The 57,671-nt window shown below is 33.0% G+C and carries 60 protein-coding genes and 1 pseudogene (2 of these 61 running past the window's edge); 43 read left to right on the top strand and 18 right to left on the bottom strand.

Translation table 11 applies throughout. The features are described from left to right. From rfbD to ACP7AT_RS00825, 4 genes are all read left to right on the top strand, one after another. Nucleotides 1–708 carry the 3' portion of a dTDP-4-dehydrorhamnose reductase gene (gene rfbD, locus ACP7AT_RS00840; protein WP_426062477.1) on the top strand. The gene continues 135 nt to the left of window position 1, outside the view, so 708 of the gene's 843 nt are visible here — the last part of the coding sequence; its start codon lies beyond the left edge, outside the window; its stop codon occupies nt 706–708. Between the two features lie 30 nt (nt 709–738). Beyond that, nucleotides 739–1,983: an oligosaccharide flippase family protein gene (locus ACP7AT_RS00835; protein ID WP_426062476.1), complete on the top strand. Its 1,245-nt coding sequence runs from the start codon at nt 739–741 to the stop codon at nt 1,981–1,983. 123 nt (nt 1,984–2,106) lie between these two features. Further along, nucleotides 2,107–2,517, top strand: a complete 411-nt coding sequence (locus ACP7AT_RS00830; RefSeq protein ID WP_426062475.1) for a hypothetical protein — start codon at nt 2,107–2,109, stop codon at nt 2,515–2,517. A gap of 21 nt (nt 2,518–2,538) precedes the next feature. Beyond that, the gene (locus ACP7AT_RS00825) at nt 2,539–3,825 is read left to right on the top strand and encodes a hypothetical protein (protein ID WP_426062474.1); all 1,287 of its coding nucleotides are present in this window, start codon (nt 2,539–2,541) and stop codon (nt 3,823–3,825) included. 46 nt (nt 3,826–3,871) lie between these two features. Here the strand turns inward: ACP7AT_RS00825 and ACP7AT_RS00820 are convergent, their stop codons facing one another. Both ACP7AT_RS00820 and ACP7AT_RS00815 read right to left on the bottom strand, forming a co-directional pair. Next, nucleotides 3,872–4,015 (bottom strand): hypothetical protein, encoded by a 144-nt coding sequence (locus ACP7AT_RS00820; protein WP_426062473.1) that lies wholly within the window; start codon nt 4,013–4,015, stop codon nt 3,872–3,874. Between the two features lie 309 nt (nt 4,016–4,324). After that, nucleotides 4,325–4,483, bottom strand: coding sequence for a hypothetical protein (locus ACP7AT_RS00815; RefSeq protein ID WP_426062750.1), 159 nt, complete (start codon nt 4,481–4,483; stop codon nt 4,325–4,327). Between ACP7AT_RS00815 and ACP7AT_RS00810 the strand changes: the two genes are divergently transcribed. The 7 genes from ACP7AT_RS00810 to ACP7AT_RS00780 all read left to right on the top strand — a co-directional run bounded on the left by ACP7AT_RS00810 (nt 4,437) and on the right by ACP7AT_RS00780 (nt 11,727). Then, on the top strand, nt 4,437–5,048 hold the full coding sequence (locus ACP7AT_RS00810) for an O-antigen ligase family protein (protein ID WP_426062472.1): 612 nt from the start codon (nt 4,437–4,439) through the stop codon (nt 5,046–5,048). The two genes, ACP7AT_RS00815 and ACP7AT_RS00810, sit on opposite strands and share 47 nt — an antisense overlap. Then, nucleotides 5,038–6,129, top strand: a complete 1,092-nt coding sequence (locus tag ACP7AT_RS00805) for a glycosyltransferase family 4 protein (protein ID WP_426062471.1) — start codon at nt 5,038–5,040, stop codon at nt 6,127–6,129. The genes ACP7AT_RS00810 and ACP7AT_RS00805 overlap by 11 nt, the downstream gene beginning before the upstream one ends. Before the next feature lie 9 nt (nt 6,130–6,138). Then, complete coding sequence (locus ACP7AT_RS00800; protein ID WP_426062470.1) at nt 6,139–7,353, top strand: WcaI family glycosyltransferase; 1,215 nt, start codon at nt 6,139–6,141, stop codon at nt 7,351–7,353. Between the two features lie 11 nt (nt 7,354–7,364). Next, a complete protein-coding gene (locus tag ACP7AT_RS00795) occupies nt 7,365–8,111 on the top strand; it encodes an FkbM family methyltransferase (protein ID WP_426062469.1) in 747 nt (248 codons plus the stop codon). A 210-nt stretch (nt 8,112–8,321) separates the two neighbouring features. Continuing rightward, entirely contained in the window at nt 8,322–9,305 is a 984-nt protein-coding gene (locus tag ACP7AT_RS00790) for a UDP-glucuronic acid decarboxylase family protein (RefSeq protein WP_426062468.1), read from the top strand. 284 nt (nt 9,306–9,589) lie between these two features. Next, a complete protein-coding gene (locus ACP7AT_RS00785) occupies nt 9,590–10,942 on the top strand; it encodes an exopolysaccharide biosynthesis polyprenyl glycosylphosphotransferase (RefSeq protein ID WP_426062467.1) in 1,353 nt (450 codons plus the stop codon). Nucleotides 10,943–10,944: 2 nt separating this feature from the next. Continuing rightward, nucleotides 10,945–11,727 carry a glycosyltransferase family 2 protein gene (locus ACP7AT_RS00780; protein ID WP_426062466.1) on the top strand — a complete coding sequence of 261 codons (783 nt, stop codon included), beginning with the start codon at nt 10,945–10,947 and terminating at the stop codon, nt 11,725–11,727. Here the strand turns inward: ACP7AT_RS00780 and ACP7AT_RS00775 are convergent. After that, on the bottom strand, nt 11,711–13,033 hold the full coding sequence (locus ACP7AT_RS00775; RefSeq protein WP_426062741.1) for a phenylacetate--CoA ligase family protein: 1,323 nt from the start codon (nt 13,031–13,033) through the stop codon (nt 11,711–11,713). The two genes, ACP7AT_RS00780 and ACP7AT_RS00775, sit on opposite strands and share 17 nt — an antisense overlap. Nucleotides 13,034–13,165: 132 nt before the next feature. On the opposite strand from ACP7AT_RS00775, the gene purD reads away from it, so the two are divergent. Further along, complete coding sequence (gene purD / locus ACP7AT_RS00770) at nt 13,166–14,440, top strand: phosphoribosylamine--glycine ligase (RefSeq protein ID WP_426062465.1); 1,275 nt, start codon at nt 13,166–13,168, stop codon at nt 14,438–14,440. Between the two features lie 31 nt (nt 14,441–14,471). Here purD and ACP7AT_RS00765 read toward each other — a convergent pair whose 3' ends face one another. Next, the gene (locus tag ACP7AT_RS00765; protein ID WP_091203351.1) at nt 14,472–14,702 is read right to left on the bottom strand and encodes a DUF6341 family protein; all 231 of its coding nucleotides are present in this window, start codon (nt 14,700–14,702) and stop codon (nt 14,472–14,474) included. A gap of 142 nt (nt 14,703–14,844) precedes the next feature. Here ACP7AT_RS00765 and ACP7AT_RS00760 point away from each other — a divergent pair, with 142 nt between their 5' ends. Then, entirely contained in the window at nt 14,845–15,774 is a 930-nt protein-coding gene (locus ACP7AT_RS00760) for a DUF6427 family protein (RefSeq protein ID WP_426062464.1), read from the top strand. On the opposite strand, the gene upp is transcribed toward ACP7AT_RS00760, so the two are convergent. Further along, a complete protein-coding gene (gene upp / locus ACP7AT_RS00755) occupies nt 15,769–16,422 on the bottom strand; it encodes a uracil phosphoribosyltransferase (protein WP_426062463.1) in 654 nt (217 codons plus the stop codon). The two genes, ACP7AT_RS00760 and upp, sit on opposite strands and share 6 nt — an antisense overlap. 86 nt (nt 16,423–16,508) lie before the next feature. Here upp and ACP7AT_RS00750 point away from each other — a divergent pair, with 86 nt between their 5' ends. Continuing rightward, nucleotides 16,509–17,114: a DUF4254 domain-containing protein gene (locus ACP7AT_RS00750; RefSeq protein ID WP_426062462.1), complete on the top strand. Its 606-nt coding sequence runs from the start codon at nt 16,509–16,511 to the stop codon at nt 17,112–17,114. A gap of 119 nt (nt 17,115–17,233) precedes the next feature. Next, on the top strand, nt 17,234–18,274 hold the full coding sequence (locus tag ACP7AT_RS00745; RefSeq protein ID WP_426062461.1) for a glycosyltransferase family 9 protein: 1,041 nt from the start codon (nt 17,234–17,236) through the stop codon (nt 18,272–18,274). A 30-nt stretch (nt 18,275–18,304) separates the two neighbouring features. Here the strand turns inward: ACP7AT_RS00745 and ACP7AT_RS00740 are convergent, their stop codons facing one another. From ACP7AT_RS00740 to ACP7AT_RS00720, 5 genes are all read right to left on the bottom strand, one after another. Further along, entirely contained in the window at nt 18,305–18,613 is a 309-nt protein-coding gene (locus ACP7AT_RS00740) for a hypothetical protein (protein WP_426062460.1), read from the bottom strand. Between the two features lie 25 nt (nt 18,614–18,638). Continuing rightward, nucleotides 18,639–18,932: a type II toxin-antitoxin system RelE/ParE family toxin gene (locus ACP7AT_RS00735; RefSeq protein ID WP_426062459.1), complete on the bottom strand. Its 294-nt coding sequence runs from the start codon at nt 18,930–18,932 to the stop codon at nt 18,639–18,641. Beyond that, nucleotides 18,925–19,176, bottom strand: a complete 252-nt coding sequence (locus ACP7AT_RS00730) for a type II toxin-antitoxin system ParD family antitoxin (protein WP_426062458.1) — start codon at nt 19,174–19,176, stop codon at nt 18,925–18,927. The genes ACP7AT_RS00735 and ACP7AT_RS00730 overlap by 8 nt, the downstream gene beginning before the upstream one ends. Nucleotides 19,177–19,353: 177 nt before the next feature. Further along, nucleotides 19,354–19,716, bottom strand: a complete 363-nt coding sequence (locus tag ACP7AT_RS00725; RefSeq protein WP_426062457.1) for a hypothetical protein — start codon at nt 19,714–19,716, stop codon at nt 19,354–19,356. Nucleotides 19,717–19,937: 221 nt separating this feature from the next. Then, nucleotides 19,938–20,990, bottom strand: a complete 1,053-nt coding sequence (locus ACP7AT_RS00720; RefSeq protein WP_426062456.1) for a 2Fe-2S iron-sulfur cluster-binding protein — start codon at nt 20,988–20,990, stop codon at nt 19,938–19,940. A 152-nt stretch (nt 20,991–21,142) separates the two neighbouring features. Between ACP7AT_RS00720 and ACP7AT_RS00715 the strand changes: the two genes are divergently transcribed. The 16 genes from ACP7AT_RS00715 to atpG all read left to right on the top strand — a co-directional run bounded on the left by ACP7AT_RS00715 (nt 21,143) and on the right by atpG (nt 35,128). Then, complete coding sequence (locus ACP7AT_RS00715) at nt 21,143–21,484, top strand: PadR family transcriptional regulator (RefSeq protein ID WP_426062455.1); 342 nt, start codon at nt 21,143–21,145, stop codon at nt 21,482–21,484. A 10-nt stretch (nt 21,485–21,494) separates the two neighbouring features. Beyond that, a complete protein-coding gene (locus ACP7AT_RS00710; RefSeq protein WP_426062454.1) occupies nt 21,495–22,157 on the top strand; it encodes a hypothetical protein in 663 nt (220 codons plus the stop codon). Continuing rightward, on the top strand, nt 22,154–22,825 hold the full coding sequence (locus tag ACP7AT_RS00705; RefSeq protein WP_426062453.1) for a hypothetical protein: 672 nt from the start codon (nt 22,154–22,156) through the stop codon (nt 22,823–22,825). Before ACP7AT_RS00710 ends, ACP7AT_RS00705 begins: the two co-directional genes overlap by 4 nt. A 9-nt stretch (nt 22,826–22,834) precedes the next feature. Then, nucleotides 22,835–23,515, top strand: a complete 681-nt coding sequence (locus ACP7AT_RS00700; protein ID WP_426062452.1) for a hypothetical protein — start codon at nt 22,835–22,837, stop codon at nt 23,513–23,515. A 261-nt stretch (nt 23,516–23,776) separates the two neighbouring features. Then, nucleotides 23,777–25,240 (top strand): DUF5687 family protein, encoded by a 1,464-nt coding sequence (locus ACP7AT_RS00695; protein WP_426062451.1) that lies wholly within the window; start codon nt 23,777–23,779, stop codon nt 25,238–25,240. A 50-nt stretch (nt 25,241–25,290) separates the two neighbouring features. After that, on the top strand, nt 25,291–25,986 hold the full coding sequence (locus tag ACP7AT_RS00690; RefSeq protein ID WP_426062450.1) for an ABC transporter ATP-binding protein: 696 nt from the start codon (nt 25,291–25,293) through the stop codon (nt 25,984–25,986). A gap of 313 nt (nt 25,987–26,299) precedes the next feature. After that, nucleotides 26,300–28,927 (top strand): tetratricopeptide repeat protein, encoded by a 2,628-nt coding sequence (locus tag ACP7AT_RS00685; protein WP_426062449.1) that lies wholly within the window; start codon nt 26,300–26,302, stop codon nt 28,925–28,927. A 3-nt stretch (nt 28,928–28,930) separates the two neighbouring features. Continuing rightward, a complete protein-coding gene (locus tag ACP7AT_RS00680) occupies nt 28,931–29,329 on the top strand; it encodes a bactofilin family protein (protein WP_426062448.1) in 399 nt (132 codons plus the stop codon). Continuing rightward, nucleotides 29,304–29,543, top strand: a complete 240-nt coding sequence (locus ACP7AT_RS00675) for an AtpZ/AtpI family protein (RefSeq protein WP_091203367.1) — start codon at nt 29,304–29,306, stop codon at nt 29,541–29,543. Before ACP7AT_RS00680 ends, ACP7AT_RS00675 begins: the two co-directional genes overlap by 26 nt. Nucleotides 29,544–29,560: 17 nt before the next feature. Further along, on the top strand, nt 29,561–29,923 hold the full coding sequence (locus ACP7AT_RS00670; RefSeq protein WP_426062447.1) for a hypothetical protein: 363 nt from the start codon (nt 29,561–29,563) through the stop codon (nt 29,921–29,923). A 131-nt stretch (nt 29,924–30,054) separates the two neighbouring features. Continuing rightward, a complete protein-coding gene (gene atpB, locus ACP7AT_RS00665) occupies nt 30,055–31,206 on the top strand; it encodes a F0F1 ATP synthase subunit A (protein ID WP_426062446.1) in 1,152 nt (383 codons plus the stop codon). A gap of 41 nt (nt 31,207–31,247) precedes the next feature. Beyond that, nucleotides 31,248–31,448 (top strand): ATP synthase F0 subunit C, encoded by a 201-nt coding sequence (atpE, locus tag ACP7AT_RS00660; RefSeq protein WP_026708812.1) that lies wholly within the window; start codon nt 31,248–31,250, stop codon nt 31,446–31,448. A 77-nt stretch (nt 31,449–31,525) separates the two neighbouring features. Further along, nucleotides 31,526–32,017 (top strand): F0F1 ATP synthase subunit B, encoded by a 492-nt coding sequence (locus ACP7AT_RS00655; protein ID WP_426062445.1) that lies wholly within the window; start codon nt 31,526–31,528, stop codon nt 32,015–32,017. Between the two features lie 2 nt (nt 32,018–32,019). Beyond that, nucleotides 32,020–32,553, top strand: a complete 534-nt coding sequence (atpH, locus tag ACP7AT_RS00650; RefSeq protein ID WP_426062444.1) for an ATP synthase F1 subunit delta — start codon at nt 32,020–32,022, stop codon at nt 32,551–32,553. A gap of 38 nt (nt 32,554–32,591) precedes the next feature. After that, the gene (gene atpA / locus ACP7AT_RS00645; RefSeq protein WP_426062443.1) at nt 32,592–34,169 is read left to right on the top strand and encodes a F0F1 ATP synthase subunit alpha; all 1,578 of its coding nucleotides are present in this window, start codon (nt 32,592–32,594) and stop codon (nt 34,167–34,169) included. A gap of 98 nt (nt 34,170–34,267) precedes the next feature. Further along, complete coding sequence (gene atpG / locus ACP7AT_RS00640) at nt 34,268–35,128, top strand: ATP synthase F1 subunit gamma (protein ID WP_426062442.1); 861 nt, start codon at nt 34,268–34,270, stop codon at nt 35,126–35,128. Between the two features lie 90 nt (nt 35,129–35,218). Here atpG and ACP7AT_RS00635 read toward each other — a convergent pair whose 3' ends face one another. The 5 genes from ACP7AT_RS00635 to ACP7AT_RS00615 form a co-directional block, all read right to left on the bottom strand. Next, nucleotides 35,219–37,387, bottom strand: coding sequence for a peptidase domain-containing ABC transporter (locus tag ACP7AT_RS00635; RefSeq protein ID WP_426062441.1), 2,169 nt, complete (start codon nt 37,385–37,387; stop codon nt 35,219–35,221). 84 nt (nt 37,388–37,471) lie between these two features. Further along, nucleotides 37,472–38,047 carry a biotin/lipoyl-binding protein gene (locus ACP7AT_RS00630; protein ID WP_426062440.1) on the bottom strand — a complete coding sequence of 192 codons (576 nt, stop codon included), beginning with the start codon at nt 38,045–38,047 and terminating at the stop codon, nt 37,472–37,474. Next, nucleotides 38,025–38,915 carry a CPBP family intramembrane glutamic endopeptidase gene (locus ACP7AT_RS00625; RefSeq protein ID WP_426062439.1) on the bottom strand — a complete coding sequence of 297 codons (891 nt, stop codon included), beginning with the start codon at nt 38,913–38,915 and terminating at the stop codon, nt 38,025–38,027. The genes ACP7AT_RS00630 and ACP7AT_RS00625 overlap by 23 nt, the downstream gene beginning before the upstream one ends. A gap of 130 nt (nt 38,916–39,045) precedes the next feature. Further along, on the bottom strand, nt 39,046–39,219 hold the full coding sequence (locus tag ACP7AT_RS00620; protein WP_426062438.1) for a hypothetical protein: 174 nt from the start codon (nt 39,217–39,219) through the stop codon (nt 39,046–39,048). 146 nt (nt 39,220–39,365) lie between these two features. Next, nucleotides 39,366–39,536: a class IIb bacteriocin, lactobin A/cerein 7B family gene (locus ACP7AT_RS00615; RefSeq protein ID WP_426062437.1), complete on the bottom strand. Its 171-nt coding sequence runs from the start codon at nt 39,534–39,536 to the stop codon at nt 39,366–39,368. Nucleotides 39,537–39,993: 457 nt separating this feature from the next. On the opposite strand from ACP7AT_RS00615, the gene ACP7AT_RS00610 reads away from it, so the two are divergent. The 6 genes and pseudogenes from ACP7AT_RS00610 (at nt 39,994) to ACP7AT_RS00585 (ending at nt 48,552) form a co-directional block, all read left to right on the top strand. After that, the gene (locus ACP7AT_RS00610) at nt 39,994–41,715 is read left to right on the top strand and encodes a helix-turn-helix domain-containing protein (protein ID WP_426062436.1); all 1,722 of its coding nucleotides are present in this window, start codon (nt 39,994–39,996) and stop codon (nt 41,713–41,715) included. 145 nt (nt 41,716–41,860) lie between these two features. Beyond that, nucleotides 41,861–42,061 (top strand): hypothetical protein, encoded by a 201-nt coding sequence (locus ACP7AT_RS00605; RefSeq protein WP_426062435.1) that lies wholly within the window; start codon nt 41,861–41,863, stop codon nt 42,059–42,061. An 11-nt stretch (nt 42,062–42,072) separates the two neighbouring features. Next, on the top strand, nt 42,073–43,785 hold the full coding sequence (locus ACP7AT_RS00600) for a S8 family peptidase (RefSeq protein WP_426062434.1): 1,713 nt from the start codon (nt 42,073–42,075) through the stop codon (nt 43,783–43,785). Continuing rightward, nucleotides 43,785–45,491, top strand: coding sequence for a S8 family serine peptidase (locus ACP7AT_RS00595; protein ID WP_426062433.1), 1,707 nt, complete (start codon nt 43,785–43,787; stop codon nt 45,489–45,491). Before ACP7AT_RS00600 ends, ACP7AT_RS00595 begins: the two co-directional genes overlap by 1 nt. Then, nucleotides 45,491–47,700: pseudogene (locus ACP7AT_RS00590) on the top strand (lantibiotic dehydratase family protein). The gene ACP7AT_RS00595 and the pseudogene ACP7AT_RS00590 overlap by 1 nt, the downstream one beginning before the upstream one ends. Nucleotides 47,701–47,703: 3 nt before the next feature. Further along, the gene (locus tag ACP7AT_RS00585) at nt 47,704–48,552 is read left to right on the top strand and encodes a thiopeptide-type bacteriocin biosynthesis protein (RefSeq protein ID WP_426062432.1); all 849 of its coding nucleotides are present in this window, start codon (nt 47,704–47,706) and stop codon (nt 48,550–48,552) included. 145 nt (nt 48,553–48,697) lie between these two features. On the opposite strand, the gene ACP7AT_RS00580 is transcribed toward ACP7AT_RS00585, so the two are convergent. The 3 genes from ACP7AT_RS00580 to ACP7AT_RS00570 all read right to left on the bottom strand — a co-directional run bounded on the left by ACP7AT_RS00580 (nt 48,698) and on the right by ACP7AT_RS00570 (nt 52,395). After that, complete coding sequence (locus ACP7AT_RS00580) at nt 48,698–49,681, bottom strand: hypothetical protein (RefSeq protein ID WP_426062431.1); 984 nt, start codon at nt 49,679–49,681, stop codon at nt 48,698–48,700. Between the two features lie 81 nt (nt 49,682–49,762). Beyond that, on the bottom strand, nt 49,763–50,680 hold the full coding sequence (locus ACP7AT_RS00575; protein WP_426062430.1) for a hypothetical protein: 918 nt from the start codon (nt 50,678–50,680) through the stop codon (nt 49,763–49,765). 62 nt (nt 50,681–50,742) lie between these two features. Next, nucleotides 50,743–52,395, bottom strand: a complete 1,653-nt coding sequence (locus tag ACP7AT_RS00570) for a hypothetical protein (protein ID WP_426062429.1) — start codon at nt 52,393–52,395, stop codon at nt 50,743–50,745. 368 nt (nt 52,396–52,763) lie between these two features. On the opposite strand from ACP7AT_RS00570, the gene ACP7AT_RS00565 reads away from it, so the two are divergent. The 6 genes from ACP7AT_RS00565 to ACP7AT_RS00540 form a co-directional block, all read left to right on the top strand. Then, nucleotides 52,764–53,207, top strand: a complete 444-nt coding sequence (locus tag ACP7AT_RS00565; RefSeq protein WP_426062428.1) for a GNAT family N-acetyltransferase — start codon at nt 52,764–52,766, stop codon at nt 53,205–53,207. Between the two features lie 10 nt (nt 53,208–53,217). After that, nucleotides 53,218–53,679: a hypothetical protein gene (locus ACP7AT_RS00560; RefSeq protein WP_426062427.1), complete on the top strand. Its 462-nt coding sequence runs from the start codon at nt 53,218–53,220 to the stop codon at nt 53,677–53,679. A 119-nt stretch (nt 53,680–53,798) separates the two neighbouring features. Next, nucleotides 53,799–55,265, top strand: coding sequence for a lipopolysaccharide biosynthesis protein (locus ACP7AT_RS00555; RefSeq protein ID WP_426062426.1), 1,467 nt, complete (start codon nt 53,799–53,801; stop codon nt 55,263–55,265). A gap of 223 nt (nt 55,266–55,488) precedes the next feature. After that, nucleotides 55,489–55,923 carry a dUTP diphosphatase gene (gene dut, locus ACP7AT_RS00550; protein ID WP_426062425.1) on the top strand — a complete coding sequence of 145 codons (435 nt, stop codon included), beginning with the start codon at nt 55,489–55,491 and terminating at the stop codon, nt 55,921–55,923. A gap of 77 nt (nt 55,924–56,000) precedes the next feature. Beyond that, nucleotides 56,001–57,011, top strand: coding sequence for a sugar phosphate nucleotidyltransferase (locus ACP7AT_RS00545; RefSeq protein WP_426062424.1), 1,011 nt, complete (start codon nt 56,001–56,003; stop codon nt 57,009–57,011). A gap of 110 nt (nt 57,012–57,121) precedes the next feature. Beyond that, nucleotides 57,122–57,671: the 5' portion of a tetratricopeptide repeat protein gene (locus tag ACP7AT_RS00540; protein ID WP_426062423.1), read on the top strand. The gene runs 800 nt beyond the window's last position; the window shows 550 of its 1,350 coding nt (coding positions 1–550); it begins with the start codon at nt 57,122–57,124; the stop codon falls past the right edge of the window.

The raw sequence follows: 57,671 nt of genomic DNA, 5'->3' as shown, positions 1-57,671 counted from the left end.
CTAGTTTTCACAAAATTAAAACCTGATTTTTGTATAAATACGGCTGCTTACACAGCAGTTGATAAAGCAGAAAGTGAGCCTGAAAAAGCATTCGAAATTAATGTCGTTGGGGCACAAAATTTGGCAGAAGTTTGTCGTGATTATAAAACAAAATTAATTCATGTTTCTACTGATTTTGTTTTTGATGGTACCAAAAACATACCTTACACAGAGGATGATACTACCAGTCCTAAAAGTATATACGGCCAAACTAAATTAGATGGTGAAAAAGTTATTCAGAAAACGATAAAAGAATGTTTTATCATAAGAACTTCTTGGGTTTTCTCTTCATTTGGGAATAATTTTATGAAAACCATGTTGCGGTTGGGAGCTGAAAGAGACAGTTTATCCGTTGTTGATGACCAGATAGGAACACCAACAAATGCCGTTGATTTAGCGCAAGCTTTGGTACAAATTATTTTACAAACTTCTGAAAACCCAGAAATCAATAGGTACGGAATTTACAATTTCAGTAATGAAGGACATTGCAGCTGGTATGATTTTGCTCGAAAAATACTCGAAATAAATAATATAAACATCCATGTAAAACCAATTCCGTCTTCAAGTTACCCAACTCCAGCTGAAAGGCCTAAATATAGTGTTTTAGATAAAAGTAAAATTAAAAGCGCTTTTGATATAAAAATTAGAACATGGGACGAAACAATTTAGTCTAGGTAAATACAACTAATTTGCAAGTAAATGTTTAGAAAAATATACCTGTCATTAAATAATGAAATCGCCAAGAACTTTTTTTATTTTAGTGTAATAAAGTTTGCTAACATACTGTCAAAGTATATTTTATTAGGCTATTTGATAAGGACTTTGGGCGAGGAAGGATACGGAGTTCTTACTTGGATTGATTCATTTGTTCAATATTTTTTGATATTGGTTAATTTTGGATTTGATATGTATGCTGCTAAATACATTGTTGAAAACAAACAAAATAAAACTAAAATTGATGAAATTATTTCTGCAATTATAACTGTAAAAACAGGATTATTTGTCTTCGGTTTTGTTCTTTTGGGATTGTTTTCTTTTAACAATGAAATAGCCAAACATATCGATTTGATATTTTTTATGTTGTTTATGGGAATTGGAGAAATATTGTTTCCAATTTGGTATTTTCAAGGAATCGAAAAAATGAAACCCATTGCTATTGTAAGTGTGGTTTCCAGAACATTATTGGTTTTTCTTACGATACTATTTGTAAAAAATTCAAGTCACATCGCAATATATATTTTTATTTTGGTTCTTTCTAACATTGTTTGGGGAGGTTTAGGGTTTTATTTTCTAAAAAAGAAATCTAATTTTAAATTTATACTTGTCCCCCTAGAAACCATTAAGCACTACCTAAAAGAAGGATATTTGTTTTTTTTAGGACGATTTTCTACACTTTTTTTAAATTTTGGAACCATTTTTCTAATTGGTTATTTCTGTTCAAAAAACTTAGTTTCTGGTTTTGACATTGCTTCTAAAATAATTTTTGCTTTCATATTTCCATTTGAAGTCATTCAACAAGCAGTTTTTCCTTTAATTGTAAGGACTAAAAACAAATTATTTGTGCAACGATTGGTGCTTTTTACCATTTGTAGTGCTTTCTTTTTTTCTGGGGGTATTCATTATTTTTCCAAAGAAATGATGACTTTTTTTGGAGGCAATCAAATGACAAAATATGCTTACTTACTAGAATCATTGGTGGTATTGATTCCGGTGATAAGTTGTTCTATAATTATAGGAAGCTGTTCGTTAGTTGCTTTTGGCGCGTTAAAACAATATAATTATGCGCTTGTTTTTTCGTGTTTGATTTATTTTTTCACAGTGTTGCTGTTGTATGTAATGAATCAGATGAGTTTTATTAATTTGTTGCTGCTTCGCATTAGTGTTGATGTAATCATGGTTATGCTTATTTTTTATTTTGCTGTAAAAAAGAAAACATTGTTGTAATTTGATAAAACAGCAGTGACCACAAAACTATTGTAAATCGATATGATTATAGTCTAATTTGACAATGAAAATTAAAAATTGCAACTATATTTGTATAAAAGTTAAATTAAAAAAGACTAAAAAATGAAGAATTATTTTTATTTGATATTTGTATTTGTGCTATTTCTATCTTGTAAGGAAGAGGAAAAGAAAACAGACTCTTTTAGTTTAAAAGAAATTGTAAACAAACAAAATTATCAAATGGAACTTTATCAAACCGATGCCAATGAATATTCATTAGTGGTATTGAATAGATTGACGGGGAAGGTTTTTGTAGGCAAAAATGCCTCTGGATGGTATGAAGCTACCAATGCGGATAGCATTCCGGTTTACAAAACACCAACGTATTCCATTAAGGTATTTAAGGGCCCGGAGTCCAGTCCTCAAATTTCATTGATGGACGAGAAAGAGGGAGAAATTTACATGTATATTGTGGGACACACGGCAAATTTTTACAATGCAAATGCTGGTATAAAAGCGCTTGAAAGAGGTTAATACATTCCCAAAATGATATTAATGGCTGTAATTTTATTTTTTTTATTCTCACTGGTAGGAATTCTTTATTGGAAGCGAAAAATATTTTTGCTGTCACCAGTAGATGTATTTGTATTGTTCTTTGCAGGAGTTTTAATTTCGACTGTTTTATATCACAATTTTTATCCAAGATACGAGAAATTCAATTTTTTTCAGTTTGATTTTATTGGGAAAAATAAATTCAATAGAACCTTTTTTGTTTATCTCAAAATGCTTTTGCTGTTTTTGTTAGGCGTTTTTATCTATTCGCTTTTTAATAAATCGTATTTCGTTTTAGCCAAACAGCGAATCAAAATTATTGATACGCGAAATCTTAAACTCGACACCAATCAAATTTCTACGGTTATAGTAATCATAGCTTTGTTATGTGTGCTTTTGGTTTACATTGATTACGGTTCTTTACTATTTTACAGAGCAGAATATATTCCTAAGGATAATTCTATTTTTAAAATTATTTATCAAAATTTATTTATTGTTTTGTGCCTTTTGTCAGGTGCTGTTTACAGAACTAACAGGTCACTTGCGCTGACAGCTTTTTGTATTGCCATTATTGTAGGGATAGGAGTGGGGAGCAGATCAGCCACTATTTATTTATTAGCATTTGGGTTGAGTTATTCCGTTTTTTTAAATCGTTCCAGAGCCAGAACTTTCTATATTTTCTTTATTCCTTTTGTAATTTTATTCTTTGGATACAACATTTCGCTGCGTTTAGAAGCGAATGGACATGGTTTAATTCCGTATTTAAAAGTAACACTTGACAAACCTGAAATTTTATTTACTTACACTGTAATGAATATTTATTATACGTTTATTTTTGGGTTTTACGCTACTTCCGAAACCATTCATTTGTATAAAAATGCTTCCATTGGTAATTTAATTACCACACTGAATCCATTACCGGGAAGATTGACAAATTGGTATAGTATTGCTTCTAAATTAAGAATAAACGAAATAGCTCCTTTTACGGCCATTGGTGAATTAGCCAAATACCCTGTTTTTAGTGTTTTTTATTATTCCTTATTAGGATATTATTTTGCAGCGATAGATTATTTTATAAAAAATCAATTAGTGCGCAAAAAATATTTGTGGGCTGTACTTCAATTCTTGTTGTTAGTTTTATATGTTATTCATAGTTTTGAGTATAATCTACGATCTTCACATCGTTTTATTTATTATTCTATTGCGCTTTATCTGCTTTATTTTATACTAAAAGGATTAAAAACTAAATTGCCGCGTAAATCAAGCAATAGTAATCTCTTAACAGAATGAGGGTAAAAACAAAAATTAACGATTTCTCAGTTGAAAAAGCAGTTCCTTATGTTGCTTTCTTTTGCGGTTTATTCGTACTGTTGCCATTTAAAGTAAAGCCTATTACGGTAATGGTTTTTTTTCTTCTGGGTCTTTTTTCTATTTTTAAATACAGAATCAGCGCTAAAATTGAAATGAAAACAGTTTTCATATTTAGTATTTTCTTTATTGTTTATGCGCTTAGCTTATTTTTTTCTGAAAATATTCAAAAAGGTTTTACAATTTTAGTCCGTTGTATTCCAATATTAATTATACCTCTTGGATATTCTTTTTTAACTCTTGAAACAAGAGTAAAGTTTAATCAAGTGTTCCGGAAGACCTTTATTATTGCCGCAAGTATCTATTCAATTTTAATATTCATTTACTTATTTCAATTGGGATATTTTAGCCAAAAACATGATTTATATTATTGTTATTCCTACATAACATATGAATTTTGGGGCATGAATGAGCATCCTATTTATATATCAATCTTTTTTTCGGTAGCATTATTTTTTATTTTGATAGAAGGTTTCAAAAATAAAATTTTTAATTTCATATTGTTTTTAGTCTTAATTTCTGGACTTCTAATATTGGCAAGAAAAGGTGTTGTTGTTTCTTTTTGTATTCTTTCCGGCATTTTTTTGTTTCTAAAACGTGATAAAAAACAAATCGCTAAATTGGTATTCGTCTTTATAAGTTTGATGATATTATCACTATCTATTACCGAAATTAGAAACCGTTTTTTGGAAATATTCGATATTAATAGTATTGTAAATAATAAAGAAACATCGTCTGGTATTCGGTACATTCTGTGGAATACAGGCGCGAAAGTAATTCAAAAATCAGATTATTTAGGATATGGAATTGGAGATGCCCAAGCAGTTTTAAGCACACAATTGGCGGCAGATGGTTACGCGGTTTTATCTGAGGAAAATTATAATGCGCACAACCAGTTTCTTCAAATAGGATTAGCTATTGGAATTGTAGGAATTTGTTTGTATTTATTTTCGTTGCTCTACTTTATTCGAGTATTTATCAAAAGAAAGAATGCTGAAGGAGTTGTCTTTTTACTGTTTTTTATTTTTGTTTTTCTGTTCGAAAGTGTTTTGGAACGACAAAATGGAATAATTATCTATTCCTTTACAAGTTGCATGTTTATATACGCTTCTGAATTTGACAAAAAGCTTAAAAATGAGATATAACCTCCTTATCATTGGTCCTTTTCCAGGTCCGCCAAAAGGAATTAGCTTGTCCAATCAAGTTGTTGCAAATGGCTTAATAAAGAGAAATTGGAATATAAAAAAAATAAATACGGAACATTCTGATAAGGTAAACGGTGCAATTGGTCAGTTCTCATTTGATAAATTATCATTCCTAAAAACCTATTTTCAAGGTTATAAAATTTTTACGGTTGATGTAGTTTATATCACGATAGGAATTACTTTTTTTGGAGTCTTAAAATATGCACCCTTTATCTTGTTGTCTAAAATTCTAAACAAGAAAACAATAGTTCATCTGCACAGTAACCATCTTAAAAAAGAATATCAATCTCTAAAAGGAATAAAAAAGAAGGTCTTTTTTAACCTTATGGCATCGTTTGACGCTGGAATTGTGCTTTCTAATTCTTTAAGAGACAATCTAACACCTTTTATATCTTCTGATGCTGTTCGAGAACTGTATAATTTCGTAGAAGACAAACTAATAATTTCGGAAGAAATTTTACTTAAAAAGAAAGATTTTACAGAAATCCGACTTTTCTTTTTAAGTAATTTTTTAGAAGAAAAAGGGATAAACCTATTGCTTCAAGTTATAAAAAGATTAAATGACGAGGGATTATTTCTTAGAGTTAAAATAGCAGGCAATAAGATTTCAGGAAATAATGTAGATGGACTGCTGGCAGAATTAAATAATGTGGAGTATCTTGGGATTGTTTCTGGTTTAGTCAAACAAGATTTGTTAATTTGGGGCAATGTTTTTTGTCTTCCTACTTTTTTTAGTATGGAAGGACAACCCATTAGTATTCTGGAAGCTATGGCATTTAATAATTTAATTTTGACAACACAGCATGCGGGAATTCCAGATATATGTTCCGAGGAGAATGCTGTTTTTTGCAAAGAAAAAAGTGAAGAGGATCTTTATTTAAAAATAAAATTGATAATTTCAAGTTGGGATGAAGTACAAAAAAAAGGAACCTCAAACGGAGTTTATGCGAGAAATAAATTCACGGAAACCAAATTTATATCAACACTCGAAGGTATAATTTTAGAAACCATACGGAAATAAATTTCATAGATGAAAATCACCATAATCAGCCATAATTATTTCCCGGAGGACAGTGGGATAGGTTTGTATTCGACGGGCATGGCAGAGTTTTTGGCATTAAAACATGATGTCAATATAATAACAGGAGTTCCTTACTACCCACAATGGAAAATCTATTCAAATTATGCAGACAATGCTCTCTTTTCAAAAGAAATTATAAACAACGTAACGGTGTATAGATTCAAACAATACACTCCTGCAAAGCCAACTTTTTTTAAAAGAGTGCTTCAAATGACTCATTTTTTTTTGGGTTCAGTTTTTAATATTATAAAAATTAAGAAAGCAGATGTAATATTAGTTGTTATGCCTTTTACGCTTTCCATTATTCTTGGGTGGTTTTTAAAAACAATAAGTGGAGGAGGAATGCTTTGGGTTCACATCCAGGATTTTGAATTTGATGCAGCTTTTAAAAATGGGATTTCAGCAAAGAATCAGTTATCGTCAAATATTTTATTTAAAATTGAAAAATGGACCTTAAATAGAGCGGACTTTATTAGCACCATCAGCAGAGGAATGATGATAAAATCAGCGCAAAAAACAACAGTCAATCAAGTATACTTTCCTAATTGGATTGATTATTCTTTAATAAATCCAGAAATGGCGCAGGAAAATAAAGTTTTTAATAAAAATACGTTTAACATTCTTTATTCTGGTAATATTGGAGAAAAACAAGATTGGAATTTCTATGTTGAGTTTGTAACCGCAATGCAAGAATATCCTGAATTTCATTTTTATTTAGTGGGTGAAGGAGCAAAACGCGTGGAAGTTTTACAACAATTACAAAACAAAGTAAATTTTACCTATTATCCTCCGGTGCCTTACAAACAGTTAAATAATTTGTTGTGTAATGCGGATGTTCATGTATTGTTTCAAAAATCAGAGTTCAACGATTTGGTTATGCCTTCAAAAATCTTAGGGATGATGGCAAGTGCAAAACCATCAATAGTTTCTGGCCATAAAGATTCTGAAATAAAGGTTAACTTTGAGAATTCTGAAGGGGGTTATTATTTTGACGAGAATACTATTGAAACAATAAAAATGTGTCTAATGGAGTTAAAAAACAATCCTGATAAGGCCCGTTTAACGGGAATTTTAGCAAGAGATTTTGTAACTGAACATTTTTCGTATGAAAAAGTTTTATCAGAATTTCAATTAAAATTAGAAGATACAGTTCAAAAAAAATAAAAAAATCAGAAGTGAAATATTCAGTATTAATAAAGCGATTATTTATTATTGCAAAATCAAAATGGCTTTTAGAAGCGGTAAAGGGTAGAATTTATTCTTTTGCCTCCTTTGAAGTGGTTTCAAATTTAAAGAAGATGGTGCCCGAATTAACCACTATAATTGACGTAGGAGCTAATTCAGGTCAATTCACTAAAGTAGCAACTCATTTATATCCGCAAGCGCAAATACACACTTTTGAGCCGTTGCCGGATTTGTACTCAATAATCGAAAAAAAATTCAGCAGTAATCCAAATATAAATACCTATAAGATCGCACTGGGCAATGAGGATGGGACAATCCTATTCAATAAAAACAAATTTGGACATACCAGTTCTATTCTTGAAATAAATGAGGAAAACATTCATTTTACCAGAAAAGATAATGTGTTAGAGCAAATAAGAGTCCAAATAAAGAAGTTAGATTCCATAGCATTATTTACTGACAAAACGCATTTGTCATTACTCAAATTAGATGTTCAAGGGTATGAACTTGAGGTCTTAAAAGGAGCGGATCAAACCTTAAAGGCTATTGATTATATAATTATCGAAGCAAACTTAGAGGAGTTATATTCCAGTCAGCCTTCCTTTACTGTAATGAATAATTACCTCCAAATGAAAGGGTTTGAATTGATGGGAATGCTTGATTTTAATCTTGGTAATAAAAATAAATATATAGAGGTTGACTTATTGTATCGAAAAATTTCTCCAAAAAACGAATAATTTCAATGTTGATAATTCCTATTTCTCGCGGGTTAACATCCTGCATAAAACGAGTAATTATTGTAAAATTAATCTGAAATTAATAATCTGCCAATATCATTTTAGACTTTAAAATAAAGTTAGGTCTTAGTTCGTAATTTTTATTAAACCAAGCCTTTTTTTGAAAACAAACTATATTTTTGTACAAACGAAAATCAAATTTTTTAAATAATGAAAAGAATACTTATCACCGGAGCCGCAGGTTTTTTAGGATCACATTTATGTGACCGATTTATCAAAGAAGGTTATTTTGTTATTGGGATGGATAATCTCATTACTGGAGATTTAAAAAACATTGAGCATCTTTTTAAATTAGAACAATTCGAATTTTACCATCATGACATCACAAAGTTTGTCCATGTTCCGGGAAATTTAGATTACATACTTCATTTTGCATCACCGGCAAGTCCAATAGATTATCTAAAAATTCCAATTCAAACACTGAAAGTTGGGTCTTTGGGAACGCACAATTTGTTGGGATTGGCCAGAGTTAAAAAAGCACGAATTCTTATTGCATCCACTTCTGAAGTGTACGGAGATCCATTGGTGCATCCGCAAACCGAAGAATATTATGGAAATGTAAATACAATAGGACCAAGAGGAGTGTACGACGAAGCAAAACGTTTTCAAGAATCAATCACTATGGCATATCATACGTTTCATGGTGTAGAAACCAGAATCGTTAGAATCTTTAATACGTATGGGCCAAGAATGAGACTAAATGACGGTCGTGTTATTCCAGCGTTCATAGGTCAGGCGATTCGCGGAGAAAATTTAACCATTTTTGGTGATGGGATGCAAACGCGTTCGTTTTGTTATGTTGATGATCAGGTCGAAGGGATTTTTAGGTTATTGCATTCTGATTATGTATTTCCTGTAAACATTGGAAATCCGGACGAAATCACAATCAAGGATTTTGCAGAAGAAATCATAAAATTAACAGGCACAAATCAAAAAGTGGTATATCATCCGTTGCCCGTAAATGATCCTTTGCAGCGTCAGCCGGATATTACAAAAGCTAAAAACTTGTTGGGTTGGGAAGCTAAAATAGGTCGTGCCGAAGGAATGAAAATCACGTATGATTATTTCAAATCTTTATCTAAAGAAGAATTGTCCAAAGAGGAGCACAAGGATTTTTCAAAATATATTTTTTAATATTAAGGATTTAGGCTCAAAATGGTTTCGTTATTCGTGTGTAGTTTTATCATACTCGTTTTGATTTTATATTGTAATAAAATAAACCATTTCTACATGCCGGATTGTTTAAATGTTGTTAATTAATTTACATGTAAATCTTTAATAAAAACATAGTTATTTTTGTTTCAAAAATCATAATTTAGGCCAAAAATACGGCATTAAAAGACAACTTATTTTCGGTTTCGGAGTATAATCATAGTAATAAAAGAAAAGCAATATGACTTTTCTAATCGGATAAAATAGTGAAAACCAAAACCGGAAGATATTCAGGCTATATTCGCCCTTTTTCATTTGTAATAGACTTAGTTGTTATCAATGTACTCTTCGTATACTTGACTGACTTTCCCGTTAACGAGCTTTTTTATCCCCTTTCTACAAGTGTAAGTTGGTTTGTTATAGCTGCTAATTTGGGTTTTTATGAAGTGTACAGATATACGAAAGTGATTGCTATACTAAATTGTGCTTTGAAGCAAGGGATTTTGTTTACGATCATCTGTCTCGCCTTGTCTTTTTTTGACTCTGAAAATTCCAGTTTTCATAGAATTGTTCTCTTCACTACAGTTTCGCTGTTCTTTATTTTAATCATAAAACTATGTATTTATTATTTTCTAAAAAGGTACAGAGTGCTATTTGGAGGTAATTTTAGAACTGTAATACTGTTAGGGAATTCTAAAAGTGTGGAGCCATTAAAACAATTTTTCACTGAAAATCCAGATTATGGATACAAATTAGAAAGAGTTTTTGACTTGGAAAAAGATAAAGAGCGAAAATTTAGGGAGAGTTTTGCCTTTGTTTTGGAACATAAAATAGATGAAATGTATTGTTCGATGAGTGATTTAACGCAAAATCAAATTAATGAAATTGTATATTTTGCTGATAATAACTTAAAAACATTAAAATTTATTCCGGATGAAAAGCAGATTCTTTCCCGGAATTTTACTTTTGAATATTACAATTACATTCCGGTAATTTCCTTGAGAAATATCTTGTTAGACGATACCTTAAACAAGGTGATTAAACGAGGTTTTGATATTTTATTTTCGGTTGTAGTGATTCTGGGGTTGTTATCTTGGCTTAGCCTAATTCTCGCAATTTTTATAAAATGGGAATCAAAAGGGCCTTTGTTTTTTATCCAAAAGAGGAACGGATTAAATTACAAAGAATTCAATTGCTACAAATTCAGATCGATGGAATTAAACGATGAAGCTGATTTAAATCAGGTTTCTAAAAATGATATTCGGGTAACTACAGTAGGTCAGTTTATACGGAAAACAAGTATTGATGAGCTGCCACAGTTTTTAAATGTATTATTTGGCGATATGTCCGTTGTAGGTCCAAGACCTCATATGGTAAGTCATACCGAAATGTATGCGCTGAAGGTGGATAAGTTCATGGTACGCCACTTTATAAAGCCAGGAATAACCGGACTTGCGCAAACCAAAGGATTTCGTGGTGAAGTCGAAACAGATAAAGATATTATTAACAGAGTCAAATTTGATATTTTTTATTTAGAAAATTGGTCTATTTTATTAGATATTAAGATTATTTTTAACACAATATACAACACCATAAAAGGTGATGAAAAAGCGTATTAAAAATGGAAAAACCACTTGTGTCCATAATTACTCCTTCTTTTAATTCTGAAAAATTTATTGTTGAAGCGATTCAGTCGGTTCAGCACCAAACGTATCAGCATTGGGAAATGATTATTGTAGACGATTGCTCTTCTGATGAAACGGTTTCAATAGTAGAAGAAATCGCAATTAAAGACACAAGAGTCCAACTTTTTAAACTCGAAAAAAACTCAGGAACCGGAATTTCCAGAAACACCGCTTTAGCTAAAGCAAACGGTAAATATATTGCTTTTTTGGATGCAGATGATTTGTGGAAACCGAACAAGTTAGCAGTACAAATTGAGTTCATGAAAGTAAATAATCTTCCTTTCACGTTCTCTTTTTATGAATGCATCAACGAAGCTGGACAACCGTTAAACAAAAGAATCGAAGCGCCATTGCATCTTTCATACAAGCAGTTGTTTTTTTGTAATTATGTAGGGAATCTAACGGGTATCTATGACGCAAATTACTTTGGGAAAATCTCCATTTCCTCCATCCGGAAACGACAAGACTGGATGATGTGGCTGACTGTTCTTAAAAAAATAAAATTTGCGCAACTTGTTCCGGAGAGTTTGGCTTTTTATCGCATCAGAGGCAACTCGATTTCTGCATCTAAATTTGATTTAGTAAAACATAATTTTTCAGTGTACAGAGCATATCACCGTTTGAATTTAATTGGTGCAATACTTTGCATGATTGGTTTTTTGTTCACGCAATTAATCCTCAAACCACGTTATTCCAAAACCATTAAATCATCGATTTAAATTGCTTCAATTTTCCTCGATTGCTTCTTTCTAAAGTATCTTTTCGGATAAATATAAATTTTAAATTCGGTTCCAAATACAATTCAATCGCCTTTTCAATTTTTTTAATTTGTGCCAAATTTAATTGGGTTTCACTCACATATTCAATTTCAAAAGTATCTATTTTGGTTTGTATTATCACAAATTCTTTCACATTTCCGTCGTCTTCAATAATGCTTTTTGTTACATAATAAAAAGTTAATCCGGGCGATTTCTTTCCACTTGGTAAAACCGCAACATCATTTGTTCGTCCTATTAATTTCTTGAGAATGGGTTTTTGCAACGTGCTTTTTTCATCCAAAATTCCAATATCGCCGATATCATATCGTATGAATGGATGCGCTTTATTGAATAAGGAAGTAATGACGATACGTCCTGAAGTTCCATTTGGAACCGCTTGATTATTGTCATCCAAAATTTCCACAAACAACGTTTCGGAATTTATTTGCCATTCGCCTTCTGTCCCGACGTTTCGGGATTGAAAAGCGATTAAATCGAGTTCCGAAGCACCGTATTCATTAATAATAGGAACGCCAAATTGTTTCTTTAAAAGCATTTTGTCGTCTTCAAAAAGCATTTCGGAAGTCACCATGCACACTTTCAAACTCGGACAAATTGTGTTTAATACGATGTTTTTCTTTTGTAAAAATTTGGCAAACAAAACAATCGAACTGGTATATCCATTGATGTAATCGAATTTTTTAGTTCGAAAATGATTTAAAAATCCTTCTAAAATTTCATCTGACAAATCGAAAATGGAGAACCGAAACCGATGGCTCAAAAAATCTTTGAAACGTTCTTTTTTGTTTCCAATAAAATCCATCGGAATGCCATAAAATCGTGCTTGGTACGAAGTATTAAAATCAATTCCATGCCAACCAAAACGGTAGATGTTTGAAGCCCAAGTTAACGCGTGGCAATATTTGTCTTTGGCAAAAACAAAAGGAGTTCCACTTGAACCGGATGTTTTATTGACGTAGCTGTTTTTAGCGGAATAGCCTTCCGAAAGCCTTTCCTGTAATGGTTTCTGTAAGTTTTTCTTATTCAAAATGGGTAAATCTTTCCAGTTTGTAAAAGTTGTAATTCCAGCTAAATCTTTGTAAAAAGGATTGTTTTGCAAATGAAAATTGACAATTTCTTGTTTTTTACTTTCAACGAAAACTTCATGTTCCTTTTTTGAAAATGCCACAATTTTTCGCAATTCGGATTGGGCTTCCTGAATTGGGAAACCATTTAGCTGCAGCGATAAGTCGAATAGTGAAAACATTTTTAAGGTATATTTCATCAAAAATAATATTTACCAACAACTAATAATGGAGAACCAACAACTTTTTAAAAATTAATTATTTTTTAAGTTCAAAAGCAATTATTTTTGCACCACAACTAAACACAACAACACATGACAATTTTACTATTGGGTTCAGGCGGAAGAGAACATGCTTTTGCATGGAAAATGATTCAAAGTCCGCTTTGCGACACACTTTTTGTAGCACCAGGGAATGCTGGAACCGCTTCAATAGCCACTAATGTTACGATGAGTCCAACTGATTTTGAAGCTATAAAAGCATTTGTTATTCAGGAAAAAGTAGCAATGGTTGTCGTGGGACCAGAAGATCCTTTGGTAAAAGGGATTTATGATTTTTTTCTAAACGATACTGCATTAAGTCATATTCCGGTCATCGGACCTTCAAAAATGGGCGCACAATTGGAAGGAAGTAAAGAATTTGCTAAAGAATTTTTAATCAGACATAACATTCCAACTGCCGCTTACGATAGTTTTACTGCTGAAACGGTAGAAAAAGGATGTGAATTTTTGGAAACACTGCAACCTCCGTATGTTTTGAAAGCTGATGGATTGGCCGCCGGAAAAGGCGTTTTAATTATTCAGGATTTGGCAGAAGCCAAAGAAGAATTAAGAAACATGCTGGTTCATCAAAAATTTGGTGCCGCCAGTTCTAAAGTCGTTATCGAAGAGTTCCTGGACGGAATTGAATTAAGTTGTTTTGTTCTTACCGATGGGAAAAATTATAAAATTCTGCCAACGGCCAAAGATTATAAACGCATTGGCGAAGGCGATACAGGACTAAACACAGGCGGAATGGGAGCTGTTTCTCCAGTTCCTTATGTTGATGCTGTTTTAATGGAAAAAATTGAAACACGCATCGTAAAACCTACCATTGATGGTTTTCAAAAAGACGGAATTCCGTACAAAGGTTTTGTTTTCATTGGGTTAATCAATGTTAATAACGAGCCAATCGTAATTGAATACAATGTGAGAATGGGCGATCCGGAAACCGAAGTAGTTATCCCGAGATTGAAAACGGATTTAGTAGAGTTGTTTTTGGCTGTAGCCAATGAAAAACTAGACGAAATCAATCTGGAAATTGATAAAAGAAGCGCTACTACAATTATGATTGTTTCTGGTGGGTATCCGGAAGATTTCGAAAAAGGAAAAGTAATTTCAGGATTGGAAAAAATTCAAGATTCTATTGTTTTTCATGCGGGTACTAAACTGGATAACGGAAATGTTCTTTCAAATGGAGGAAGAGTTTTGGCCGTAACATCTTATGGAAATGATTTTGAAGAGGCCATAAAAAAATCTTACCAAAACATAGACAAGCTACATTTTGATAAGATGTATTTTAGAAAAGATATTGGAAACGACTTAAAATAATTGACAAGTATCGTTCACTTTTTTTTAAATATTATTTTAAGAAAGAGTGAGCGGTAGTATCTTGCTTTTCTGTTCCAGCGTCTTCAAAAATCTTTAATTGTCTGATCCAATAAACCATTGCGGCAGCACAAATAATCATAAAAATCCAGTTGATTGTATTTGCAACAAACCAAGAACTCAACTCTAACGAGCGCAAAAAGTCTAATGGAGCAAATAGAATATCAACAAATAAATATTGTATTCCTTCGAAAAATGATTTCATAATGTATAGAATTAATTTTAATAGTTGTTTTTGGCAACTCTGATTTGTAAAAGTTCTGATTTAGAAGAATCTTTTTGAACAAGCAGGGTTTACTTTTTAAACAAGTATTATATTTACGAACACAAAAGTATAAAATATCCGTATGATAACAAGTGTTTTTAGAAAATCTACACCGTTAAATTTTTCATTGGTCGTAATTTTAATGCTGGTTTTCTTTTTATTTTTCCAATTTCAAGATTTATCTTGGACAAATTCCTTTTTTTCTATCGCACAAAAAGGGGGATTGTTCTGTGTTGTTGTTGCTTCTGTTTTTATTACCGATTTTGTGGCAAAGAAAAACGGATTGAGTAAAGACAGTACATACACGATTTTTTTTTACTTTTTGTTTCTACTTTTTTTCCCTTCAGCGCTAGATAATTTAAACTTGATTTTGTCTAATTTCTTTATTCTGTTGGCGCTTCGCCGATTGATTTCATTACAGTCTCTGAAAGCTTCCAAAGAAAAAATATTTGATGCTTCATTATGGATTTTTTTGGCTGCGTTATTTCATTTTTGGAGTATAATCTTTCTAGTGTTAGTTTTTATATCTATAATTTTTCACGTTTCCAGCGATTATAGAAACTGGATATTACCTTTTATCGCTTTTTTTATAGCAGTAATCATGTTCCTGCTTTTTGCAACGGTTTTCGATTTGAATATCATTGAATACATCCTAAAAAGTGTACAAATCAATTTTAAGATTGACTATTTCACGAATAATTATCAAAATGGGGCTTTGTCTATTTATGCAACTGTTGCGCTGTTTTTCTTGGTTTCTATGTTTGCCACATTGTCAAGCAGACCACAATTGCTGCATACTTCTTTCAAAAAAATTATCGCTTCTTTCTTTATTGGAGTAATAATTTTTCTGATTTCTGATAATAAAAGTAATGACTTATTGCTTTTTACATTTGCGCCTTTGGCTTTACTGGCAACGAGTCACATCGAAATGCCACAACTAAAATTAAAGCAGGAAATGGTGCTTTTTGTTCTGATAACCTGCAGTTTATTCGCTTTTTTTACTCAACTATAATTTTTCACCATATGCTAAATCTCCCGCATCTCCCAGACCGGGAACAATATAGCTGTGTTCATTAAGTTTTTCGTCTAATGAAGCGACCCAAAGATGACAGTTTTTCGGCAGATATTCTTCCAGATGCGCGATGCCTTCTGGTGCGGCAATTACAACTGCGATATGAATTTCTTTTGGCGTTCCTTTTTCCATCAATTTATTGAAAACGCTTACAATAGATTGACCGGTGGCAAGCATGGGATCAACTAACAGCAGATTTTTGTTGTTGATGTCAGCAATGGCTTGGTATTGCACTAATATATCAAAGTAATCATCATTGTTGGGATGGTGACGGTAAGCAGATACGAAACCATTTTCGGCATTATCAAAATAATTCAGAAAACCCAAATGCAAGGGCAATCCGGCTCTTAAAACAGAACATAAAACCAGTTGATCTTTAATCTCAGTCGTGTTTTTTATGCCTAGCGGTGTTTGGATTTCGATACTTTTGTAATGTAGTTCTTTACTTAATTCATACGCCATTATTTCGCCAATACGTTCAATATTTCGTCGGAAACGCATGCTGTCATTGTGAACATTTACATTGCGTATCTGTCCCAAAAAATGATTTAGAATACTGTTTCCTTCCGATAAATAATGAATTTGCATGGTTGTATTTTTGTAATTAAACTTACAGTTATTTTTTTATGGTATAAAAGTATAAAAAGTATCTTTGTCTTTTAATATATAAAGATATGTTTTCAAAATTAGCGTACTCCGTATTCGAACAAAGCATCAAAGATTATCATCAATTTGATAACGTTGATCAGCCTATAAATAATCCTTTTCAGAAGGATAAATTTGAACATTTATTGTATCACAAAAACTGGATTGATACCGTTCAATGGCATTTTGAAGATATTATTCGGGATCCAAATATTGATCCTGTTGCAGCTTTAACACTGAAAAGAAGAATTGATGCTTCTAATCAGGAACGTACCGATATGGTGGAATATATTGACAGTTATTTTCTTCAAAAATACAGTGCTGTAATCGTAAAAGACAATGCAAAAATCAACTCCGAAAGTCCGGCGTGGGCTTTTGACCGATTGTCGATTTTGGCATTGAAAATTCATCACATGCAAGAAGAAGCTACTCGTGCCGAAGCTTCACAAGAGCACAGAGATAAGTGTAAGACAAAGTTAAATATTTTATTGGAGCAAAGAACAGATTTGTCAACTGCTATTGATGATTTATTAACAGACATCGAAAATGGCAATAAATTCATGAAAGTGTACAAACAAATGAAAATGTACAACGATGATGATTTGAATCCTGTTTTGTATCAAAACAAGAAGTAAAAAAGATATTTTGAACCATTGAGGTATTAGGAAAATTAAGAAAAACTTAATGAATCTTAATACCTTAATGGTTTTTAAACGTTAATTAATTGTCAAAAAAAATCCAACATATAGCCGTCATGAGACTTTCCGCAATGGGAGATGTCGCCATGACGGTTCCTGTTTTACGTGCTTTTGTAAGCCAGCATCCCGATGTTAAAATCACAGTTATTTCCAGACCGTTTTTCAAACCTTTTTTTGAAGGAATTCCCAATCTTTCTTTTTTTGCTTTCGATGAAAAAAAACGACACAAAGGGTTTTTAGGATTGTTGCGCTTATTCCAAGATTTGAAATACCTAAACGTTGATGCTTTTGCCGATTTACACAATGTCTTGCGCTCTAAAATCGTTCGAAGCCTTTTTGCTTTAAGCGGAAAGAAAGTAGCTTCGGTGGATAAAGGAAGAACGGAAAAAAAAGCTTTGACCCAGCCCGAAAACAAAGTGTTCCAGCAATTGCCAACGATGTTTGAAAGACATGTGAAAGTTTTTGAACAGTTCGGTTTTACAGTTGATTTATCACATCCAGTTTTTCCTGACAAAGCAATTTTGAGCCATGAAATTCTGACGATAATTGGAGAAAAAAAGCACAAACTTATAGGTATTGCTCCTATTGCACAATACGATTCTAAAGTATATCCGTTGGATTTGATGCAGCAAGTAATTGACAAATTAGCTTTGGATACAACACATACCATTTTACTTTTTGGCGGTGGAAAAAAAGAAATTGAACTATTGAATTCACTTGCTTCCAACAAAAAAAACGTAATCAATATGGCGGGGCAACTCAAATTGCATCAAGAATTGCAGCTCATCAGTAATTTGGATGTGATGCTTTCCATGGATTCCGGGAATGCGCACATTGCGGCTATGTTGGGCGTGAAAGTGATTACGCTTTGGGGCGCTACGCATCCGTACGCGGGATTTTCGCCTTTTAATCAGGCTTTAGAAAATGCCATAGTTTCGGATAGAAAGCTATTTCCAAAATTACCCACTTCGGTATATGGAAATAAAAAAGTTGCAGGTTATGAAGATGCCATGCGAACGATTTTGCCGGAATCAATAGTTTTAAAAACAAAAAATGTTCTTTTGAACCATCAAGGCATTAAGAGATTTAAGATGTAATGAAACTTAATTCTTTAATGTTTCAAGAATTCAAAGCCAAATTTTTTCGTCTTGACATCGCTTCAAAACATATCTTTTTAAATTCGAAATGGTTTCCTGATAATTTGGAGCGTCATACCCAAAACGTTCGTGCTCGGCTTGTTCTTTTTCGATAGCATCGCAGCCTTTTATGACTTCTTTAAGCATATCAAGCATCGCCAATTCTTTGTTGGTTGTTTTTTGAAATTTGAATTCCACGATTTCATCTTGCAATTGCTCACAATATTCTAAAAGTTGCGCTACTTCTGGTTCGTTAAGAAGGGAAGGGTTGTTTTTGAATATTTCTCGAAAGGATTTCATATAAAAAACAGTTTACAGTCTCAGTTTAAAGCTTAGATTTCAAATCCATTCTTTCGTGAAGAATCCTTATTATTTCTATTTCTTTGACCGAAATAATTCTATAAAAAATAATGTGATGATTGGTTTTAAGTCCTAAAATATCAGGTTGAATTAACACATAATTTTTCCCAAATTTGGGATAGTTGGTTAATTCCTGACAAGATTCTAATAGTTGTTCATAATATTTATTGGCTTGTTTTTCTGAACATTCCTCGGAAGTATATTCCCAGATTTCAGCTAAATCATTTACAGCTAAATTTGTCAAATAACAGTTAGCCATTTGCTCTTTTCTTTGCTTGTAACGATTCTAGGTGATTTTTTGGGTCAAAGTCTTTTGCAAGTCCACTATCGATTCCTTCCTGAATGGCATTTTTTAATAGTAGAACTTTATCTTCTTCTTCTTCTAGCATACGAAGACCAGCCCGAATTACCTCACTTGCATTTTGAAACCGACCTTTTGAAATACTTTTTTCGACAAAAGTTTGAAAATGATTTCCTAAAGAGACGGATGTATTCTTTCCCATGATTTTAATTTTTCACTAAAGTACCAAAATTTGGTAACATTTGAAAAGTTTTTTTTGAAAATTTAACGTTCTGTCCTCTTCGCTAGGGTTTTGAGATTATGTTAAGATTTTTGTTATGGATTGTCACATTAAATTAAGCAGGATATGTAAAACCTCAAAGTTGCTGTTGTTAGTGTTTTATCCTCTGGTAACTAAATGATTTTCTACAGTTTCATCATTAAATTTTATAATTAAGCTGCCAGTGTCTATTCCCGAATGAGCATAACCCAAAAAATATCTGAATGTTTTGGGAGTAGAAAAGGTGCTGTCTGGTTTTCCAAGTAAATTAATAATTTCGCTTTTTTTCATTCCATTTAAGTTATAATTGTTTCGCAAACTATTCATCATATCCCATCTTAGAGAAAAGTCATTCTCAGAATTCATATCTGTCGTTTTCCACTTTTGAGAATCAAATTTTTCGCCAGACACTTTTCCACGCAATCCAAAACCTAAAATAAATATCAGGATAAGAATTATTGTAATTGCTGTTGTCTTTTTCATATTATTACTTTTTTTCAATTGCTCACAACTCGTTTGCAGTTATGATAGATTTAAATTTAACTAAAATTAGCGATATAAGTATGAATCTATGAAACTTACCCAAAAACTGCGCAGATCTTGATTGTACTATTATTTTACTAATATACTACAAATCCCAACTTCCCTAAAACAAAAAAACTTCCCTTTTTAGAGAAGTTTTTGTTGTCATTTAAGGTTATTTCCTAAACATCATCATAATCCACATAAATGGTCGCTGAGGTAGGATGAGCTTGACAGGTAAGAATCAAACCCTCGGCAATTTCTTTATCGGTAAGGATGGAATTTTTCGTCATTTCGGCAGTTCCGGCCGTAACACGGGCCAGACAACTGCTGCATATTCCTCCTTGGCACGAATACGGAGCATCAATACCTTGCTTTAAAGCGGCATCAAGAACGGTTTGTTTTTGTGACATTTCGAAAGTCATTTCCTCGTCATCTACCATTACGGTAATTTTAGTATGACCTTCTAATGATTGTTCTATTTTATGTTCTTTGGTAGAAGAAGCAAACAATTCAAATTTTATTGCCGATTCTTTTACATTATGTTCCTTTAAAACAGCGGAAACAATATTGATCATTTCTTCCGGTCCACACAAATAGAACTTATCAAATTCCAATTCCTTGTGTTTGTTATTCAAAACAAAATTAACTGTCGATTTTTCAATTCGTCCAAACAAGGCATGTTCTACTTTGGCTTGACTGTACACATAATGTACAAAAAGACGTCCCACATATTGCAATTGCAAATCGTGTAAGTCTTGATGAAAGATGGTTTCTTCAGGCGTTTTGTTTCCGTAAACCAATACAAAAGAACTTTTTGGTTCGTTTTTCAATACGGATTTTAAGATAGACATTACGGGTGTGATTCCGCTTCCCGCAACAAAAGCCGCGTAGTTTTTTTGTCGATCCGCTTGGGGATCAAAAGTGAATTTCCCTTCTGGTTTTCCTACTTCAAGAACATCACCAGCTTTGAGTTTTGTATTGGCAAATTGTGAGAAAGCACCGTTTTTGACAGCTTTCACTGCAATGCGTAACTCGCCACTTTCCGGAGAAGAACAGATAGAATAGGCACGACGAATTTCGATACCGTCAAGTGTTAATTTTAAATTGATGTATTGACCGGCAATGTAAGCGTAATCTGCTTTTAATTCCCCGGGTACATTAAAAAGTATCGAAACAGCGTCTTTGGTTTCGCGTTTTACTTCTTTTATGATTAATTTTAAAAAAGATGACATGTGATTATTTTTTTACAAAGATAGGAAACACATTAGGTTTTTTGAATTCAAAATATTTGAAAATTTTAATACCTAAAACTATTATGTATAAGAATCTTATGTATATTTGTTTTTCAAAATGAGATTACTTCGTGCCTCGCAATGACAAAAAAATGAAAAACTCACAATTATATAAAGGAAGCCTGAATACGATTATAATGAAATTGCTTGAAGAAAACGGCAAGATGTACGGGTATGAAATTACCCAGAAAGTAAAGGTGATTACCCAAGGCGAACTTAACATTACCGAAGGCGCTTTGTATCCGGCTTTGCACAAACTGGAAGCCGAAGGTTTGCTGGATGTTGAAATCGAAAAAGTGGACAACCGCATGCGTAAATATTACAAACTCACGGAAAGCGGCCAGAAAGAAACCGTAAACCGACTCTCAGAACTCGAAGATTTCATTCGAAACATGCAGAGTTTAGTGAACCCAAGTCCAAAATTAGAATTTTAAAATTTTGAAGATGAAATTAACTGTAGAACAAATAGTTCAAATAGAAGAAACATTAGTTTTAAACGGTATCGTATACGACGATATAAGGCAGGAAGTTTTAGATCATATTGCCACGGAAATACAAGTTCTGATGGATGAAAAAACACCTTCTTTTGATGAAAATTTTGAAATAGCACTGGATAAATGGTCAGAAGAATTAAAACCTGCATGTTCAATTTTCACAGGACTTAACGTTAACTATCCACAAATAGTTTTAGACAAGAAGGTAGCAGCAATAAAAAAACAAATATTTATTGGATTTTTGATAAGTCTAATTTTTTTATTTACTTTTCTTGGTTTTTCAGCATTTTACAATCTAAAGTTACTTACTTATTATTTCCAAGTTGGGGCTCGATTTGTATTTATTACTGGATATTTATTATTGATAATAAATACAATTAGAATTTGGAATTCAAAAATAAATACATCTTTTTATCCTCAACACAAAAATAGAGTAGCTGTATACATATCTTGGATTTATCCTTTTTGTTTTATTAACACTCCAGCAGGCACTACAAACCAAATCATATTTGTTTTTACGGGTTCTCTAATGTTACTCCATCTTTTATTTAGCTCAAGATTAGCAATGAAGCATTTTAAATTTGAAAAGAAACTATCCTTTACCAAAGCATGAAACTAACCACCGAACAAATAGAATATGTATCTAATTATGTCAAATCCTTTGATATCAAGTGGTATGAATTACAAGTAGAATTTACAGATCACATGGTAAATAGTATGGAGGAAATTTGGGAGAAAGATCCGGAACTTACTTTTCATCAAGTGAAACAGTATGCTGAAGATCGTTTTGGTCGAAATGGTTTTAATGCGATTGAAGAGGATCGCACACAAATTTTAAGGAAAGAATTTAGAAAAGCGCAGTGGAATGTGATATCTGAGTATTTGAAATTCCCTAAAATTATTGTGGGTATTTTGCTTGCCCTTTTGATCTTTAAAGCATCTTTTTATTTTGATGAACCAGATAAGTTTGTTAGAAATTTATTTGGTTTATTAGCGATACTATTTATACCAGCATTCTATTCTTTTTATACAAATAGAAAAATCAAGGGAAAACGTTTTTTAGAATTGAATATCAGTCATATTACTTTCACAGGGATTTTTGGATTTATGTACTGGATAATTTATCTATTAAACTATTTTAAGGAGTCGGTTCAAAGGCATCCAATTTTAATATTACCTTTTTGTTGTGCTTTGATATTGGGAATATTATTTTTAATGACGGGAATTCACCTTCAAAAGAGAACAATTAAAAATGTCAAAAAACAGTACCAATTAAATTAATTTTTGAAGATGAAACTAACTAACCACCAACTAACGATTATTGAAGAAACGCTTGTTTTAAATGGAGTTGTTTATGATGATATTAAACTAGAATTGATTGATCATATTGCTTCAGAAATTGAGGCGGAAGCTTTTAGTGAAGCGAAACCTTTTGAGATTATTTTAACAAAGGTATTTGATAAATGGAAGCCACAGTTAAAACCAACTTCGCATAATTTACTCCTAGGTTATGGGTTTTTAGCCCCAAAGATTATTTCAGATAAATTTGCCGATGACAAGAAAAAGGAACTCCTTGTCGCCGGAGTTACTGTCTGTATGCTTACGGTTTTAATTTTATTGATTAAGAGTAAATTTCAGAGTCCTTCAATTTTATCGGGCATTGTTTTTGTTTTACAAACGACATGCGTACTGGGTGCATTATTGATTGTAAGTGCAAGACTATTTGTTTTAAAATCCAAAACAAAAACAACATATTTATTTTGGTTTAATAAAAGTTTTTCTTTGATTTTGCTTTACGGTTTGCTCATCGGATCTGGTTTTTTCCCCATCCTTGTTACGAATGAAAATTTAGAAATAAGAGTCGGATCCTTGATTGTAGCTTTAACTTATTTATTCTTAGTTTATGGGAATTTAAAATTTTTTTACAAACACTTACAATTCAAAAAGAAACTGTCTATTTCTAATACGTGAAACTGATAGTCCAACGGACAGACCGACTTTATCCACAACATATTGTTCCAAGTATTCAATGGTTTTTTAACCAATGACTATTTTTTATTGGGAGTAAATGTTGTTTTTTATACGATTGAGCATCGCACTTTTCATCATTTTTAAATTAATACCTTCCGAAGCAGAAACCTATTTAGAACAAACCTATCCCGAATATAAATTAGAAAATTTGTAACGTTTTCTTATTTTGACTACATATTACAAAACCAAAATAACCAAACTATGATTCAAAAATTCCTTTATCTCGAATGGAAAGCATTTTTTAGGTCAGCTTCCTTCGCTACTAATCTGGCTTTGAAAATCCTGATGGGTTTTGTGGCCATTTATTTCATTTTAATCTTCCTAACACTAGGAGTCGGGGCCTTTTATATTCTAAAGAAAATGAATTTAGACCCCATCGTAACGGTAAATCAATTCCTGATTTACTATGTATTGATGGATTTAATCATCCGACTGCTGTTACAAAAAATTCCTGTGATGAACATTCGCCCCATGTTGATTTTCCCCATAAAAAAATCCACGATTGTTCATTTCTCATTAGGAAAAACCGTTTTGTCGTTCTTTAATTTGGCGCATGGTTTTTTCCTGATTCCGTTTTGCGTTGTTTTAATTATCGAAGGCTATGATGTGCTTTCCGTAGTGCTTTGGTACACTGCGATCTTTTCTTTACTATTCAGCAACAATTTTCTAAATATTCTACTGAGTAATAAAGACAATTTATTTGCCATTTTCTTAGCAACAGCTGCTATTTTAGGAGGGTTACACTATTATGGATTCTTTAATATCACAGAGTTTACAGCGCCATTTTTCAATGCTATTTTCAATACGTATTGGGCTTTTGCCATTCCGGTTTTTGTTTTAATTGCGCTTTATTATGTTACTTTTCAGTATTTCAAAAAGAATTTATACCTCGATGCGGGATTGTCAAACAAACATGATGTTGCTAAAACAGAAGAGCTGACTTGGTTAAACCAATTTGGAACCATAGGAACCTTTTTGAAAAATGACATTAAATTAATCAAAAGAAACAAACGTTCTAAAACCACAGTAGGTCTCAGTGTCATGTTCCTCTTTTATGGTCTTCTATTTTTCACTAATAATGCTTTCTATAATCCTGTAATGCACATTTTTGCCGGGATTTTCGTTTCGGGTGGATTCTTAATCACTTTCGGACAATTTGTACCGAGTTGGGACAGCGCCTACTACCAGTTAATGATGACGCAAAATATTCCGTATAAAGGCTATTTAAGTTCGAAATGGTGGCTGATGGTGATTGCTACAATTGTGACCACAACCATTGCGTCGTTCTATCTTTATTTTGGATGGCAGGTATATTTAACAATTATTGTGGGTGCTATTTATAACATCGGAGTCAATTCTCATCTGGTATTGCTGGGCGGCGCATACACTAAAACACCAATCGATTTAAGTTCCGGAAAAGGCGCTTTTGGCGATAAAAAAGCATTCAATATAAAAACCATGCTGATTTCGATTCCGCAATTGGCTTTGCCCGTTTTATTGTATTGGTTAGGTTCTAAATTTGGCAATGCCAATATAGGCTTAGCGATAGTAGCAGGGGCAGGGGTGATTGGTTTTGCATTCAAAGAGAAAGCATTTTCGTTAATTGAAAAAATCTATAAATCAGAGAAATACGCGACCATTGCGGCTTACAAACAAAAAGGATAATTAGCAATTACATTAACCAAATAACGAGTCAACCGATTAAACTTCAAAAAATGATACAAGTAAACAACCTTTCGAAAACATACAACGGAACAACCGTATTAAAAATAGATACTTTAGAAATAAAAAAAGGCGAAAGCTTTGGATTAGTGGGGAATAACGGAGCCGGAAAAACCACTTTTTTCAGTCTTTTATTGGACTTGATCCAGCCATCAACAGGAAATATTATCAATAATGACATTCAGGTAAACACCAGCGAAAACTGGAAACCGTTCACTGCTTCTTTCTTGGATGAAAGCTTCCTGATTGGCTACTTAACGCCTGAAGAATATTTCTATTTCATTGGCGATTTACGCGGACAAAACAAAGCCGATGTCGATGCTTTATTGGCCACACATGAAGAATTTTTCAACGGAGAAATACTTAATAATAAGAAATATTTACGTGATTTAAGCAAAGGAAACCAGAAAAAAGTTGGCATCATCGCCACCTTAATCGGAAATCCGGAAGTCATTATTCTGGACGAACCGTTTGCCAATTTAGACCCCACGACCCAATTTCGATTAAAAAAAATTATCAAGGATTTAGCCGATAATCCGGAAGTAACCGTCCTGGTTTCCAGCCACGATTTACTGCACACCGTTGAGGTCAGCAACAGGATCGTCGCGCTGCACAAAGGCGAAGTGGTCAAAGACATTCAAACTTCAGAGGAAACCTTACAGGAATTAGAACTGTTTTTTGCTGTTTAAAATTCAACGCAACTGTCGTAGACAAAACTTTTACCGCTAATTTGCTAATTGCATTTACTAATTTGAATGTTCAGTTTGCGAATTAGCGGTTTATTTTGGGCGTAACCCTCCGTAAAAACTTCGGGTCGGGCTGTCCGCTGTATCTTTATTTTCTTAAAGAAAGAAAATAAAGGATGTCGCTTCCATTCCTTACGCAGCAGACGAATATCCAAATATAATGTCATAATTTTCACGATATCAAAAAGAAATGTATTTTTACCAGTGCATATACTAAAAAGTATATTTGGCAGTTAATTGATAAAAACGTTTTCCATTGAAAATCAATATATTTAAACCGTTATCCTTCTTGTTGTTATTTGCTTTTTTAGTAGCTTGTTCTATCAAGAGAGACACTTTTATGGCTAGGAATTCGCATGCCTTAAGCACTAATTATAATATTTTATACAACGGGCAAATAGGATTGGATAAAGGAGTTCTGGCGGTAAATGCCAACAACGATGATGATTTTTGGCAACTTCTGCCGGTAGAAAAAATGCAAATTGTAGAAGATTTCACTTCCACAACAAAATCTAAAAACACCGATTTTGAATTGGCAGAAACCAAAGCTACGAAAGCCATTCAAAAACATTCAATGAACATTGGTGGTAAAGAAAAAAACAGTCAAATTGACGAAGCGTATCTGATGCTTGGAAAAGCCAGATATTACGACCAACGATTTGTTCCTGCGCTCGATGCATTCAATTATATTTTGTACAAATACCCAAACAGCAGCCGAATTTATGAAGCTAAAATTTGGCGGGAGAAAACCAACATGCGTCTGGGAAATGATGCTTTAGTGATAAAAAATATCAGTAAATTATTAGAAGATCAAGATGTAAAAAAACAAGTTTTTGCAGATGCAAACGCTCTTTTAGCCGCTTCTTTTTTAAATTTAGAAGAAAAAGACAGTGCCGTTGCTAAACTAAAATTAGCAATAGAATTCACGAAAGTAAATCAGCAAAGAGCCCGTTACCGTTTTGTTTTGGGACAACTGTATCAAGAATTGGGATACAAAGACAGCGCTGTTACTTCCTATCAATCCGTGATTGAAATGAACCGAAAAGCGGAGCGCAAATTTGTTATTCAGGCACATGCCAAAAAAGCGGAGTTGTTTGACTATCAATCGGGAGATTCGGTTTCTTTTGTAAAAACATTCGATAAATTGATTCAAGACCGGGAAAATCGTCCGTACAAAGATTTGATTTTTCATCAAATGGCGGTATTTTATGACAAGCAAAACAATCAGAAAACAGCATTGGATTTTTATAATGCATCGTTACAAACCAATTCAAAAGACACCTATTTAGTAGCTTCAAATTACAGAAATTTGGGAAATCTGTATTTTAGAAATGCAGAATATCCGTCGGCAGCAAAATATTACGACAGCACTTTGGTTAAACTGAATACTAAAACAAGGGAATTTGCAAAAATCCAAAAAATAAGGAGCAACCTTGATGAGGTGATTTTGTATGAAGCGCTTGCAAAGCAAAATGACAGTATTTTAAATGTGGTTGCGATGAATCCTGCGGATCGTAAAACTTATTTTGAAAAGTACATTGTTGCGCTAAAAGAAAAAGATGAGGTTAAGCGACTTTTAGAGGAGAAAAACAAAGCGAAACAGGAAAACATAAACAGAAACAATTCGATGACTTCGATTGATGCTGCTTCAGATCAAGAGCCGGCAAAATCAGCCCGTAAATCATCAATGGCTCCGCCTACTATTACCAGTGCGGCTTCTCAACCAGCCGCTGGTGTTTTCTATTTTTATAATCCGACAACGGTCGCTTTTGGAAAAGTAGAATTCAAGAAAAATTGGGGCGAAAGGACTTTAAATGGCAATTGGAGAATTTCATCAGGAAATGCAAATTCAGCTTTGGCTACTGCTTCGGATGAGGATAAACAATCCGTTGAAAAGGAAGCGGAACCAAATAAAATTGTGGAACAATACACCGCTGATTTTTACCTGAAACAACTTCCAACAGCGCAAATAGAATTGGACAGCATCAATAAAGAACGCAATTTTGCGTATTATCAATTGGGGATTATTTACAAGGAAAAATTCAAAGAAAATGCTTTGGCAATTGCTAAACTGGAACAATTTTTAATCAATAATCCAGAAGAAAAACTCACGCCGCCAGCGATGTATAATTTGTATAAATTATATCAAATCACAGATGTAAATAGAGCGGCGGAGATGAAAAACAACATTTCAGCTCAATTTCCGGATTCTCGATATGCACAAATAATAAATAACACTAATCCAAATGGAATTTCTCAAAATGAAACCCCGGAAAGTGTCTATAAGAAATGGTATAAGTTATTTCAACAAGAACAATTTGTTACGGTTTTAGAAAACGCAGACGTTTTGATTAGTCAGTTTTCGGGAGATGAGATTGTATCCAAATTTGAGTTGCTTAAAGCAAATGCTATTGGTAAATTAAAGGGTTTGTCGGCGTACAAGAACGCATTGCAAGTGGTAGCGGATAATTATCCCAACAGTGAAGAAGGGAAAAATGCACAAGTTATTCTGACCGAACAAATCCCATTTTTAGAGAATATGGAATTCAAAACAACGGATTCAAACAATTGGAAAATTCTATTTCTAGTGGGTTCCCGTGACGATAAAAACACAAAAGCTTTAGAAGAAAAAATTAAATTATTCATTGCGAGTGAAAATCTTCAAAAACTATACTATTCGTATGATATTTACACGGAGAAAGAAAATTTTATTACAATTCATGGGATAAAATCACGAGTTTACTCGGATGAAATTGCATTGGTTTTGAAAGAAAATGTAAAATATAAAATGGCCGAACCAGCTATTGTGATTTCGGGCGATAACTACAAAGTGATTCAAATTAAGAAAAATCTTGAAACGTACTTAGCACCAGCAAAAAAGTAAAATATGTTTGATAAAAAACAAAAATCATACACCGATCTTTTGGGAAAAACCAATCGAATTGTGGAAGGAACAACGATAAAAGGCGACATTATATCCCAAGCTGATTTTAGATTGGACGGGAATTTAATAGGAAATTTTCAGTCGGAAGGAAAAATTGTTATTGGACCTGCGGGAAGTGTCACCGGTGATATTATCTGTAAAAATGCGGATGTCGAAGGAAAATTTGACGGAAAAATACAAGTTACTGAAGTCCTGAATGTAAAAGCGAAGGCCAGTATTCATGGCGAAGTTTCAGTAGGAAAATTATCCGTGGAACCAGGTGCTGATTTCACTGCTTCTTGCGCGATGAAAACCAATAGTAAAAATCAAACCTTGAATGATGGACAACAAAACACCAAATAAAAACAATTCTAACAAGTGGTTGGTATTTATGGGAATTCCGTTTCAAATGGGAATTGTCATTTTTGCGTTCACTTACTTTGGGATGTGGCTCGATAAAAAATATTCAGATGAAAGCTCTTCCTTTTACACTATTATTTTATCACTATTGTCCGTTTTTATAGCACTTTACAACGTAATTCGACAAGTTAAAAATATTAATAAAAATAACGAATGATTAAAATTTTGCCGTTTTTGAAGTATCTAATACCCTTCACATTGCTCTTTTTTGTTGCACAATATTATGGAACAGCAGCCTGGAGTGCACATCATGAATTTTTTTATGCTACTTGGAGTATTTATCTTTTCCTGTTTGTTTCTACACTTTTAATCTATTTGCTGTTGCTTTTTGTAAATTTAAACTTTCCGGATTTTACCGGTTTTGCTTTTCTGGCCACCACTTTTGTGAAAATGATGGCGGCTGTCGTTTTTTTGATTCCATTAATTCAATCAGAAGGCCGAGAAACTAATTTGGATATAGCAGCTTTTTTCATCCCTTATTTCCTATTTTTGCTTTTTGAAACCGTTTTTGCAATACGATTACTAAATAAAAGATAAATTGCTTGAAAATAATGCAATACGATTGTAAAATTCATTTTTTAAAATCATCATTATAATTTTCAATTTTCAATTAAATATGTACCTTTGCAAAAAATTTTAAAAACGTAAAATCAGATACACAATTAATAATGGTAATTTATAAAAAATCACTTCAATTCCTGTTAGTTAGTTTTCTAGCGTGTATGCCGTTGGTTACTTTCGCAAATCCAACAGCGGATAGTCTTCAAAATCACACAGAAAACGCTGCTCCTGTTACAGAAGCACACGGAGAAACAGGTCATTCTGCTGAAAAAGAATTCAATGCTACGGAATTGATTAATGATCACATTGGAGATTCTCATGAATTTCACATTGCGGATTATGATGGTCATCCTATTACGTTTTATCTTCCTGTGATTTTATGGACAAACAATGGATTGGAGATTTTTTCTTCAGAACAATTTCATCACGATAATGAAGGACACCATGTTGTTGATGTTAATGGTCAAAAATTAGTTCGTTTCAACGAGGTTATTTTTTACGCGGATAAATTTGAAACCTTAACGGAAGATGAAAGAAAAAATGGTGCTTTCGCGTTTGACGCCAGACCACTTGATTTTTCGATCACAAAGAATGTTTTCTCGATGTTGATGTCGGCTCTCGTATTGTTCTTTTTGTTTCTTGCGGTAGCTCGTTCTTACAATAAAAACAAATTGGCGCCAAAAGGAATTGCTGGATTTCTTGAGCCGTTAGTAATATTCGTTAGAGATGAAATCGCGATACCTAATATTGGAACAAAAAAATACGCGAAATACATGCCTTATTTATTGACTATATTTTTCTTTATCTGGATTAACAACCTTATTGGATTGATTCCTTTTTTCCCTTTCAGTTCAAACCTTACTGGAAATATCTTCTTTACATTTGTATTAGCATTAATTACTTTTATTGTAACCTCTTTCAGTGCCAACAAAGATTATTGGAAACATATTTTTATGCCTCCAGTTCCTAAAGCGTTGTATCCTATCATGATTCCTGTAGAAATCATTGGAATGTTGACAAAACCTTTTGCATTAATGATTCGTTTATTCGCGAATATTACTGCGGGACATATAATTATATTGAGTTTAGTCTCATTGATTTTTATATTCAAATCAGTAGCCGTTGCGCCAATTTCTGGAGCTTTTGTACTGTTCATGAGTGTACTCGAAATGTTGGTTGCGGCGTTACAGGCTTATGTCTTTACGTTGTTGACAGCATTGTTTATTGGTCAGGCCGTAGCAGAGCACGATCATCATTAAAGTGTGTTTTATTAATTATTAACTATATTAAATTTAGTATTATGGTATTAGCTGGAATCGGAGCTGGATTAGCTGTTATTGGTGCAGGTCTAGGTATTGGAAAAATTGGTGGTTCTGCAATGGACGCTATTGCTCGTCAACCTGAGGCTGCTGGAAAAATCCAGACTGCTATGATTATTGCTGCTGCACTTATTGAAGGTGTTGCACTTTTCGCAGTAGTTGTTGCGTTGATCGCACAATAATTAAAATTTAAAACTTCCTGATACGGTTGGTATCAGGAAGTTTTTATTTCTAAAACAAACTTTTTAAATATAAAAATATGAATTTAACAGCACCAGAGAGTTTAATTTTTTGGACCTCGATCATCTTTATAGTTTTCTTTATCCTTTTAAGAAAATTCGCTTGGAAACCAATTCTTGGCGCAGTAAAAGGTAGAGAAGATTCAATCAATGAAGCGTTATCTTCAGCAGAAACTGCTCGTAGAGAAATGCAAAATCTTACTGCCGAAAACGAACGTATTCTTCAGGAAGCAAGATTAGAGCGTGACTCTTTATTGAAAGAAGCACGTGAAATGAGAGATAAAATGATTGCTGATTCTAAAGCTGACGCGCAAGCAGAAGGCGCAAGAATGATCGAGCAAGCTAAAACAGCTATTTTAGCAGAAAAAAATGCCGCTATGGCTGAATTGAAATCACAAGTTTCATCATTGTCATTAAGTATTGCTGAAAAAGTATTAAAAGATGAATTATCTAACAAAGAAGCTCAAACGAAATTGATTGAGAATATGTTAGGTGACGTTAAATTGAACTAATTATGGCTAGTACAAGAGCAGCAATTCGTTATGCAAAAGCAATTTTGGACTTAGCAAACTCAAAAGGTGTTGCCGAAGCAGTAAGCAGTGATATGAAAAGTATTGCTACAACTATCAATGGAAATTTAGAATTGAGTACTTTTATTCAAAATCCTACCATTAAAGTTGCGGTTAAAGAAAATGCCTTGTTAGAAGTTTTTGCGGGTATCAACGGAGTAACTCAAGGGTTATTTCATTTGTTATTTGAAAACAAAAGATTCGAAATATTAGGGGCTATTGCTACTGAATATGGTAAATTATCTGACTTGGAAAATGGTATCGAAGTAGCGCAAGTTACTACGGCAATTCCTATGGATAAGGCTTTAGAAGAAAAAGTTTTAGCGAAAATAGCAACATTTTCAGATAAAAAAATTACAGTAGAAAATATAGTAGATCCTGCGATAATTGGAGGATTTATTTTGAGAATAGGTGATAAGCAATACAACGCTTCAGTTGCCAACAGATTACAAGTATTAAAAAGAGAGTTAAGTAATTAGTTTTATTGCACATTTAAGTGTTTAAATTATAAATTAAGATGGCGGAAATTAAACCTGCTGAAATTTCAGCAATATTAAGAAAGCAAATAGAAGGTTTTGAATCTGGTGCTACACTAGAAGAAGTAGGAACCGTACTTCAAGTTGGAGATGGTATTGCTCGTATTTACGGGCTTTCTAATGTTCAATACGGAGAGTTAGTTGAATTTGACAACGGATTAGAAGCTATTGTTTTGAATCTTGAAGAAGACAATGTTGGTGTGGTACTTTTAGGACCATCAACAGGAATCAAAGAAGGTTCAACTGCAAAAAGAACACAACGTATTGCTTCTCTTAAGGTAGGAGAGCAAATGGTAGGTCGTGTAGTAAACACTCTTGGTTTTCCTATTGATGGAAAAGGACCAATCGGTGGAGATTTATATGAGATGCCTTTGGAAAGAAAAGCTCCTGGAGTTATCTTCCGTCAGCCCGTTACTGAACCATTACAAACAGGTATCAAAGCAGTAGATGCTATGATCCCAGTAGGTCGTGGACAACGTGAGCTAGTTATTGGTGACCGTCAGACAGGTAAATCAACTGTTTGTATCGATACGATCTTAAATCAAAAAGAATTTTACGATGCTGGGAAACCAGTATTTTGTATCTATGTCGCTATTGGACAAAAAGCTTCGACTGTAGCAGGAATCGCTAAAATGTTAGAAGAAAAAGGTGCAATGGCGTATACTGTTATCGTTGCTGCAAATGCATCTGATCCAGCTCCTATGCAAGTGTATGCTCCTTTCGCAGGTGCTGCAATTGGCGAATATTTCAGAGATTCAGGTCGTCCGGCTTTAATTGTTTATGATGATTTATCAAAACAAGCGGTTGCGTATCGTGAGGTTTCTCTTTTGTTAAGAAGACCACCGGGACGTGAGGCATATCCTGGAGACGTTTTTTACTTGCACAGTAGATTATTAGAGCGTGCTTGTAAAATAATTGCAGATGATGGCATCGCTAAAAATATGAATGATTTACCAAATTCATTGAAATCAATTGTAAAAGGTGGTGGTTCTCTTACTGCCTTACCAATCATTGAAACTCAAGCTGGTGACGTTTCTGCATACATCCCAACAAACGTAATTTCGATTACAGATGGTCAAATTTTCTTGGATGGAGATTTGTTTAACTCTGGAGTTCGTCCGGCGATTAACGTAGGTATTTCGGTATCTCGTGTTGGAGGAAATGCGCAAATTAAATCGATGAAAAAAGTAGCAGGTACTTTGAAACTGGATCAGGCACAATTCCGTGAATTGGAAGCGTTTGCTAAATTTGGTTCTGATTTAGATGCCGTTACTTTAAACGTAATTGAAAAAGGAAAAAGAAACGTTGAAATCTTGAAACAAGGTTTGAACGATCCATATACTGTAGAAGATCAAGTTGCGATTATCTATGCTGGTTCTAAAAACTTATTGAGAAATGTTCCTGTGAACAAAGTAAGAGAATTTGAGAAAGATTTCTTGGAATTCTTGAACAACAAACACAGAGCAACTCTTGATGCTTTGAAAGCAGGAAAATTAACAGACGAAATTACAGATGTAATCGAATCTGTAGCAAAAGAATTATCAGCAAAATATAACTAAAACTAGTCAAAAGTTGTAAAGTCGAAAGTCTTAAAGTCAGTTTATCTGCTTTTGAGGACTTTAGACTTTATGACTTTACGACATTAGACTAATATAAAATGGCAAATTTAAAGGAAATCCGTAATAGAATTACTTCCGTTTCATCGACGATGCAAATTACATCGGCAATGAAAATGGTTTCTGCAGCAAAGCTAAAGAAAGCACAAGATGCAATTACAGCAATGCGCCCTTATGCCGAAAAATTAACGGAATTATTGCAAAATCTTTCTGCTACACTCGAAGGTGATGCTGGTGGAGAATTTACAACCCAACGCGAAATTAAGAAAGTGTTACTTGTTGTAGTGACTTCTAATAGAGGTTTGGCTGGTGCTTTTAATACCAATGCAATCAAAGAAGCTAAAAGCCGTGCTGAATTTTACACAGGTAAACAAGTGGATATTTTTGCCATAGGAAAAAAAGGAAACGATGTTTTAAGCAAAACATTACCGGTTGTAGCTAATGAAAGCGCTGTTTTTGATGATTTGACTTTTGATAATGTGGCTAAAATTGCTAATTCATTAATGGAGAAATTCGTTGCTGGAGAATACGATAAAATTGAGTTGATTTACAATCAATTTAAAAATGCTGCTACACAAATCATTCAAACGGAACAATTCTTGCCTTTAGCGTCTCTCAAGTCAGATCTTACGGTTACTCCAGGAGATTACATTTTTGAACCATCAAAAGAAGAAATCGTGTTGACTTTGATTCCAAAGTCATTAAAAACACAATTGTACAAAGGAATTCGTGATTCATTTGCTTCTGAGCACGGAGCGCGTATGACTGCGATGCACAAAGCAACTGATAATGCAACAGAATTGAGAAATCAATTAAAATTGACTTATAATAAAGCACGTCAGGCTTCTATTACTAATGAAATTTTAGAGATTGTTGGTGGAGCGGAAGCATTGAATGGGTAATAAGTTATTGATTCGAAATATTTTCTAAGAGCCAACAGATGTTGGCTTTTTTTTGTTTTAAAGGAATTATTTTGCAGGCAATTTTTTTATTTAAACCAATCCTTGCTTATTCCATAAATCGTAGTACTTTCCTTTTTGTTCTAACAATGCGACATGATTTCCCGACTCCACTATACTACCATTTTCCATTACCAAAATAGTATCTGCGTTGGCTATGGTACTCAATCGATGGGCAATGACGATAACTGTTTTTCCCTGAGATTTAAAATTATCAATCACTTCTTTTACAATGCGCTGTGAATTAGTATCTAATGAAGAAGTTGCTTCATCCATTAGTAACACTTCCGGATTTTTGTATAAAGCTCTTGCTATGGCAATACTTTGTTTTTGTCCTCCGGAAAGCATTGCACCATTTTCACCAATTTGGGTTTCAAAACCATTGGGTAATTTTTCAACAAATTCCGTAATTCCCAATTGTTTGGACAAATCTAAAATGCGTTGAATATTTGGAAATGAATCGCCTAAAGCAATGTTTTCGATAATATTTCCCGAAAACAGATTGAGCTGTTGCGGAATGACACCAATGCAATTCCGTAAACTCTGATAATGTATGAATTGAGAATCATATTCTCCAATATAAATTTTCCCTTCTTTTATGGGATATAAGTTTTGTAGTAATGAGATAAGCGTAGTTTTACCACTTCCGCTTTCGCCAACAATAGCTGTGGTTTCATTTTTCTTGAAAATGGCGTTAAAATTTTTGAAAACTTCTGTTCGAGAGCCATACCTAAAAGTTACATTTTCAAATTTTATATCTCCCATGTTTTCTCTCTGCAATTCGACTTTGTTTTCTGTTTCTTTCCGTCCTAAATCCATTATCTCAAAAAGCCTGTCGGCTGCTATCAGTGCATTTTGTGCTGTTTTATTCATCCCAATCAAGGAAGCAACTGGCGAAGTAAAATACCCAATCAAAGCATAAAATGAAAATAATTCCCCTGGAGTAATGGCTCTGTCAATCACGTAACCCGAACCAATCCACATTAGAATAACCGTAAAAACAGAAGCTAGAAATTGTGTGGAAGTCCCTGCAAAAACACTGTTTAAGCCTGATTTGTAAGTGGTGAACAATAGTTTTACAAATTTATTTTCTGTCTTTAGATTTGAAAATTCTTCGATTCCAAATTCTTTTACGGTTCTGATATGCGTGACACTTTCAACCAATTGCGTTTGCAATTCGGCAGCATTCTCCATGATAACGCGTTCCACTTTTTTATTGAACCTATTTAATATATAATAAATAGCTCCATAAAATGGAATCACTAACAAGATCACCAACGCTAATTTCCAATAATAGGTAAACATCAACGTAAAGGAAAAAATCACAATAAAGATATTGACAATCATATCAATCGCCACTTCATTGATAAAGGATCTAATTTTTACCGCATCGCCAATCCGGGATGTGATTTCACCCACTTGCATCGTGTCAAAAAAACGTTGCGGCAGATGAAGCAAATGTTTATAGTATCCCAAAATTAATTTGGCATCAATCAACTGCCCCGTTTTCATAACAAAAACACTCTTTTTAGAACCGATGTAGGCTTGCAGTGTAATGATGATAATCATGGAAACACTCAGCAGATTCAGTAAGTTTCTGTTGCCTTCCACCAAAACATAATCAGTAATTTTTTGAATATAAATGGACATGGCTAGCCCTAAAACTGTAAAAAGTATGGCACCGACCAAAGCTTGAACTAAGATGGTTTTGTGTGGCTGTACCAAATGCCAAAAGCGTTTTAAAGGAGAAACTTTTTCGTTGTATTCCTTAAAATCATCATTTGGTGCAAAAAGAATTAATACGCCAGTCCAGATTTTTTGAAATTCTTCAAAAGTGTAGGTTTGCATTTTCCCAAAAGCAGGATCCATTGCTGTAATCTTTGATTGACTTTCGACCTTTGACTTTTCAACTTTATAGACTACGATGTAATGATGTAATTGTTCTTTTACTATAACGTGAGCGATAGCAGGGAGTGGAATTTTATCAATAGCGTCCATACCTCCTTTTACTCCCTTGGCAGAAAAACCCATTTTTTCGGCAGCTTCAATTATCCCCAGCACATTGGTACCTCGTTTATCGGTATTGGCAAATTGACGAATTCGGGCTATAGGCAGATTAACTTTGTAATGATTGCCAATAGAAGCGAGACAAGCATTACCACAATCTTTAATATCATATTGTTTTATTTTTACAGAGGCCATTAATAGCAAGCAGATAGTAGAGAATAGACAAAAGACTTTCTCTGCATTAAATCATTTTTTTTATATTCCATTTCCCTTTTGGGGTTATTGGGTTAACTGTTTTGGATTGAGCCAATCATCTACTTTGTCATACAATTGCTTGTTGCGGTCATAACCTATTTTGGCTTGGGCAATTTTACTTTGCAATTCACTTTGTTTGCTCGCATAGCTGTACCATTCTTGTTGTAATGCAGGCGTTTTCAGCGTATCGCTTTTGCCCAAAACTACCAGTGACAAATCGTGAACCCGATCTTGAACAGTTGATGAAACCTCCTGATTGGTGGCTTTCTCCGTATCCAGGTTTTCCTGTGTAAGTTGTACCAGTGTATCGCCTTTTTGCACAACACGATTATTTTTTAGATTGACAAATGTCACTTTACCATTCACCAAGCTAGTTACCGGTACATTATCGGTAGTGGAGCGTACTATGCCACGACTTTGGCTGCTGATATCAATTTTAATAACAGGCAATAGTGCCAGAAAAATAAGTATAGCCAGAATCAACACCAAGTAAATAGAAATACTCTTGGTTTTGTTTTTGGCGATAAGATTTTCTAGTGTGTTTATGGGGTCTGAACTGAGGGTCATTTTGGCTTTGTTATTTTTTACTTGTGAAAACATTTGTTGCTTCGAAGTCAGTGACTTCCGAGAGCAAAGGCTTATTATAGTATATCAATAAAATTGTTATTATAATAAGTTGGATTATAATACAAAAAAAAGAACCTTCAAATCCAAAAGTTCCACCATTAAGTCCGTTATATTTGGTCATTTTAAATTCAATTAAAGAATAAAGATTTTGACCACTTACATTAAAACCAAACAAAGTTTGAAAAAAATTCCAACTAAAATGCAAAGCAATCGGAAACCATAAGTTTTTTGTATAAATGTATGATATCCCTAATAAAATACCTGCTAAAAAAAGATTCAAATAGCTTAACCAAGACATATTTGGATTAAAACCGTGTATCACCGAAAACAAAATAGATGAAATAATTAGTGCAGTATATTTATTAAATGAATACATTAAATTACGTAAAACATATCCTCTTATGAGCACTTCTTCATTTATTGCAACTATGATGAACAATCCTATAGACAATATAATTTCTTTGATTCTAAATACAGTTTTCACATATATAATTTCATCCAATTGAGAAAGTAACAAATAAGCAAAACCCATAATAAAAAAACCAAGTAATATGCCTATATAAAAATGTTTGGATTTATTTTTCAGATGAAAACCTAAATTTATAAACTTTTCTTTATCGACAAATTTTATAAAAAACCATAACAATAATAACAAACCAGTAAGTCCAAAAAAGTTAATTATAAAATGTTGAAATGTTGTTTTAAGACAATTTATATCAGTAATATTTACATCAAAAATAGCTGCGCCCGTAAGTTGAAAAATACCTGTCACAAAAATAAAAGGTAAAATAAATGACAATATTCGTTTCCATCCATTTATTTGAGAATTTATATTATCCATAATTGTAAAATATTTAATGCCAAATCTATATTTAAATAAAATCACTTTTTTAGTTATAATAAAAAATTTAAACAGGAACTAATCCCTTAATTTTTGAGGCTAATTCCTGTTCATTATATATGCAAAATGTTTAATAGAACATAAATGACCCATCAGTATAAGCACTTGTGGAACCGCCAGCTCCATCTAATTTTTTTTTTATATAACCTACACCGTACGCACAGTACTCAAGTAAATTCCAACCACCATCTATATTTAACAATTCTTCTACAGACAATTCTTCTAACACTAAATTTACATTCATAATATATTTTTTTAAAAATTAAACATTGTTTTTATAATTTCAATAAAATAATCTAAATCTGTTTGCAATAAAATCACTATTAAAGCAATCACAATTACTTTAACACTTTTTTTAAATATTTTATCCATAAACTTTACTAGCTATTCTTATGCAGCTGCATATCCAGCTCTATATGCTCTGCCCATATTATCCCAATCTTGAGTCACAAGAGCACCTATTACAATAAGAGCTAAGTCGTCCCAACCAAAAAGACCACCTTCAATACTTTCAATCTCCTGAGTATTAAGCTCCACTAAATTCAAATTTTCTAAATTCATTTTTTAAGTTTTTTAAATTAAACATTTCATTTTGATAAAAAGTTTCTCGAGAACTTTCTTTTTTTTTAATCCATTTGACATTCTTTACTCCGGCAGCTGTAATTCCGTTTGCTTTGTTTTTTAAGGATTACAAATTAGCTTTATCAAAATCTCGTGCTCTGTTTTTTATAGGGTTACACAACAGCTGTATTATTCCCGCACAATCGGCCTGATTATAATTTAGAAAATGATTCGGTTTTTACAATAACGTCTTACTAAGAAACCTTGTCTGTTTTCTGAAGCCAAAACTAGAGTAAGAAGCGGTGCTACGCAAACAGTTGTTATCGTAATTCCGTGAATTCCGATAAATTCCTTTATTAAATAAATGATAAACAGGTATTTAAATAAGTATTAAAATGGCTGTTTTTTTGGTATACTTTTGAATAAGTTACTGTATTTTTGTTAAAACCCTACTACAATGACTTACCTACAATCGATTAAAACGGTTTTTTTCGTACTAATTCCTCTTTTTTTATGGTCGCAATCTACAATTACTAAATATTCTTCTTTATCTTACGATAGCATAGATAATAATTATTTTAGGGAAGAAGGCAATTATCAAAAGCAATTAGCATGGGCAAATGTATATCTCGAAAAAGCTCAAAAGGACAAGAAATCAATCCGAAAAGCTAGAGGTTATTATTTGGTAGCTATTTTGTATTACACTGACAAGCCTCTTAAAGCAATACAGTATTTAGATAGTGTCATAAAATATTCTAAAAACAATAGCAATAAATTTTTTCCCGCAGCTGCTTATTGCGAAAAAGCAGACTTATTAGTGAAACAAAGAAAGTTCGATAAAGCTTTACGTAATTTCAATTTAGCAGAGCAAGCGGCTTTAAAAACAAATGTTGATTATTATTATGTGGTGCGAAACGCTATTGGAACAACAAAATCTGAGGAATTGGGAGAGGTTGGCGAAGCTTTAAAATTGTATCAGGAATGTTTTAACTATTATCGTACTAAAGATTATCGAGGGGATTATTATTCATGGGATTATCAAAACATAATCTTTGGATTAGCGGATTGCTATAAGGCTTTAAAAAAATCAGATTCTACTACTTTTTATAATACTTTAGGCTATAAAGAAGCTTCAATTACAAAAAATAAAGAATATCAACTTTTGTTTACTTTGAATGAGGGTGCCAATCAGGTGGATAAAAAAAATTATTCTGCTGCTCTAGACAGCATTAGTAAAGCTTTACCAGAATTAATTAAAATAAAAAATACAGGAAATGTTTTGGCTTCTTATTATTATTCAGGCAAAGCCTATGTTGGTTTAGGTAATAAATCAAAAGCGGTTCAAAATTTTATAAAAGTGGATTCGATGTATAAAATTAGAAAAAGAATTACACCTGAGTTTGTCAGTGGATATTCTTATTTGATTGATCATTATAAAAAGACAGGTGATAAAGAAAAACAACTACAATACATTACAACGTTTATGAGTATTGATAGTGTTTTGCAAAGAAACTACAAACATTTGAATAAGGTTTTATTAAAAGAATATGATACTCCTCATTTGTTTGCTGAGAAAGAAAATCTGATTCAGTCTTTGAAAAAAAAGCAAACTACTTCTTATGTTGGTATATTGGTTTTGGTTCTATTAGTAATTGCCATTGGTGGTTTTGGAGGCTATCAGTATTATTTAAAAAAACAATACCGAAAACGATTTGATGCTATTGTGTTTCCAGTACCGATCGAGAGTACTAACAATCCAAAAAATGAGGATACAAAAATAGTTGTAGAAGAGATTGTTGCTGAGGAACAATCACGGATTTCATCAGAAATTGTAAAGCAATTGCTTGAAAAGTTAGCTTTATTTGAAAAAGATGGTGCTTTTTTAGAAAAGACAATCACAATTCAAAAAGCAGCCGTGAAATTGAATACGAATACTAAATATTTGTCTAAAGTAATTAATGAAAACAAAGGAAAAACATTTGTTAGCTACATTAATGATCTTAGAGTCGAGTATGCCATCGCTCAATTACAAGCACAGCTGAAACTCCGAAATTATACGATGCAAGCTTTGGCCAATGAGTTTGGATTTAATAGTGCAGAGTCGTTTTCATCTGCTTTTTATAAAAAGCACAAGATAAAGCCTACATATTTTATAAAAGAGTTAGAAAACTTGAAATAGAGTTAAGTTGTTGTATTACAGTGTTATGTATTTTTATACAGTATCGAAATTCACGGAATTTCGATAACTAACTAATATTTTTTTTCTGAAAAATCACTGAGACAATATAAATTTGGAAAAAATAACAATTATTAAATCTATAAAAATGAAAACAGACAAACCGAAAGCTAAAGTATCTAAGTTTAATTTAGAAAAAATGAAAGTAGCCCAACTGGGTAATTTACATTTGATAAATGGCGGGGATAGTTATGGATTTGATAATGGAGATGATCCACTTACAATTACAGATAAAGTGGGTGGAGGTTCATCAATCCGTTGTATACCTCCGCCAACACCAATTAAATAATTTAGATATTTATGATTAAGATTATACGATTTTTTATTCTTTTTATAATAGTAACCTTTTCAAGTAATTGTGGTACTAAACAGATTAATACAAAAGAACATAAAGCAGATTTAGTTGTAAATAAAATACAGCAGTCTAGTGTAAAACTTTGGCATCAAAAAGATAATAGACAGGATACGATTCCAGGAATTTCGTTAGATAAATGGTATAGTCAAAATAAAAAAGCAGCCAAAAGTATAGATATTGTTGTTGCGGTTATTGATACTCAAATCGATTTAAAACATGAAGATTTATTAGGCCAATTCTGGATCAACACAAAAGAAATTGCAAATAATGGTGTTGACGATGACAGCAATGGGTATATAGATGATAGTAATGGTTGGAACTTTATCGGAACAAAAAAAGGTAGTACTGTATGGTCTAATTTTGAATTTGTTCGAATAGTAAGAGAATATGAAAAACAATTCAGAAGTATCAAAAAATCAGAAGTATTAAATAACGACTTAAATAGTTATGCGGAATACATTAGAGCAAATAAAAAACTAGATCAAGAAAAAAGGTATTACCAGAATTGGTTGAAGTCATTAAAGCATGATATTGTAAAGTTTCCAATCGCTAAAGATAGTCTTAAACTGTATTTCCCCCAAGAGGATTATTCATATCAGCAATTGGATAGTATGTATAAAAAGTATAAAATTAATGATAAGTCATACATGCAAAGAAGAGATGATGGTGATGATGATTTCGGAGCATTGATTGAAATTGTAATGGCATCTTATGAGATAAAACAATTCAGTATTGATGATATAAAGCGCAACGAAGAAGAAATAGATTCTATTGTCAATAGAAATTTAAATGTGTCTTATAATGAAAGGCACTTTTTTGATTTGAATGATCACGTTTTTGACAAAGGATATGGTAATAATAATGTTGGTTCTAATTTATCAGGTATAACAATTAATAATCATAGTACTAGAGTTTCAGGTATAATAGCCGCCAATCGATCCAATGGAATTGGAGTTAAAGGAATAACAAGTAATGTTAAGATAATGTCTTTGAGTATTTCTCCATCGGGAGATGAACACGATAAAGATATTGCTTTAGCTATACGTTATGCTGTAGATAATGGAGCCAAAATTATAAATATGTCATTTGGAAAAGAATTCTCGTTGAACAAAGAATGGGTGAAGGAAGCTTTTAAATATGCTGAACAACATAATGTATTACTGGTGCACAGCGCAGGAAACAATAGTTTTAATGTTGATGTGAATCCTTATTATCCAACCGATGTCGCTTATGAAGATGGTTCTAAAGAAGTATGTGGTAATTTTATTAGTGTAGGAGCCACTACCGCTAAAATGGATAGTACTTTGGTAGCTTCATTTTCCAATTATGGAAAAAAGAATGTTGATTTGTTTGCTCCAGGAGATAAAATTTATACTACATCGGCAGGTAATACATACAAATCAGACTCAGGAACCTCATTAGCCGCTCCAATGGTTTCTGGAACAGCGGCTTTAATTTGGTCGTATTATCCTAAACTAACAGCTAAGGAGGTTAAACAAATTATTTTAGAATCAGGTACTGCTTATGATATTGAGGTTTTGGTTCCTGGTGGAGAAGGTAAAAAAGTCAAATTTAGTGAATTATCTAAATCAGGGAAGGTTTTAAATGTTTATGATGCAATGGAACTTGCTAAAAAAGTGAGTAAAAAGAAACGATAATGAAGCCAATTTATACTTTACTTTTCTTTTTAATCTTATTAGTAGGTTGCAAATCAACGAAAGAATCTATCACTTCTTCCTCCAAATCAATAGCTAAAAAGGAACTTATTCCATTAGCGATGCAAAATTGGCATCAAAAAGATTATCAACAAGATAGTATACCAGGAATATCGTTGGACAAATGGTATAATCAGAATAACAAGAAACCTAAAGACAGGGAAATCATAATTGCGGTAATTGATACTCAAATCGATTTGAAACACGAAGATTTACAAGGACAAATCTGGACAAATCTAGAAGAAATTGCAAATAATGGGATTGATGATGATAATAATGGTTATATAGACGATATTAATGGTTGGAGTTTTACAGGTACAAAAAGTGGTGGATATGTAGTATGGAATAGCTTTGAATATGTTCGCATTGTAAATAACTGGGGATCATTGTTCAAAGATAAAACAGAATTTCAAATTGATACTCAATATCTGCACAAATACAGACAATACCAAAGAGCACTAAAAACGCTAGAAGAAAGGAATAAATATTATAAAAACTGGTTAAAATCTTTAAAATATAACATCGCGGTTTACCCAAAAGTAAAAGACACTTTAAAATATTTTTTCCCTAAAGAGGATTATACCTATAATCAACTGGACAGTCTGTACAATAAGTATAAAATAAATAGCAAAACGTATAAACAAAGACGGGATGATAATGACCAAGATCTGGGAGCTTTTATCGATTGTATGATGGCTAATTTAGAAGTAAATCATAAAACGCTTGAGGACATAAAAGATTTGGAAATACAACTAGATTCCGTTGTTAACAAAAGTTTGAACTTGAGTTATAATGAAAGGCTACTTATAGGTGATAATCCAACTATTTTAGAAATAGGATACGGCAATAACAATGTCAGTAACACAATAAAAGGGGTCAGAACAATTCAAGATCATAACACTATGGTATCTGGAATTATAGCAGCTGATAGAAAAAACGAAAAAGGAATAAAAGGAATATCACAAAATGTAAAAATTATGCCTTTGAATATTTCTCCATCTGGTGATGAACATGATAAGGACATAACAATGGCAATCCGGTATGCTGTCAATAATGGTGCAAAAGTAATTAATATGTCTTTTGGAAAGGAGTTCTCTATGCATGAAGATTGGGTGTTTGAAGCATTTAAATATGCTGAAGAACACAATGTATTACTTGTTCGAAGTGCAGGAAATGAAAGTCTAAATGTAGATAAAAATGAATCTTTCCCTAGAGATATACCACTTGGCGGATTAAAAGAGATATGCGGTAATTTTATAACAATAGGATCTATAACTCATAAGTTAGATAGCACCTTTGTATCTGATTATTCCAATTATGGGAAAAATAATGTAGATTTATTTGCACCCGGTGATCAAATTTATACCACAAAAGCAGGCAATAGTTATGGGTATGATTCAGGAACCTCATTAGCTGCGCCAATGGTATCAGGAACAGCCGCTTTGATTTGGTCGTATTATCCTAAACTTTCAGTTCAGCAGGTAAAACAAATCATTTTAGAATCGGGTACTGCTTATGATATTGAGGTTTTGGTTCCCGGTGGAGAAGGTAAAAAAGAAAAATTTTCGGAACTATCCAAATCTGGAAAAGTGCTAAATGTATATAATGCGATGCAGCTTGCTGAAAAAGTGAGTAAAAAGAAACGATAATGAACAATCACCAAGTTCTTCCTTTCTTGCACTATGTTTTAAGAACACCTTTATTTCCATTGCCTTTCTATTTTGATTTATTGGAAAATTATTCCGAAGAGGTTTTATTGTCGCAGTTTGAAAACCCTTACGTTAGAGAAGCCATTCGTATGGCTTCACCAGAACTGTTAACGGCTTTAGACAAATGGAAAGCTGACCCTTCCAATTTATCCCATAAAAAAAGGGACAGTTTACAGCTTAGCTTATTGAAATATAGTGCTCGAATATCCGCTCGTTGTACTCCTTTCGGTCTATTTGCTGGTTGTTCCGTTGGTAAAATAGCTCTTGGAACTAACATCACGCTCCATTCTCCGGAAAATTTTAGTCGTTTTACACAATTTGACATGCAATTTTGGGTGGCATTATTACGAGAATTTGCTAAAAGAGAAGAAGTTATACCTTATCTTAAATATTATCCTAATAATTCGATCTATCTCTTGGGGATTTTTACCGATATGTTGAATACAACTATGTAAAAACAAAAAGAGTCCATACCATTTCAGCATTGCGAAAAACAGCCCTTTTAAGTGAATTAGTGCTCAAAGCAACATCAGGGATGACTGTTGATGAAATGGTTTGTCTTCTTGCCGATGATGATTCTGAAACCGCAGAAGCGTTAGAATATATTAATCAGCTTATCGATTTTCAGTTTCTTGTAAGTGAATTGGATGCAACAGTTACAGGTAGTGATGAATGGGGACGCGTTTTTTCTATCATCGATAAAATTCCGAACTTAAAAAAAGAGTCTCTACTTTTGCAAAGTATAAGAACTCAATTTTTAGTATTAGACCAAACGCTTGTTCCTTCTGAAAAAGACTATGAAGCGATACAGGATTTAATTGAGAAAACAGGTGTGGAGTTTGATGAAAAATATCTTTTTCAAACTGATTTAAATACGACCGCTTCCGTAAATACTTTGAGTACTAGTTCGCAAAAAAAAGTCTTCCAAGCGGTTCGTTTTTTAAACGGAATTCAAAAGCAAAAAAAGTCCGAAAACCATACGAGTTTTATAAAAGCATTTACTCAAAGGTATGAATCAAGAGAAATGCCTTTGACGACTGTTTTGGATACTGAAACGGGAATTGGGTATCTTCAAAATTCAGAAATGAATGATACACATGAGATATTGGAGCAGTTTTCTTTTAAGAGTAAAGTTCAAGAATCAGTCATTCAATCATGGTCCTCTCGTGATTTTATAATGGAAAAAAAACTACGGGAATGTATTTTTAAAAATGAAAAAGTAATATCGCTTTCTGAAAATGATTTTCCGGATTTTGATCCTACGTGGAATAATGCACCGGCTACCTTTTCGGTAATGATTGAAATTGCATTGCATCAAGAAAAAGAATTGCTTTCAATTGAATCTTCAGGAGATGTTAGCGCAGCAAAATTATTAGGTCGTTTTTGCAATGGAAACGATGCAGTTTACAATTTAACCAATGAAATTGTAGCAAAAGAGGTAGCCTATCATTCTGATAAAATCTTAGCTGAGATAGTTCATATCCCGGAATCAAGGACCGGTAATATATTGCGAAGACCTGTTTTAAGACCATTTGAAATTGCCTATTTGGCTAATTCGGCAGCAACTAAAAACTACACGATTGACTTAAATGATTTAATGATTTCGATACGCAACAACAAAATTATTTTGCGATCCAAACAACACAATAAAGAAGTTATTCCTTGTTTGTCAAATGCCCATAATTATGTTACTAAATCGCTGCCTGTTTATCATTTTTTATGTGATTTACAGTCGCAAGATGTAAAGCCTATTTACAGTTTCAGTTGGGGTGTTTTAGAAATGCATTATGATTTTTTTCCAAGGGTTGAGCATAACGGGGTACTACTTTCAAAATCAAAATGGATGGTAAGTAAAACTGAAATTATATCTTTCAATAATATATATGGCAATCAATTATTCGAAGCTTTTTCGATTTGGAGAAATCAACGAAGCATTCCTCGTTTTGCAAATTGGGTTCATTTTGACAACACATTGTTACTTGATTTTGAAACTAATATAGGGATTCAATTATTTTTGAAATCAGTTGTAAATCATGTTAAAATCACTTTAGAAGAATTTCTATTTACAGAGGAATCTGTGGTGAAAAACGCAAAAGGTGAAAATTTTGCCAATCAGTTCATTCTATCCTATTATAAAGACCAATTGTAAAGTATGAAAAGGGATTTTTGCATAGGAAGTGAATGGCTGTATTATAAAATATACACTGGAGTAAAAACAGCAGATCTTATATTATCTGAAAAGTTGTATCCCTTAATTTTAGATTTACAAAAGGAAAAGATAATTGCCAAATGGTTTTTTATCAGGTATAAAGATGCTGATGAGCACCTAAGAATTCGTTTTTACTGTAAAACCCCAGAAAACACCGCAACGGTAATCGCCAGAATGTATCCGCTTTTAAATATGTTGTTGGAACAAAATAGCATTTGGAAAGTGCAAACGGATACGTACCAGAGAGAAATGGAACGATATGGTGAAAAAACGATGATTGCTTCAGAAAAATTGTTTTGGCATGATAGCGAAATGATCCTGCATTATTTAACGGTGAAGTCCTCTTTTGAAAAAAAGGAAATGCCCCTTTTTTTTAGCTTTACTGCTGTCGACACATTTTTAAATTCTTTTGGGTTAAGTAATTCCGATAAATTATCTTTAATGGATCAATTACAACTGGCTTTTAAAAAAGAATTTGATGCGGATAAAAGTCTTAAAAAAGAATTGGATAAGCATTATAGAAAATTGTTTCAGGAAATGCAGCGGTTTTTACTAGGAAAAGCGGCAGAAGATCATCCTGAAATTTTCAATAGTATTAATGCAAAGAATAAAAAACACAATGATATGATTAATTCCATTAAAGGAAAATTACAAATTCCTTTATCCGAATTTTTATGTAGTCACATTCACATGATGCTGAATAGACAATATACCTCGAAGCAACGAATGTATGAATTGATTGTCTACGATCATCTACATCGCTATTATAAAATTCAAGAATTTAGAAAATGAAACGCCCATGACGATCTTCACTGATAAACAGCAATGTTATAATAGGCGTTCCTTCTTCCAATAAAAAAAAATAGAATAAACAGATGATGTAAAAGGGTTTGATTCCAAAGTGAAACCCTTTTATTTTAGAACGAAATATAAAGTTTTAGTTTAATCCAGTTACTTCAAATAGTCCATTATTTATGGTATTTAGGAGCACACCATTATCATACACTTGCATGTTTATTTCACCTGTAGTTACTTTTAGTCCGTTGATGATGACGTGTTCTTTGATAATATAACTTCCTGAGGTTTGAAACTTTTTCCAATCGACGGGACGAAACCATAACAATTGAGTAGCTCTAAAAATACCAATGTATTGCTCTAAATCGATCCTGTTTTCCGGACTGTTTTGGTCAAAAGTATAGGTTCCTTTATCCAAATCCCATAAATCTTTTTTGGATTTGATTATGGCGCGGTAACCGTTATGAGAGTAAAACCTAAAGTTATATGGATTTACTTTTAAATCTGAGTCAAACGACCCAGCGTGATAATTAGTAGAAAAAGTAAGGTTGTTTGTTTCAAAATTTAAGTCGCTTATGAAACTAGTACATGAAGTATTGCTTATTTTATTAACAGTAATTTTTCCAATAATTTTTTTTCTTTTTTGGGGTTCATCTAATGAGGGAATGTTCGTTTCTACATGCAGTAGCTGCCCAGAAAAATCAAAACTCAAATATTTTTTTGACTCGTTGTAAACAAAGTTGTTAACTGAAAACAGACCTTTCAAATTAAAGTCTGGAGTTTCAAAAGGTTTAGTGCTCTCACCAAATCTAGTGTAACTAATTTTTCTAAGAACACCTTTTTTGGTAATAGATAATTCAAAAATAAAATGCGGTTCGCTCTTCCCTTTATCATAAATAAAGGAAACAAAAATAGTGTTGCAACTTTCATTAGCCACAAAAAATTCATTTTCGATTCTAAATTTTTCGTTTTCAATTTGTAATTCGAAAGATTGCTCAATTACTTTATCGATTGTTTCGTCTCTACTACAAGAGATAGAAAATGCTAAAAAAAACGAAAGGGCAATTTTTAATATTAATCTCCCGAAACATAAGTTTCGAGAGACTACAGTTTTTAATTTCACCATTGTACAGGTATTACTTGAAATTGAAGAACCCTTACTGGACAAGTTCGGGGAATGAATTTTAATTAGTTTTTTGCAAAAGAATTAGAAGCTCCTGCCTTCAAAGGAGCCTTTAACTATATTATGAATTAATACACCATTGTCATAAACTTGAAGATTCATTTCGCCTTTAGTTACTTTTATTCCGTTTACTATTTTATGCTCCAGAATGGTATAATTACCTGCTGTCTGATACTTTTCCCAGTCAATCTCTGCATAATCATAAGTTTGTGTTGCTCTCAAACGACCTATATATTGTTGAAAGTCAATTCTGTTCTCAATCGTGCTTTGGTCAAAATTGTAAGTTTTGCCTTTTTCAAAATCCCAAAAATCGTCTTTTAGATTAAAAATAGCTCTATAGCCGTTGTTGGCATAAAAACGATAAAAGTATGGATTACTGCTTAAACTAGTGTTAGAAGTTCCATTGGAATATGTCGTTGTGAAGACTAGGGCAGGAGTTTCAAATTGCATCGTCGGTAAAAAAGCATTGCACTGGGAGGTATCAAGATCATTAATAGTTACCACTCCCTGTATGTACTTTCTAGGAAAAGTTTTATGTGCATCATCAGGATTATATTGAACCTGAATCACTTCGCCACTGTATTCAAAGTGCACGTACTTTGTAGCTTCGTCATATTTGAAATTTGTAATTTTCATCAATGCAACCGGGTTAAAATCTGCTGTTTCAAATCTATTTTGACCTCCTGTGAGAGCAAAGTCTACCAGTGTTGCCTTGTGCAATGATCCGTTTTTGAGTATATCGAAATCAATAGCAAAATGTCCATCAGGCTGATCATAAACAAACCCTATCGAAAGTCTCCCACAATTTTCTGCTGCACCAACGGATTTATTGACTACTTTGTAGTTTTTATCACCTAGTTGGATTATAAACAATCGATCTGTTGTATTAATTTCAGGCGCATCATCGTTACAGGAATATAAAAATGATAATAATAATAACATTACTACTTTTAAAAGATTCCCTGCAAAGCTATCGCTTTGACAAGGGATTGTAATTATTTTTTTTACCATTGTACTCGTGTTGGCATTATGCTAAACTCAACTCTTCCAGTTGAGTAGGTTCGGGAGATAAATACGCCAGTAGTCGGGTTTTTATTTATAGCGTTATCATAGAATGAAACAATTGAACTTCCCAAAGGATTACTGGTGGTTGTAAACTCCATGTTGTATGTATTAGTCTTTGTTACTTCTTTAGTGACACCCCATTTCAGTCCTACTTTAAGAATTTCAAAAAGAGTTCCTGACAATTCGCCATTCACATTTGCGGTTATTTTAGTCGATTGCGATTCGCCTATATTCTGTTTCACGGTTGTATCGTATTCTTCAAATTTAAATTGCCAATCAGCACCGTATTTTGAAAGATCCCATACCTCGAGCTGTAACTTAAGATTATATTTTGGATCAAGGAAATCTATTTGTTTTGTAGCAACGATCTCGGTCCTAATGAAAGTTTTCCTCCAAAACCATGTGCCAGTAGTATATGAGGAATAACTCATTGAAAATAAATCGTCAGGTTTTAAGCCAAAGGTTTTTATTTTGGCTTCTCCTGTATCATTAGACTTAGAGCCAAAGTAACAATAGACATTAAATTCAAAGTCTCCATCTGTCCATCCTGATGATCTATTGATTCTATAATCACTAACCTGCTGTGGATCTGGATCACCTGGTGAACTATTAATTGAAATGTAATTAAAAGCAACTTTAGGATCGCCTGCTAACCTAAATGACGTAATGTGTTCCGCATAATTTCTTGTTAGCGGACCTGTAGTATTGGTTGTTGTTAGTCCATGGTAGATATAGTCTCTTTGCCAACCATCGTTATTGTTCCAAAAATTATATGCATCAATTAAACGCTCATCTATGGACGAATTATTAACAATGGGCGGGTTAGGGTTTGAAGCATTTGGATCAAAATTTTCATCAATAAACTCAAAATTTTCAAAATCAACATTTGCCAGTTTTGTATTTTTGTTTGTTCTGTTTTTATTTTGTTTCACCCTCAATCTTTCATTTTCTTTAATTACGATAATAGGAAATCCTGGAGTTAATTCGGCTTCAATTACGTATTTATTTCCATCTTTACCAATAACAGGAATATCATTAGAGGTGTTTAATCGAAACGCGACTTCAGGAACTTGGTTTTCATCATTTACATCCCATGTTTCTGCCGAAAAGTAGCCTAATGGCAATTCAGGAACAAATATAGTTAACAGGGGTAATTTTTGTTCAATTTCAATTAACTCTGCTTCATTTTTAAAAAAAGGAAGAATAGCATTTCTAAAAGTAGTAGCTTGAGAAGATTTAATTAAGATACTTTTGTCAATTTTCCCATTACTTTTCCCGTTATAATCAATTGGTGTAATACTTTTGTTTTTTACCAATTGATACATTACATCATAGTCCTTGTCAAATTTCTTTAAGGCTTCTTCTTTTACTAACCGTCGTAAATCTTGATTAGCAACTAATGCATTAGCAAGTGATTCCGCAAATTTCATTTTTAATTGTCCATTTTCATCCATGTTCATTGATGAAAATGGAATTTCTGTGTTTATTAAATTTTGCGTTTGAGGTGTTGTAGGTTCTTCACCACTACAACTGCTGGTTAGAATGGTTATGCACGTGAGCCATGCAAACGGTTTAAATAATTTTTTTTTCATGTTTTTTAAATTAGTTTTATTAAAACTTTAAATTGTTTGTGGCGAGATCGAAGAATAATGAATATCTCTTAAATCGTGAATAATAAATTTTTTCAAATCAAATTTACTTTCAATAACGTCTTACTAAAAACTTGTTTGATTTTCTGTTCCCAAAACTAGAGCGATAAAAATTCTTACACAAATACTTGTTATCGGAATTCGCGGAATTTCGTGTTCGAATTCCGTGAATTTCAATATGTTATTTAAAAAAAGAAAGTAATTCATTTTTTTTAGAAAATAAGGATCGTATTGTCTTTCAGAAAAATGATAATTTCAATTCTTTCAAACCATTCTTTTTTTCTTTAATTTTACGTTTTTGAAAAATAAACATGAAAATACAATTAAGAGAACTCAGCACAGTAGAAGAAATGCTTGAAAACATTGAAGTAATGCGATTTTTATATCCCACATTTACGGTAGAAAAATACCAATCGTATCTTACGGAGATGATTCCGCATAATTACAAGCAGGTAGCCGTTTTTGAAAATGAGGTTTGTGTGGCGGTTTCCGGGTTTTGGTCGGGAACAAAACTTTGGTCGGGAAAATACATCGAGATTGATAATTTTATTGTGCACCCGGATCACCGTTCCAAAGGATTGGGCAAAATGATGACGGATTATGTTGATGTATTGGCGAAGGAAACTGGTTGTACCATGATCGTTTTAGATGCCTTTACCGGAAATTTCACCGCACATCGCTTTTATTACAACCAAGGTTATGTGCCAAAAGGGTTTCACTTTCTTAAGATTTTAAATGAAGAAGGATTAAGTTAAATTAAAAATTATGAAAAGATATAAATCCATTGGCGCCTTATTTATCACCGCTATCAGCCTTACTTTTTGTGCCACGAAACAAGAACTTCAAACAGAATTTCCTCAAGAAATCCAGTCTGCTTTTTATCAGAAAATGCAGAATGGCAACGAAAATAGCGGTACTCATTTTTATATCGAATTTAAAAAACCGCTTGCGACAAACATCAAATTGGAGAAAATCTATTTTCACAATCAAGAATCTCCGGTTGAAAAAATCACTAAAAACACCTTTGTAGCACATTTTTATCAACGTAATAAAAAAGAAGATTTAATTTTGGATAGTAATCCTGCCAAGGAATACGGCAATAAAGGGCCCGTAATTAAAAAATCTAAATTTGATTTGAAACCCAATGAAGCAATTTTGAAATACAAGAAAGACAATAAAACCCAGTTCTTTAAAATAACCAACCTCATAGAAAAGCCATTGCGGTAATTGCGCAATAGAAAAGCTTTTGTTTTTGATTGTTCTCTTTCAAAACAAACATTCACTTCAATGGATTAAACCAAAGAATTAGTTATTTTTGGCTTTTTAATTTTAATAAAAACACCATTTTGGGATTATATAAAAATCTTTTTAAACAGACTGCCATTTACGGATTGGCAACGGTCATCCCCCGAATGTTCAGTTTTTTATTGGTGCCTTTATACACTGATTTATTGCCAAAAGCAGCATACGGAAAGGTTTCGATCATTTTTGCCGGCATGATTTTTTTTAATGTCATTCTTGCGTACGGAATGGAAACCGCTTTTTTTAGATTTTACAATAAAGAAACAGACAAGAAATCAGTAGTAGAAACCACATCCGTTTCGCTTTTTTGGACTTCCATTTCGTTTCTATTCATAGCATTATTATTCCGCAATAAATTAGCCGTTTGGGCTGGAATTGACGCGCAATTTATTACGTATAACATCTGGATTTTAGTGCTCGACGCTTTGGTGATTGTTCCTTTTTCTAAATTAAGGGTCAATCAACAACCGATAAAATACGCCATAATCAAAATAGGAAATGTAGCTGTCAATTTGTTTCTGAACCTTTTCTTTTTGAGTTATTTGCCGGTGATTTCACAATCGAATCCGGATAGTTTTTTAGGTTCTTTTTACTTGGAAGATTTTCAGATAGGCTATATTTTTGTGTCTAATTTAATTGCCAGTCTACTGACCTTTATAGTGTTGTCACCCAATTACTTTATATTGAAATGGCATTTTGATTATTCGCTTTGGAAACGAATGATGCAATACGGTATGCCTGTTATGGTGGCCGGAATAGCATTTGCCATCAACGACCAATTTGACAAAATTTTATTGGGATACTTATTGCCTCCTGACATTGCTGATGCCGAAGTGGGAGTGTATAACGCCTGCTACAAACTTGGATTGTTCATGGTTTTGTACCGAACTGCCTATACTTTGGGAATCGAACCCTTCTTTTTTAGCCACTCGGATAGTCAGGAAGCGCCACAAACCTACGCTACAATTACCAAATATTTTGTCATTTTTGGCTCTTTTATATTACTGTCCGTCATCGTTTTTGCCGATGTGCTCAAAGTTATTATGATCAGGGATGAGTCCTATTGGGAAGCCATGAAAGTAGTGCCGCTGATTATTCTGGCCAACTTCTTCTTAGGAATTTACACCAATCTTTCCGTTTGGTACAAACTGATCGACAAAACACATATTGGCGCCTATATTTCCATAGTAGGGGCCATAATCACACTCGCGTTAAATTACCTACTGATCCCAACAATGAGTTATTACGGGTCGGCAATTGCCACGATTGCGGCGTACGGAAGCATGATGTGTATTTCCTACTATTTCGGGAATAAATATTATCCTATTCCGTATGATACGAATAAAATTTTCATGTATCTATTGATTTCAGTAGGATTTTCGGCAGTTTCCTTTTATGGTTTCAGAGAGAATTATTACGTAGGAATCACGTTATTACTGGTATTTATGTATTTTATATACCACAATGAAAAAAAATTATTAATCAAAATATTGAATCGAAAAAAGAATTAGAATCTAGTTTTTAGGAGCTATTTCCTGCTATTCGCTGCAAATGAAATTCACTGAACTCAAATGAAAATAAAAGTATAGTGAAGTAATCTTTTCCTTTTTAAAGAAAAAAGGAAAAGGATTTCCACTGCTATCAGGGCTAAAAAAAATCTAAAACAATACGAAAGATCATGTAGGGACAAGTCGCGACTTGTTGCTCCTACTTCCATATTTTAAATAAAAAACAATGACAGTAAACATAATCAACAAATCACAACATGCCTTGCCTAACTATGAAACCATAGCCTCTGCAGGAATGGACTTACGAGCCAATTTAACTGAATCTATTATTTTAAAGCCACTGGAAAGAGCCATTGTAAAAACAGGTCTTTTCATTGAATTGCCCATAGGTTATGAAGCACAAGTACGTCCGAGAAGTGGTTTGGCCGCCAAAAAAGGAATTACGGTTCTGAATTCTCCTGGAACAGTTGATGCCGATTATCGTGGTGAAATTGGTGTAATTTTAGTAAATTTATCCAACGAAGATTTCGTTATTGAAACCGGAGAACGCATTGCACAGCTCATCATCGCAAAACACGAACGTGCGCAGTGGATTGAAGTACAAGAGCTAACAGAAACGTCAAGAGGAGAAGGCGGTTTTGGAAGTACGGGAGTAAAATAAATTAATTAAATAATTCAAAGATTGGAAAATTCAAAGATTTTTAATTCTAATTTTTTAATCCATTAATATAAAATAATATGAAAATAATTGTCCCAATGGCCGGTCGTGGCTCACGTCTTCGCCCACATACATTAACCATTCCTAAGCCATTAATTCCTGTTGCCGGAAAACCAATTGTTCACCGTCTAGTGGAGGATATTGCCGGAGTGTTGAATCAAGATATTGAAGAAGTTGCCTTTATTATTCATGAAAGTTTTGGTAAAAAAGTAGAAGAGGAACTACTTGCTATCGCGCAAAAATTAGGCGCCAAAGGCACTATTTATTACCAAAATGAAGCGTTAGGAACCGGTCATGCTATTATGTGTGCCAAAGATTCTTTGAGCGGTCCTGCGGTTATTGCTTACGCAGATACGCTAATACGTGCCGATTTCGATTTAGATAAAAATGCGGACAGTGTGATATGGGTAAAACAAGTAGATCAACCAGAAGCGTTTGGTGTTGTAAAACTGAATGAAGCGAATGAAATAGTAGAATTAGTGGAGAAACCGGCAACTTTTGTATCTGACCTTGCCGTAATTGGAATTTACTATTTTAAAGATGTTGCAGTGCTAAAAAACGAATTACAATTAGTATTAGACAACAACATTATCCACGGTGGTGAATATCAAATAAATGACGGGATCAAGCAAATGATGGCCAAAGGCATGAAATTTGTTCCGGGTAAAGTAGACGAATGGATGGATTGCGGTAATAAAAATGTAACCATTGAAACGAATTCCAGAATGTTAGGATTCTTGCATAATGATGGCGAACATTTAGTGGACTTTGATGTCAAATTAGAAAATTCAACCATAATTCCGCCTTGTTATATCGGTAAAAATGTAATTTTGATAAACGCAACTGTTGGACCAAATGTATCTTTAGGTGATGGATGTCATGTTCAAAACAGTACCGTAAAAAACAGTTTAATACAAACACACTCTCACATCAAAAACGCAAATTTAGAAAACGCAATGATTGGAAATCACGCCAGTTTTGACGGTAATTTTTCAAGCATTAGCATTGGTGATTATTCGGTTTTAGAATAAAGTTCCGCACATATTCATAGATTACTTTTTTTTTAATCTGTGAATCGGTGTCTAAAAAAAATAATATAGTTTTTTATAAAAATTTTAGCTATTTCGGTTTAAATAAAAACATGAAAAACAACGCTTTCATACTGTATATTTTAGGAATTTCATTATTTCCTGCTTTGCTGTGGGCACAAACGGAACCTGAAGAAATCAAGCTCGATACGGATCAGTTTCAAGAACTTTTTTATGAATCCTTGCTTCAGAAAGGAATTGAAAATTATGATAAAGCGATAATTGCTTTAGATAAAGCCAATAAAATAAAACCGAACGATGCAACTGTTTATTATGAATTGGGAAAGAATTATTTAGCATTAAAAGAGTATAAGAGTGCCTATAATTACTTTGAAAACGCCACTAAAATAGATCCAAAAAATAAATGGTTCTGGATAGGAATGTATGACGTGAGTTACGAGACTAAAAATTTCACTCAAGGAATTACCGTCATCAGCAAGTTGATTGAATTTGATCCAAAGTACAAAGAAGATTTGACCTCACTATACATGGGGACCAATCAGTATGAAAAAGCACTCGCGTTGATTCAGGAATTAAATGAAACCTATGGAAAAACGGACCGAAGGGAATTATACAAAAGTCAGATTTTATCAGTAGGGAAAT

This window comes from Flavobacterium sp. DSP2-3-1 (genome assembly GCF_049896865.1).
Classification (GTDB): Bacteria; Bacteroidota; Bacteroidia; order Flavobacteriales; family Flavobacteriaceae; genus Flavobacterium.
This window is presented reverse-complemented; position numbering and strand designations above follow the sequence as displayed.

Excerpts from the sequence above, each read along its gene's own strand:
- ACP7AT_RS00595 (WP_426062433.1), top strand. The coding sequence starts at position 43,785 with ATGAAGCCAATTTATACTTTACTTTTCTTTTTAATCTTATTAGTAGGT.
- ACP7AT_RS00570 (WP_426062429.1), bottom strand. The coding sequence starts at position 52,395 with ATGAAAAAAAAATTATTTAAACCGTTTGCATGGCTCACGTGCATAACC.
- atpG (WP_426062442.1), top strand. The coding sequence starts at position 34,268 with ATGGCAAATTTAAAGGAAATCCGTAATAGAATTACTTCCGTTTCATCG.
- ACP7AT_RS00605 (WP_426062435.1), top strand. The coding sequence starts at position 41,861 with ATGAAAACAGACAAACCGAAAGCTAAAGTATCTAAGTTTAATTTAGAA.
- ACP7AT_RS00805 (WP_426062471.1), top strand. The coding sequence starts at position 5,038 with ATGAGATATAACCTCCTTATCATTGGTCCTTTTCCAGGTCCGCCAAAA.
- ACP7AT_RS00585 (WP_426062432.1), top strand. The coding sequence starts at position 47,704 with ATGAAAAGGGATTTTTGCATAGGAAGTGAATGGCTGTATTATAAAATA.
- ACP7AT_RS00675 (WP_091203367.1), top strand. The coding sequence starts at position 29,304 with ATGATGGACAACAAAACACCAAATAAAAACAATTCTAACAAGTGGTTG.
- ACP7AT_RS00690 (WP_426062450.1), top strand. The coding sequence starts at position 25,291 with ATGATACAAGTAAACAACCTTTCGAAAACATACAACGGAACAACCGTA.
- upp (WP_426062463.1), bottom strand. The coding sequence starts at position 16,422 with ATGCAAATTCATTATTTATCGGAAGGAAACAGTATTCTAAATCATTTT.
- ACP7AT_RS00750 (WP_426062462.1), top strand. The coding sequence starts at position 16,509 with ATGTTTTCAAAATTAGCGTACTCCGTATTCGAACAAAGCATCAAAGAT.
- ACP7AT_RS00615 (WP_426062437.1), bottom strand. The coding sequence starts at position 39,536 with ATGAATTTAGAAAATTTGAATTTAGTGGAGCTTAATACTCAGGAGATT.
- purD (WP_426062465.1), top strand. The coding sequence starts at position 13,166 with ATGACAATTTTACTATTGGGTTCAGGCGGAAGAGAACATGCTTTTGCA.
- ACP7AT_RS00715 (WP_426062455.1), top strand. The coding sequence starts at position 21,143 with ATGAAAAACTCACAATTATATAAAGGAAGCCTGAATACGATTATAATG.
- ACP7AT_RS00765 (WP_091203351.1), bottom strand. The coding sequence starts at position 14,702 with ATGAAATCATTTTTCGAAGGAATACAATATTTATTTGTTGATATTCTA.
- atpH (WP_426062444.1), top strand. The coding sequence starts at position 32,020 with ATGGCTAGTACAAGAGCAGCAATTCGTTATGCAAAAGCAATTTTGGAC.
- ACP7AT_RS00710 (WP_426062454.1), top strand. The coding sequence starts at position 21,495 with ATGAAATTAACTGTAGAACAAATAGTTCAAATAGAAGAAACATTAGTT.
- ACP7AT_RS00700 (WP_426062452.1), top strand. The coding sequence starts at position 22,835 with ATGAAACTAACTAACCACCAACTAACGATTATTGAAGAAACGCTTGTT.
- ACP7AT_RS00745 (WP_426062461.1), top strand. The coding sequence starts at position 17,234 with ATGAGACTTTCCGCAATGGGAGATGTCGCCATGACGGTTCCTGTTTTA.
- ACP7AT_RS00780 (WP_426062466.1), top strand. The coding sequence starts at position 10,945 with ATGGAAAAACCACTTGTGTCCATAATTACTCCTTCTTTTAATTCTGAA.
- ACP7AT_RS00630 (WP_426062440.1), bottom strand. The coding sequence starts at position 38,047 with ATGTTTTCACAAGTAAAAAATAACAAAGCCAAAATGACCCTCAGTTCA.
- atpA (WP_426062443.1), top strand. The coding sequence starts at position 32,592 with ATGGCGGAAATTAAACCTGCTGAAATTTCAGCAATATTAAGAAAGCAA.
- ACP7AT_RS00735 (WP_426062459.1), bottom strand. The coding sequence starts at position 18,932 with ATGGCTAACTGTTATTTGACAAATTTAGCTGTAAATGATTTAGCTGAA.
- ACP7AT_RS00725 (WP_426062457.1), bottom strand. The coding sequence starts at position 19,716 with ATGAAAAAGACAACAGCAATTACAATAATTCTTATCCTGATATTTATT.
- ACP7AT_RS00560 (WP_426062427.1), top strand. The coding sequence starts at position 53,218 with ATGAAAAGATATAAATCCATTGGCGCCTTATTTATCACCGCTATCAGC.
- ACP7AT_RS00565 (WP_426062428.1), top strand. The coding sequence starts at position 52,764 with ATGAAAATACAATTAAGAGAACTCAGCACAGTAGAAGAAATGCTTGAA.
- ACP7AT_RS00655 (WP_426062445.1), top strand. The coding sequence starts at position 31,526 with ATGAATTTAACAGCACCAGAGAGTTTAATTTTTTGGACCTCGATCATC.
- dut (WP_426062425.1), top strand. The coding sequence starts at position 55,489 with ATGACAGTAAACATAATCAACAAATCACAACATGCCTTGCCTAACTAT.
- ACP7AT_RS00730 (WP_426062458.1), bottom strand. The coding sequence starts at position 19,176 with ATGGGAAAGAATACATCCGTCTCTTTAGGAAATCATTTTCAAACTTTT.
- ACP7AT_RS00695 (WP_426062451.1), top strand. The coding sequence starts at position 23,777 with ATGATTCAAAAATTCCTTTATCTCGAATGGAAAGCATTTTTTAGGTCA.
- atpE (WP_026708812.1), top strand. The coding sequence starts at position 31,248 with ATGGTATTAGCTGGAATCGGAGCTGGATTAGCTGTTATTGGTGCAGGT.
- ACP7AT_RS00600 (WP_426062434.1), top strand. The coding sequence starts at position 42,073 with ATGATTAAGATTATACGATTTTTTATTCTTTTTATAATAGTAACCTTT.
- ACP7AT_RS00625 (WP_426062439.1), bottom strand. The coding sequence starts at position 38,915 with ATGGATAATATAAATTCTCAAATAAATGGATGGAAACGAATATTGTCA.
- ACP7AT_RS00705 (WP_426062453.1), top strand. The coding sequence starts at position 22,154 with ATGAAACTAACCACCGAACAAATAGAATATGTATCTAATTATGTCAAA.
- ACP7AT_RS00790 (WP_426062468.1), top strand. The coding sequence starts at position 8,322 with ATGAAAAGAATACTTATCACCGGAGCCGCAGGTTTTTTAGGATCACAT.
- ACP7AT_RS00580 (WP_426062431.1), bottom strand. The coding sequence starts at position 49,681 with ATGGTGAAATTAAAAACTGTAGTCTCTCGAAACTTATGTTTCGGGAGA.
- ACP7AT_RS00720 (WP_426062456.1), bottom strand. The coding sequence starts at position 20,990 with ATGTCATCTTTTTTAAAATTAATCATAAAAGAAGTAAAACGCGAAACC.
- ACP7AT_RS00815 (WP_426062750.1), bottom strand. The coding sequence starts at position 4,483 with ATGCCGGAAAGAATACAAAAAGAAACAACAACACCTTTTCTTGCCAAT.
- ACP7AT_RS00610 (WP_426062436.1), top strand. The coding sequence starts at position 39,994 with ATGACTTACCTACAATCGATTAAAACGGTTTTTTTCGTACTAATTCCT.
- ACP7AT_RS00800 (WP_426062470.1), top strand. The coding sequence starts at position 6,139 with ATGAAAATCACCATAATCAGCCATAATTATTTCCCGGAGGACAGTGGG.
- ACP7AT_RS00545 (WP_426062424.1), top strand. The coding sequence starts at position 56,001 with ATGAAAATAATTGTCCCAATGGCCGGTCGTGGCTCACGTCTTCGCCCA.
- ACP7AT_RS00575 (WP_426062430.1), bottom strand. The coding sequence starts at position 50,680 with ATGTTATTATTATTATCATTTTTATATTCCTGTAACGATGATGCGCCT.
- ACP7AT_RS00635 (WP_426062441.1), bottom strand. The coding sequence starts at position 37,387 with ATGGCCTCTGTAAAAATAAAACAATATGATATTAAAGATTGTGGTAAT.
- ACP7AT_RS00820 (WP_426062473.1), bottom strand. The coding sequence starts at position 4,015 with ATGAAAACTGTTTTCATTTCAATTTTAGCGCTGATTCTGTATTTAAAA.
- atpB (WP_426062446.1), top strand. The coding sequence starts at position 30,055 with ATGGTAATTTATAAAAAATCACTTCAATTCCTGTTAGTTAGTTTTCTA.
- ACP7AT_RS00620 (WP_426062438.1), bottom strand. The coding sequence starts at position 39,219 with ATGAATGTAAATTTAGTGTTAGAAGAATTGTCTGTAGAAGAATTGTTA.
- ACP7AT_RS00680 (WP_426062448.1), top strand. The coding sequence starts at position 28,931 with ATGTTTGATAAAAAACAAAAATCATACACCGATCTTTTGGGAAAAACC.
- ACP7AT_RS00830 (WP_426062475.1), top strand. The coding sequence starts at position 2,107 with ATGAAGAATTATTTTTATTTGATATTTGTATTTGTGCTATTTCTATCT.
- ACP7AT_RS00775 (WP_426062741.1), bottom strand. The coding sequence starts at position 13,033 with ATGTTTTCACTATTCGACTTATCGCTGCAGCTAAATGGTTTCCCAATT.
- ACP7AT_RS00835 (WP_426062476.1), top strand. The coding sequence starts at position 739 with ATGTTTAGAAAAATATACCTGTCATTAAATAATGAAATCGCCAAGAAC.
- ACP7AT_RS00760 (WP_426062464.1), top strand. The coding sequence starts at position 14,845 with ATGATAACAAGTGTTTTTAGAAAATCTACACCGTTAAATTTTTCATTG.
- ACP7AT_RS00740 (WP_426062460.1), bottom strand. The coding sequence starts at position 18,613 with ATGAAATCCTTTCGAGAAATATTCAAAAACAACCCTTCCCTTCTTAAC.
- ACP7AT_RS00825 (WP_426062474.1), top strand. The coding sequence starts at position 2,539 with ATGGCTGTAATTTTATTTTTTTTATTCTCACTGGTAGGAATTCTTTAT.